33 protein-coding genes (2 of these 33 running past the window's edge) are annotated in these 57,671 nt (G+C 32.2%); 14 read left to right on the top strand and 19 right to left on the bottom strand.

Going from position 1 to position 57,671, the window contains the following annotated elements:
- The 3 genes from V9L04_RS12305 to V9L04_RS12315 form a co-directional block, all read left to right on the top strand.
- Positions 1-3,146, top strand: the 3' portion of a protein-coding gene (locus V9L04_RS12305) for a T9SS type A sorting domain-containing protein (RefSeq protein WP_338790111.1). The gene continues 2,776 nt to the left of window position 1, outside the view; only the last 3,146 of its 5,922 coding nucleotides appear in the window; the start codon falls outside the window, past its left edge; the stop codon is at positions 3,144-3,146.
- A 544-nt stretch (positions 3,147-3,690) separates the two neighbouring features.
- Positions 3,691-3,915 (top strand): hypothetical protein, encoded by a 225-nt coding sequence (locus tag V9L04_RS12310; protein ID WP_338790112.1) that lies wholly within the window; start codon positions 3,691-3,693, stop codon positions 3,913-3,915.
- Complete coding sequence (locus V9L04_RS12315; RefSeq protein ID WP_338790113.1) at positions 3,909-4,295, top strand: type II toxin-antitoxin system VapC family toxin; 387 nt, start codon at positions 3,909-3,911, stop codon at positions 4,293-4,295. The genes V9L04_RS12310 and V9L04_RS12315 overlap by 7 nt, the downstream gene beginning before the upstream one ends.
- A 131-nt stretch (positions 4,296-4,426) precedes the next feature.
- Here the strand turns inward: V9L04_RS12315 and V9L04_RS12320 are convergent, their stop codons facing one another.
- From V9L04_RS12320 to V9L04_RS12340, 5 genes are all read right to left on the bottom strand, one after another.
- A complete protein-coding gene (locus V9L04_RS12320; RefSeq protein ID WP_338790114.1) occupies positions 4,427-4,852 on the bottom strand; it encodes a hypothetical protein in 426 nt (141 codons plus the stop codon).
- 253 nt (positions 4,853-5,105) lie between these two features.
- Positions 5,106-5,867 carry a hypothetical protein gene (locus V9L04_RS12325; RefSeq protein WP_338790115.1) on the bottom strand — a complete coding sequence of 254 codons (762 nt, stop codon included), beginning with the start codon at positions 5,865-5,867 and terminating at the stop codon, positions 5,106-5,108.
- A complete protein-coding gene (locus tag V9L04_RS12330; RefSeq protein WP_338790116.1) occupies positions 5,864-6,949 on the bottom strand; it encodes an ATP-binding protein in 1,086 nt (361 codons plus the stop codon). The genes V9L04_RS12325 and V9L04_RS12330 overlap by 4 nt, the downstream gene beginning before the upstream one ends.
- A gap of 115 nt (positions 6,950-7,064) precedes the next feature.
- Positions 7,065-10,148: an excinuclease ABC subunit UvrA gene (uvrA, locus tag V9L04_RS12335; protein WP_338790117.1), complete on the bottom strand. Its 3,084-nt coding sequence runs from the start codon at positions 10,146-10,148 to the stop codon at positions 7,065-7,067.
- Between the two features lie 285 nt (positions 10,149-10,433).
- Positions 10,434-12,083 (bottom strand): S-layer homology domain-containing protein, encoded by a 1,650-nt coding sequence (locus V9L04_RS12340; protein WP_338790118.1) that lies wholly within the window; start codon positions 12,081-12,083, stop codon positions 10,434-10,436.
- Between the two features lie 338 nt (positions 12,084-12,421).
- On the opposite strand from V9L04_RS12340, the gene V9L04_RS12345 reads away from it, so the two are divergent.
- The 3 genes from V9L04_RS12345 (at position 12,422) to V9L04_RS12355 (ending at position 14,906) form a co-directional block, all read left to right on the top strand.
- Positions 12,422-13,363: a DM13 domain-containing protein gene (locus V9L04_RS12345; RefSeq protein WP_338790119.1), complete on the top strand. Its 942-nt coding sequence runs from the start codon at positions 12,422-12,424 to the stop codon at positions 13,361-13,363.
- Between the two features lie 153 nt (positions 13,364-13,516).
- On the top strand, positions 13,517-14,251 hold the full coding sequence (locus tag V9L04_RS12350; protein ID WP_338790120.1) for a methyltransferase domain-containing protein: 735 nt from the start codon (positions 13,517-13,519) through the stop codon (positions 14,249-14,251).
- A 91-nt stretch (positions 14,252-14,342) separates the two neighbouring features.
- Positions 14,343-14,906: an NADAR family protein gene (locus V9L04_RS12355; protein ID WP_338790121.1), complete on the top strand. Its 564-nt coding sequence runs from the start codon at positions 14,343-14,345 to the stop codon at positions 14,904-14,906.
- A gap of 77 nt (positions 14,907-14,983) precedes the next feature.
- On the opposite strand, the gene V9L04_RS12360 is transcribed toward V9L04_RS12355, so the two are convergent.
- Positions 14,984-15,358 carry a T9SS type A sorting domain-containing protein gene (locus tag V9L04_RS12360; RefSeq protein ID WP_338790122.1) on the bottom strand — a complete coding sequence of 125 codons (375 nt, stop codon included), beginning with the start codon at positions 15,356-15,358 and terminating at the stop codon, positions 14,984-14,986.
- 59 nt (positions 15,359-15,417) lie between these two features.
- On the opposite strand from V9L04_RS12360, the gene V9L04_RS12365 reads away from it, so the two are divergent.
- Positions 15,418-16,791: a hypothetical protein gene (locus tag V9L04_RS12365; protein ID WP_338790123.1), complete on the top strand. Its 1,374-nt coding sequence runs from the start codon at positions 15,418-15,420 to the stop codon at positions 16,789-16,791.
- 46 nt (positions 16,792-16,837) lie between these two features.
- Here the strand turns inward: V9L04_RS12365 and V9L04_RS12370 are convergent, their stop codons facing one another.
- The 4 genes from V9L04_RS12370 to V9L04_RS12385 form a co-directional block, all read right to left on the bottom strand.
- A complete protein-coding gene (locus V9L04_RS12370; protein ID WP_338790124.1) occupies positions 16,838-18,214 on the bottom strand; it encodes a hypothetical protein in 1,377 nt (458 codons plus the stop codon).
- Positions 18,215-18,347: 133 nt separating this feature from the next.
- Positions 18,348-19,574 carry a hypothetical protein gene (locus tag V9L04_RS12375; RefSeq protein ID WP_338790125.1) on the bottom strand — a complete coding sequence of 409 codons (1,227 nt, stop codon included), beginning with the start codon at positions 19,572-19,574 and terminating at the stop codon, positions 18,348-18,350.
- 132 nt (positions 19,575-19,706) lie between these two features.
- Positions 19,707-20,039: a hypothetical protein gene (locus tag V9L04_RS12380; protein ID WP_338790126.1), complete on the bottom strand. Its 333-nt coding sequence runs from the start codon at positions 20,037-20,039 to the stop codon at positions 19,707-19,709.
- Between the two features lie 152 nt (positions 20,040-20,191).
- Positions 20,192-21,511: a hypothetical protein gene (locus V9L04_RS12385; protein WP_338790127.1), complete on the bottom strand. Its 1,320-nt coding sequence runs from the start codon at positions 21,509-21,511 to the stop codon at positions 20,192-20,194.
- A gap of 209 nt (positions 21,512-21,720) precedes the next feature.
- Here V9L04_RS12385 and V9L04_RS12390 point away from each other — a divergent pair, with 209 nt between their 5' ends.
- From V9L04_RS12390 to V9L04_RS12410, 5 genes are all read left to right on the top strand, one after another.
- The gene (locus tag V9L04_RS12390) at positions 21,721-23,739 is read left to right on the top strand and encodes a histidine kinase (protein WP_338790128.1); all 2,019 of its coding nucleotides are present in this window, start codon (positions 21,721-21,723) and stop codon (positions 23,737-23,739) included.
- A gap of 697 nt (positions 23,740-24,436) precedes the next feature.
- Positions 24,437-25,180, top strand: a complete 744-nt coding sequence (locus tag V9L04_RS12395) for a LytTR family DNA-binding domain-containing protein (protein WP_338790129.1) — start codon at positions 24,437-24,439, stop codon at positions 25,178-25,180.
- A gap of 169 nt (positions 25,181-25,349) precedes the next feature.
- The gene (locus tag V9L04_RS12400; RefSeq protein WP_338790130.1) at positions 25,350-29,273 is read left to right on the top strand and encodes a SpoIIE family protein phosphatase; all 3,924 of its coding nucleotides are present in this window, start codon (positions 25,350-25,352) and stop codon (positions 29,271-29,273) included.
- A 71-nt stretch (positions 29,274-29,344) separates the two neighbouring features.
- Positions 29,345-30,031: a tRNA (guanosine(37)-N1)-methyltransferase TrmD gene (gene trmD / locus V9L04_RS12405; protein WP_338794199.1), complete on the top strand. Its 687-nt coding sequence runs from the start codon at positions 29,345-29,347 to the stop codon at positions 30,029-30,031.
- Between the two features lie 59 nt (positions 30,032-30,090).
- Complete coding sequence (locus tag V9L04_RS12410; protein WP_338790131.1) at positions 30,091-31,050, top strand: hypothetical protein; 960 nt, start codon at positions 30,091-30,093, stop codon at positions 31,048-31,050.
- Between the two features lie 101 nt (positions 31,051-31,151).
- Here the strand turns inward: V9L04_RS12410 and V9L04_RS12415 are convergent, their stop codons facing one another.
- On the bottom strand, positions 31,152-32,195 hold the full coding sequence (locus V9L04_RS12415; protein WP_338790132.1) for an IS630 family transposase: 1,044 nt from the start codon (positions 32,193-32,195) through the stop codon (positions 31,152-31,154).
- 247 nt (positions 32,196-32,442) lie between these two features.
- On the opposite strand from V9L04_RS12415, the gene V9L04_RS12420 reads away from it, so the two are divergent.
- Entirely contained in the window at positions 32,443-32,895 is a 453-nt protein-coding gene (locus V9L04_RS12420; RefSeq protein ID WP_338790133.1) for a hypothetical protein, read from the top strand.
- A gap of 211 nt (positions 32,896-33,106) precedes the next feature.
- Positions 33,107-35,614: a M28 family peptidase gene (locus tag V9L04_RS12425; protein ID WP_338790134.1), complete on the top strand. Its 2,508-nt coding sequence runs from the start codon at positions 33,107-33,109 to the stop codon at positions 35,612-35,614.
- A 653-nt stretch (positions 35,615-36,267) separates the two neighbouring features.
- On the opposite strand, the gene V9L04_RS12430 is transcribed toward V9L04_RS12425, so the two are convergent.
- From V9L04_RS12430 to V9L04_RS12465, 8 genes are all read right to left on the bottom strand, one after another.
- Positions 36,268-37,029, bottom strand: coding sequence for a hypothetical protein (locus V9L04_RS12430; RefSeq protein WP_338790135.1), 762 nt, complete (start codon positions 37,027-37,029; stop codon positions 36,268-36,270).
- A gap of 334 nt (positions 37,030-37,363) precedes the next feature.
- Positions 37,364-37,942 carry a transposase gene (locus tag V9L04_RS12435; RefSeq protein WP_338790136.1) on the bottom strand — a complete coding sequence of 193 codons (579 nt, stop codon included), beginning with the start codon at positions 37,940-37,942 and terminating at the stop codon, positions 37,364-37,366.
- Between the two features lie 188 nt (positions 37,943-38,130).
- Positions 38,131-45,675 (bottom strand): lamin tail domain-containing protein, encoded by a 7,545-nt coding sequence (locus V9L04_RS12440; RefSeq protein ID WP_338790137.1) that lies wholly within the window; start codon positions 45,673-45,675, stop codon positions 38,131-38,133.
- A 184-nt stretch (positions 45,676-45,859) separates the two neighbouring features.
- On the bottom strand, positions 45,860-47,407 hold the full coding sequence (locus V9L04_RS12445; RefSeq protein ID WP_338790138.1) for a hypothetical protein: 1,548 nt from the start codon (positions 47,405-47,407) through the stop codon (positions 45,860-45,862).
- Between the two features lie 149 nt (positions 47,408-47,556).
- Positions 47,557-53,784, bottom strand: a complete 6,228-nt coding sequence (locus V9L04_RS12450) for a BspA family leucine-rich repeat surface protein (protein WP_338790139.1) — start codon at positions 53,782-53,784, stop codon at positions 47,557-47,559.
- Between the two features lie 376 nt (positions 53,785-54,160).
- Positions 54,161-54,895 carry a YebC/PmpR family DNA-binding transcriptional regulator gene (locus V9L04_RS12455; RefSeq protein WP_338790140.1) on the bottom strand — a complete coding sequence of 245 codons (735 nt, stop codon included), beginning with the start codon at positions 54,893-54,895 and terminating at the stop codon, positions 54,161-54,163.
- 120 nt (positions 54,896-55,015) lie between these two features.
- Positions 55,016-57,301 (bottom strand): UvrD-helicase domain-containing protein, encoded by a 2,286-nt coding sequence (locus V9L04_RS12460; RefSeq protein WP_338790141.1) that lies wholly within the window; start codon positions 57,299-57,301, stop codon positions 55,016-55,018.
- A gap of 123 nt (positions 57,302-57,424) precedes the next feature.
- Positions 57,425-57,671 carry the 3' portion of a hypothetical protein gene (locus V9L04_RS12465; protein ID WP_338790142.1) on the bottom strand. Its footprint extends 104 nt past the window's final position, so the window shows 247 of its 351 coding nt (coding positions 105-351); its start codon lies off the right edge, out of view; the stop codon is at positions 57,425-57,427.

Raw genomic sequence — 57,671 nt, forward strand, 5'->3', positions numbered from 1 at the left:
CAGAAAATGTCAGTGGCTCTACACCATGGGAACGTGGTAACTCTGCTATTGCAGGTAAAAATGGAGTTGTAAGTGGTGCAAATGCTTGGGTGACTGGGTTGGCTGTTACTACATATGGAAGTAATTCTAATGCAAATCTTTATGCTCCTAACTTTGATTTTTCAGCAGCAGGTAATTATACGCTATCTTTTCAGGCTAAACACTCATTTGAAAGTGGTTGGGATGGAATGATAGTAGAATACTCTACAGATAAAGGAGCATCTTGGTCTAAATTAGGACCAAGTGTTACAGGTACAAACTGGTACAACTCAGTTACGGCAGGTAATGGAACAGGTTTTGGAGTAGGTGGTACTCCATTCATGTCGGGAACACTTACTAATTATACTACAAAATCACTTGATGTATCTAGCTTAAGTGGAAACACAAATGTAGCATTTAGAGTAGTATTTAAATCAGACACAAATACAGAACAAGCAGGTGCAGCAATAGATGATTTTGAAATTTCATTTGTTCCTAATACACCTCCTGTGGCTGTGAATCTTTCAGTAAGTGCAAATACAGGCTCAGAAGCTGCTGCAACAGCTATTACAGTAACAGCAACTGCTGCCTCTGCTGTAAATGGAAATCAAACAGTAAATTTAGGTGTTAGTGGAACAGGAATTACAACAGGAGATTATACTCTTAGTAGTCCTATTATCACTATTTTAAATGGTCAGACTACAGGTACAGCAACATTTACTATAGTAGATGATGCACTTTTTGAAGGAACAGAGACAGCAACTCTTACTATTTCATCTCCTTCATCTGGACTTACATTAGGTGGTACAACTACTCAGAATATTACTATTACAGATAATGAGGCTGCTCCTACAATTTCATTGGGTGCAATTGCTCCAACAACATATTGTGCAGGTTCTACTATTAGTGTTCCATTCACAACAACAGGAGTATATGCTGCTGGAAATACGTTTACAGCTCAGCTTTCTGATGCGACAGGAGATTTTACTACACCAACAGCTACTCAAGCAGGTACAACTCCAATATCTTTGGTAATTCCGAATACAGCAACAGGAACAGGTTATAAAGTAAGAGTCGTTGCTTCTGACCCTAACACAACAAGTAATTCATCTGTTGATATTACAATCAATGTACTGCCTACTAACATAACAACAGTAGCAAACCCTGCTACTATTGCTAGTGGAGGAAATAGTGATATTGAGGTACCATTATCTCAGGCAACTGTAAGTTATCAATTACAAGATGCAGGAAATAATAATATAGGAACTCCAGTTGTAGGAACAGGTGGAACGATTACATTAAATACAGGAAACCTTACTACAACTACTGTCTTTAAAGTAGTAGCAACAAATACTACAACAAGTTGTTCTCGTACATTAAATAATGTAACAGTTACAATACCAGGCACTGGAGGAGGATCAGCTCCTGTAACTGTAGGTGTTCCTACTCGTTTTGTAGCTACTGGAGTTTCTACTTCACAAATTGATTTGAGTTGGACTGCTGTTGGTGGTGCAACAGGTTATCTTCTTTATGAAGGAAACACACTTCTTGCTACTATTAATTCAGGTGCTACTGATAGCTACGAACATACAGGTTTAGAAGCAGATACCTATCACGCTTATAGATTGTTTGCTCTCAATGGTTCTGTTCGTTCTTCACGAGCAGCTCAAACAAATGATGCTACTTTTCCTAATGCTCCTACTGTTGTTTCTACCACACCAAGTTGTGGAACAGGTTCAGCAGGTGTTGTTCTTAGTGGAAGTGGAGCAATATTTAATGTTTATACAACAGAAACAGGTGGAACAGCAGTTGATCAGACTGATAATAACAACTATTCAACGCTTACTATTTCTGAAAACACAACTTATTATATTAGTATGATTGGTGTTTATGGAAAAGAAAGTCAGACTCGTACCCAAGTAGATGTTGTAGTAAATACACCATTTGAAGCAACTATTTCAGAAGGTACTTCTGTTCGTAGTTGTGGTGCAAGTGCTACCTTGACTGCTAATGAAGTAGCAGGAGCAACTTATGTATGGCTAAAGAATGGAGTTGAACTTACTGATAGTAATTCAAGTTCTTATACAGTTACTGGTAGTGGAAGTTACCAAGTACGTATTATGAGAGAAACGTGTACAACTACTTCAAGTAGAAGTCGTGTTATTCTTAATTATGCTCCTATTGCTGAAATTACTAATGGTACTTTAGCTCGTTTCTGTGATAATGGAACGCTTAGAGCAACTGAATCTGCTAATGTTGCTTATTCTTGGACTCTTGATAATGTAGTTGTTGGCACAGAAAGAGAAGTTTCAGTTTCTCAATCAGGACAATATATACTTACAGTTACTGAAGATGGTTGTACTGCTAGTGATAGCATTGAAGTTGAAGTTACTTCTTTAGCTCCTATATCATTTACTGCTTCTGATTCTGTATTCTGTTTAGGTGAACAAGTAACTCTTACAGCTGATTCAGTTAGTGGTGTTACTTACAACTGGAGCAGAAATGGAGTTGTATTCCGTAGTAATGTAGGTAATTCTATTACAGCTAGTTCAAGTGGATCATATAGTGTTACTATTTCTCAAAACGGTTGTACAAGTGCTTCTTCTGCCTCAGTAAGCATTGAGCGTTTAAACATCAGCACAACTTATCTTCGTAATACAGAAACTACTCTTTTCTTAGAGCCAGCAGACGAATCTACTGAAATTAGTAGTGTAGTTTGGTTCTTCAATGGAGAAGAAAGTGCTAGTTTGAGTGGTGAGACAATTACACCAACAGAAAGTGGAACTTATTCTGCTCTTGTTACATATTCAACAGGTTGTACTTTCCAGACTCGTACTGCATCTTTCAATATTCCAGAGGTGGTTACAGGTGAAGAAGAAGAGTTTATCAAAGCTCTACGTATTTATCCAAACCCTAGTAATGGAACTTTCTTAATTGAATTAGGAGAAGTTAAAGATGCAGTTACAATTACAGTGGTTGATGCTCTCGGACGTGTAGTAAAAACTGATATTATTCCAGCTAATACAAGTTCTTATAACTTGAATTTGGCAAGATTTACTTCAGGAGCTTATACTGTTCAACTCAAAACAGATAAAGGTATAATTGTTAAAAAATTGATGAAAGAATAATTGTCAATTTTATATAATTTCTTTATATAGAATAAATAAAAAAAGGAAAGTCTTAATTGACTTTCCTTTTTTTTATTTGTAGATTTTTTTATTCCATAATCAAAACAATAAGTACAAATTTTGTCAATCTCAAGTTTAGATAATTTTACCTCCAATTTTTAATTTAGTTGTGATTTTTAGATTATGGTAAATTTCGTTGGTCTGTTCATTTTTTGTATTGTACCCAAGGTTTTATGTATGAGTAGATAACATAATATCAATTACCCAAAAAGGTCAAAAAAATCCTCACTCCCTTTTATTGATTGGAATGAGGAAAATTTGATTTTATAAATACTGGAAAACACAAGTCTAAGACTTGATAAATACTAGGTGGTTCGTTCCTCATTATTTTTTCTATAACTTGAAGGAAAAAATAGAATTGTTAGAAGACAAAATAAAGAGTTTAGAAAAAATAATGGAAATGATGAATGGAAAGAAACCGTAAAGGTAGTTTTTTGCGTTAGATAAGATAAAAATGATTATTCACTTATAAATTTTAATAATTATGAATACTACACTAAAAAAACAGATTATTTTAGATTTGGATATTTTAGAAAGATATGGAATGTTGCATTTAGTTTCTCAATTTGTAGAACTTATGAAACATCAAAAACCTGCTTTTATTAACAATCCAATTAGACATTTTGCAGGAAGTATGCCTAAAGAAAATGCAGAAGAAATTGAAACTATTATCAATTCAGAATTTAATAATATAGAAGGCGAATGGTAAAGGATAGAATTGTTTTAGATACAAATGTAGTTTCTGCTATCCTAAAAGGAAATACTGAAATTGTAGATAAACTAGAAAATTATACGCCTTGCATACCTGTAATAGTATGTGGAGAGCTTTTATTTGGTGCAAATAATTCTGCTCGTGTTGCTCAAAATACAGAAATTATTACCAGTTTTATAAATGCTACTGAAGTTTTGGCTGTTACGTATGAAGTTGCAGAAAAATATGGTAAAGTGAGAAATCAACTCAAAAAGATAGGAAGACCCATTCCAGAAAATGATATTTGGATTGCAGCTATTTGTTTGACTTATGATTTGCCTTTAGCTACACTTGATAAACATTTTGGCTATGTAGAGGGAATAGACTTATTTTTGTAGAAATGAAATATTCAAGTTTTGATATAAAAAACTTGCCCGCTACTTTTTTTAATGGGAATAAGGAAAGTTTGAACTTATAAATACTGGAAGACACAAGTCTAAGCTCAACAGAAAAATATTTTTTCTTTTAGCTATTTTTTTTTATCCATTTTATCATTTAGTAATTTGATTAAATCACTTTTTCTTCTACTGATTAATACTATTTTATTTGACCTTCCATTTTTTTTAAATTCTATATTAATCTTTTTTCCATCACTTTCAACTAACTTTAAAGATTTAATTGGTATTAAATGAAGTAAACCAAATTGTTGAGCAATACCTGCCATAAAAGTATTTGTTTTCAACCATAACTGATTTTTTGTAACTCTAATTTGTAAAACATTTACTGCTCCTCCCATTTCAGTTTTACCAGATGCCCAATTTTCTATATACTCAAATTCAGATTCATCTAATTTTGGGAATTTTTTTAATGATTCTCGCCCATTAATTAGAAATATTGTACTTATACTTATTACACCAACAAACCATACTGCGAGAAAAATGTATTCGGGTTGCATATTTATTTTCTATTTATAAGTAAGTTTCGTTTATCCAACTCTAATAATTTTATTAAAATCTTGGTAATATAGCTTTCTATACGTTTTTTGAAAGGAAATAGTTTTTTTTGACTAAAATACAAAATGTATGTCCAACTTGATTATTGATTATACAAAAACTCCTCACTCTCTTTTGACAAGAATAAGAAGTTTTGAGATGAAAGCTAAAATAATGACTAGCTACATAAGTCTAAGCCCAAAAGAGGAAATTAGTTTACTCGGTTTGTGATATGGGAGCAGTATTTACTTCGATTGAATCACAAAAGTGATTAAAATGTTCACATTTATCACTTTCATACAAAATATTGAAATTTTCTTTGGATATTATCCCCATAAACTTATTTACTTCTCCTTTCTTTTTATCATAACTATTACCTATTAATTTCATTATTTCATCTAAAAGAGATGCAGGATGGAAAACTTGTTTTTCAGGATCTATATTTTGTAAATTTATATTCAATTTTGTTTCAATCATTTCATTAGTCAATGTATCACTAATTTTTAAGAAAACGTTCTCAATTGCTAAAACCCAAGTTTCTAACTCCATAATAGCAAAATGAAACTCTATATTCTTTGGGCTATTTGCTCTATTCTTTATGGTGTCTAAGTGCATATCAATAAACTTTTGATTTATTTCTTCTGCTATAGTGTTAGCCTTATTAGCTTCTCTGTAATCTTTTGAATACATATCTCTCAAACCAACAATCTTATCGAAAGATTGGTTAGCACTAAAAAGATACTTCTCCCTTTTTAAAATACTTGGTAATACTTTTACATCATTTCCAATATTAAGTATTTGATAATAAAATTTTGCACTTGGATCCTTATAAGAATAATCAGTAGGATTTAAGTCTCTGTCATTAAAGAGAGAGTAACATTCAATCCAAATGTCTTGCCATTCGTAACATTTCAAAAGCAATTCACGAGTAAAAATAAGCTCTGTTTGCCCTTCAACAAATATTGCTATTTTTCTCACTCTTGTATTGATTTAATATAATTAGAAGAAAAGAAATCAAAATTAGATAACCCTGTAAATCTAAACTCTTCGAATAGCTTAGGATTTGATTGAATATTTATACCATGAACCTTCTTACCTTCTCTGAAAAGAACATTCAAATACTTTAAATCTATAACTTCCATTAAGAAGTTATCATTTGAGGTTGCAATTAGCTGAATGTCACCATCTAATGCTGTTTTAAATAGTAACTTACCTAGTTTTGTGGCACGCTCATAGTCAAGTCCTTCGCATAAATCATCAATAATTATTGTCGCAGGCTTCTTACGACTTGTAAGATACTGTACATAAACAATTAACGCCAGTGTTCTAAACATTCCTTGAGAAAGTTGAAAGTGTGGAATGCTTTTCTTTAGATTTTTTTCTTTTACAAGCATAATTGTTGTAGCTCCATTACCTTGGATAGATATATTGCTAATATTATATCCTAAGCCATTAAAATCAAGAATAATTTTATCTTTATCAGATGTTTTTAAGGACTTAAAAAGTGTAGGTATATCTTCAACTGTAGTTAATAGGTCATACTCTTGCTGATTGAGTAATGAATATGGACTAATGTTACCAAACTTAAATCCGTAAGATTGTTCAGCCCAGTTTGCTACATCTTCTAAAAACGGATACGCTTTAACATCTCTATTAGTATGAAGAGCTAGTTTATTATCAGGAGGATAAACATAATCGTAGATACCAGTATTATAATTTTTTATTTTTGTTCTACCATCATTATGATGTCTGCTCCTAGATAAAACTAATCTACCATCAACTATCATTTTCTCAAAAGTTACACCTTCATTTTTATGTTTATAACTTGTACTGAATTTATACTCTATTTCTTCTCCTTTATAGTTCTCAAATAAAATATCCCAAAGTCCTCCCCAGTTAAGACTTCTCTTTTGAGTAATCATTTTTACTAATAAATCAATAGTCTGCAGAGTTCTGGTTTTACCTGTAGAATTTTTTCCTACTATTAAATTTATTCTATTCAATTGTAGCTCATCCAACTCCCAGTTTGGATCAGTATATGTTATTTTTTTTATTCTCATTTTTTTTATTTTACAGACAATTAAGTCTCTGTTTTAAAAAACTCTTTCCCTTTATGTCTATGAGTTTCCTGTTTTTTTCAGAAACATGTTTGTAATCTAAGAAAATAATATAAGATTACAAAAACTCCCCCGTATAATTCCCTTCCAAACCAGAAAGCTGTTTCGGTGTTCCTTCAAAACAAAGATGTCCACCATTTTTTCCTCCTTCTTTTCCTAAATCAATGACCCAATCGGCTGCACGAATAACCTCTACATTGTGTTCGATGACAAGTGCCGTATGTCCGTGTTCGATGAGTGCGTTGATAGATTTTAGGAGCTTCGAAATGTCGTGGAAATGCAAACCTGTTGTAGGTTCATCAAAAATAAATAAAATATGTTCTCGGTTGGCTCTATCACTAGCACTTTTGGTAAGAAAAGCAGCTAATTTTACACGCTGCGCCTCTCCACCTGAAAGCGTATTGGAAGACTGCCCCAACTGAATATAACCCAAACCGACATCTTGCAAAGGTTGCAAACGTGCCATAATCGGTTTGGAATCTTTGAAGGTAATCAAAGCCTCATCAACTGTCATATCCAACACATCAGCAATATTTTTTCCACCAAATTCTACTTCCAACACTTCCGTCTGAAAACGTTTTCCTTTGCATGACTCACACGTCAAATAAATATCAGCCATAAACTGCATTTCTATTTTTATTTTTCCTTCGCCTTGACAGGTTTCGCAGCGTCCACCTTCCACATTAAACGAAAAATAAGCAGGCGTAAAACCTCGCTGTTTTGAAATAGGTTGGTCTGCAAAAAGCGCACGAATGTAGTCATACGCCTTCACATACGTAACTGGATTAGAACGAGAAGATTTACCAATCGGATTTTGGTCGACCATTTCTACGCTCGTTACTTTCTTCAAATTTCCGTCTAATTTATCCATTTTTCCACTCTCATCATTGTGGTTTCCCAAATGTTTGGCAAGAGCAGGATATAAAAGCTGACGCACCAAAGTAGATTTTCCAGAACCCGAAACACCTGTAACTGTCGTCAAAACCCCCAAAGGAAATTTGACCGAAATATTCTTTAAATTATGCTCTCTTGCGCCTACTACTTCAATATATTCATTCCATTTTCTTGGCGTTTGAGGAACAATTACTTGCATTTCATCACGCAAATATTTTGCTGTATAGCTTTCCGAATCCTTTTCCAATTCTTCTAAAGTTCCTTGGAAAATAAGATTTCCTCCATGCGCTCCTGCATCAGGTCCAATATCGATAATTTGGTCAGCAGCTCGCATAATTTCCTCTTCGTGTTCGACTACAATAACTGTATTTCCCAAATCACGCAGTTTTTTTAATACTTTTATCAAGTTTTGTGTATCTCTTGGGTGAAGTCCAATACTTGGCTCATCCAAAATATACATCGAACCCACCAAAGCAGAACCCAACGAAGTAGCTAGTTTGATGCGTTGAAATTCTCCACCTGAAAGCGTTGCTGTTTTTCTATTTAAGGTCAGATATTGTAAACCAACTTCGTTGAGATATTGCAAACGGTTTCTTATTTCTATCAAAATTCGTTTCGAAACGCTTTCTTGATGTTCTGTAAGCTCTACTTCTTGGAAAAACTGAGTGAGTTCGTCTAAAGGAAGTAAAACTAATTCTTGAATTGATTTTTCGCCTATTTTTACATAACCAGCCTCTTTTCTGATACGTGTTCCCAAACAGTCAGGACAAACTCTTCTACCTCTATATTTTGACAACAAAACTCTATATTGAATTTTGAAACTCTCTTTTTCTAAATCTTCAAAAAACTCATCTAATCCTTTAAAATATTTATTTCCAGTCCAAAGAAGTTGTTGCTGTTTTTCTGTCAAATCTTGATAAGCACGATGAATCGGAAAATCAAAATCAATTCCTTTTTGGATAAGTGGAGTAAGCCATTTACTCATTTTTGGCGTTCTCCAAGGCGCAATTACACCTTCATAAACCGACATTGTTTTGTCAGGAATTACTAAGTCATCATCAATTCCCAAAACCGTTCCGAATCCTTCACACGTACGACACGCCCCATAAGGACTATTAAAACTAAAAAAATTGATATTTGGCTCTTCAAATAACATTCCGTCGGCTTCGAAACGGTCTGAAAAACTCGTTGTTTCTACTTCTTTTCCTTTTTGATAAATTTCCACAACACAATCTCCTTTACTTTCATAAAATGAAGTTTGAACAGAATCAGCAATACGGAAACGGTTTTGTTCGTCGCCTTTTTTGATTACTCCTCTATCAATCAGTATGTAAAGCGTATGTTTTTGAAGACGTTTGAGTTCAGCTTGTTGTTCTTTTGTTAGTCTTGAAATAGGTTCTTTTGCTTTAGTCGCTTTCTTTGTTGGCTTTTTTCCTGCCTTTTTTAATTTTTTCTTTTCTTCTAAATAATCTTTCTGGCTTTCGCCTTTGTGTTCTTCTAAAAAGCTCTCCAAATTCTGCTCGGTTTGGTCTTTCCCACTTTGTGCTTCTGGGTCAATTTCTTTTGGTAATAATTGCTCTATAAAAATGACCTCTTCTCCTGCTTTTATTCTTGTAAAACCTTGTTGCAAAAGAATATTTAATTGTTCTTCAAAAGTTCGTTCTTCAGGAATTACTAAAGGCGCAAGAATCATATATTTTGCGTTGCTTTCCGTCTGCTCATCTCCATAATTTTCAATAAAATCTACTACATCAGAAATAGTATCTTTCTTTACCATCTCTCCAGAAATAGGCGAATAGGTTATTCCAATTCTTGAAAAGAGAAGTTTTAGATAATCATAAATTTCTGTCGTCGTTCCCACTGTCGAACGTGGATTACGAGTATTTACCTTCTGTTCGACGGCAATAGCAGGAGAAACGCCACGAATCCAATCCACATCGGGTTTTTCCATTCTACCCAAAAACTGACGTGCATAACTACTCAAACTTTCCACATACATACGTTGCCCTTCTGCAAAAAGTGTATCAAAGGCAAGCGACGATTTTCCAGAACCCGAAACGCCAGTAATGACAATCAGTTTATTTCTTGGAACGGCAAGACTAATATTTTTGAGGTTATTTACTCGTGCGCCTTTTATGACAATATTTTGTTTGGTATCATAACCTTCTAACTCTTTTACTCGCTTTTCTTCTGCTTCTTTTGCTGCTATTTCTTCTTTTGTGAGGGCTTTTTCTGTGGTAGTGGGCATTTTGGGAATAATCTATATTTTGAATTATGTAAAACAGACATCCCTGTCTGTTTGAATTTATATTTATCGTTTTTAGACAGACTGGGAAGTCTGTCATACAGTTGTACAATTAGCAAAAATAACCATTTTTAGCCAAAAAAGTTAGCAAGAATTAATATTTTATAGAAATGTCGTAACAAATATCTAAGCAAAAAAACTCTATAACTACGTTTTGTAATTATAGAGTTTATATCAAAAAAGAAAACTTTAATTTAATTGTCTGTTTTTTCAAAGTTATCTACTATCCTAATAAAAATATTCTAATTGAGCAATTCCACCCCACTCATTAAAATTGCGTTCTCCTTCTGTTAGGATAGTTTGGTAGGTCGGAATTTGTCCATTAGTTATACGAGTATTTGGAAACACTAAATAAACTACATCACCAGATTGCCCTCCATTTTTAGGATTATTATTGATTCCTAATAGTTCGGCTGCTTTAATAGATGCTTCTCCCAAATGATTTGTTGGTCCTACATCGGCATAAATAGCATAACAAAACTTACCATTTCTTTGATTATAAACCACTCCAAAATCGCCTAACTTTGCTCCCATAGCTTTACTCGCTGGCAAAACTAAAAATGGAATCGTTTCAGAATTTGCATATCTACGAGGTTCACGGTCAGTATATCTAGCATCTACCATTGCTGTTGTAGAAACATAATACCCTGGAGTAGGCTCAAAAGAACGTTGAATGTAAGGAGTTCCACTTGAATTAGTAGCAATTCCCCACCAATTCCCTGGATAACCAGCATTGGCTAAATAATCTAAACCAGTATTGCTAGGATTGTAGGCATTAGGAGAACCATCAGCATTGATTGTCATTTCATTTTCAAAGAAAAATCCATTTCTACCCGAAAGTTTCCATACTGTTGTTCCTACTGCGACATCATACTGCTGGCGAGAAGTAATTAAAACTACATCATCTTTGATAGTAATTGTCTTGTTTTGAGTCGTAACAAGCGTACTTCCATTATAACCTTCAATTTTTAAAGCTCTATTTGTACCTACTCCATTAAATGTATAGTCAAATGAATAAGCATAATTAGAAGGTATGAGTGTATTTAATAAAAAATTATCTACATAAAACTTAACAGAAGTAAGATTTGCAGCTTTTCCAGCAAAAGTAACTGCTTGTCCTTTTGTTGCAGGATTTTGATACGTAGAAGTTAGACCAAAGGTAACTAAATAAGCATTTTGATAATTAGGAGCTATGTTTTTGAACATCATTGCTCTATATAAAAGTGAAGTTGCATCAGCACGAGTAGCATTTTTGGTTGGTTCTAATTTACGTTTATCGGGATAATTAATAATAAATTTATTCTGAACTGCATTTGCTATGGCTGTACTTGCCCAAGTCGCTATTTGAGAATAATCATCAAAATAAGCAGGTAAAGAATTAACATTTCCACCGCTCACATTAAGACCATTGGCAATAGCAACAGTAGTTTGAGTTTTGGTAATGTTCTCTTGTGGTTTAAAAGTTCCATCTGGATAACCTGACAAATAACCTGCTTTTGCAGCTTTGAGAATATTTTGTTCTGCCCAATGCCCACTAATGTCTGAAAAACTAAGATTTGCATTTTCAGGTTTTGGTGCTGGATTCAAACAACTGACAATCATTGTCGCAAACTCAGCTCGTGTAACATTATTAGCAGGTCTGAATGTCCCGTCTGTATAACCTGACATATAACCATTATTTGTCATGTAATTAATCTCAGTTTCTGCCCAATTTCCTGCCACATCAGTACTGCTCATTTGGCTTATTTGAATAGAAGAAGAGGTTTTTTTGTTTTTTTGGGTATCACGATTTAATAAAACTTCAGTTTCATCTTCTTTGAGTTCACAACTGAACACTAAAAATGAAAGAATAAACAATAGCACACTTAACTTTTTCATAATAAATTTTTATAACAATAATAAGGGAATAAAAAATAATAGGTAGTAAAATTTATTAATATTGAGTTTTAAAGTTAAGTTAATTAACTTATAATTCCTAACTATTTATTGAAATAATGCAAAACAAGCACTTTTACTCAAAATGAATTAGTATTTCTTTAGCGTTTTATCACATATGCTAAAATTTGTTAATTATTTGTTGTTTTTAACTCAACTATAAAAAAATATGAATAATTTTATTTGGAATTAACTCAAAAAATAATTCTAACAACTAAAAATAAGGGGAGAGCGTAAATTTTTAATCAATAATTTTTGTTTTATTAAATCTTACAATCTCAATGCAATTACTTCATTTTTTCAAAATTTTATTTAAGAATAAACTTCATTTTATTGCCTTTTTAGGCATTTTTTTACTTCTTTTCGTTTCCTGTAATAAAAAAACAGAAGAAGTTTCTCCAATACAGATTCCTGAACGTTTGGAAATCTCCCCAACTTCTCAAAGCATAGTTATTGGTGAAACAGCCAATTTTACGGCTACTTTTTTTGATAATATGGGAAATATAGTTTCTACTCCTTCTGATATTGTTTGGTCAAGTAGTAATTCTACTATCGCAAATGTAACACCTCAAGGAACTGCAACAGGACTCTCAGCAGGACAGACAACTATAAAAGCAACCTACCAAACCATAGAAGCAACAGCACTTTTGACTGTCGTAACTGATAATAATCAAGTAGCTACCATAACAATTACTCCATCAAATACAGAAATTACATTGACAGAAATGGCAAGTTTAGATTTTTCTGTAAAGAATAATTTGGGACAAGAAATTACAGGAAAAACAGCTACTTGGACAAGCAGTAACATAGAACTTGTAACTGTAGAAAACGGACAAGTTACAGCAGAGAACTATGGAACAGCAAATATTACAGCAACAGTCGACGGAATCCAAAGCAGTCCTGCAACAATACAAGTAATACGCAAAGGAACATTTACAAATAGAGGTTCGGGAAGTGTAAAACTTCGTATTGAGAACGAGGTTTTGCAAGTTGTGTTGGGAGATGATTTTTCTACGTCTTCTTCTCCTCCAGATTTGAGAGTATATTTAGGAGATACTAATAATAGTGTCAATGGTGCAGTAGAATTGGCTTCTTTACGCTCTTCTAGTGGCTCTCAAACTATCAATGTTTCTTCTGAGATTTCAATCACACAGTACCGTTATGTAATTATTTGGTGTAAACAATTTGGTGGCGTTTATGGTGTAGCTGATTTGGGAGAGTAATTTTAGTCTAAATTTTACCTAACTTTGATAGAAAAGTCGCTCAAACTTTGTCAGTAGTCTGTAATCAGACTCTGACAATAGTTTAGATTAAACTGACACACTGCCTTTGTTGGTGTTTTAGCGAAGCGACACCAACAAAAATAAATTACAAAAATGAACTTCAAAACTCGTTCCTACAAAAAGGAATTAATGGATGACTTAAATCTCGCTTCCGAAGACCTCAAAAAAAACCTTGATGAATTAGAATTCATAAACACAACTTTAGGAGGATATAAAGTTCTGACTTCGGCTTTAGATACACTTTACAAAGAAAATAAAATAAGTAAGAATCAAGAAAAGCAAAATCAAAAAACGGTAACTCTTGCCGACATTGGAAGTGGAGGAGGTGATACGCTTCGTCAGATTGCCAAATGGTTTGAGAAAAAAAATATCAAAGCAAAATTGACAGGAATTGATGCCAATGATTTTATGATAAATTATGCTCAAAATAAATCACAAAATTTTCCTCAAATTAGTTATGAAAAGCTAAACGTCTTTGATATTGATTCAAAGAATGAAAATAGATATGATTGGGCTACGATGTCACTTTTTTGTCATCATTTTACAGATGAAGAGCTTGTTTTGATTTTTAAAAATATTCAAAAACTCACTTCAAAAGGTTTTATCATCAATGATTTGCATAGAAATCCAATTGCTTATTACAGCATTTATTTTCTAACTCGTCTTTTTAATGGCTCGTATTTAGTCAAAAATGACGCTCCTCTTTCTGTTTTGCGTGCCTTCAAAAAACAAGATTTAATCAAAATTTTAGAAAAAGCAGAAATAACAAACTACAGAATAAAGTGGCAATGGGCGTTTCGTTTTCAAGTAATCGTTGAAAAAACCTAATGGTAATTTATAAGTGATAAATGAATTTCTTTTGAAAAAGGTGTGTTCTATTTTATTCTATCAAAAACATATTCATTCAAAAAACAAAATTATGGCTTACTCTCTCTCTTGGCTCATTTCAGAATACGAAAACTTGCAAAAACAAGATAAAAACTTTGATTATTTATTCTTTTGGGGACACAAACCAACTCCTGATGGAAGTCTTAGCAAAACTATTTTTAGTCAGTGGTGGCAAAAGGAGTTTTCTGTGAATGAAATAATTTATCCCACAGCAGAACACTTTATGATGGCAGAAAAAGCTCGTTTATTTGATGACACAGCTACTTTAGAAGAAATTTTGAAAGCAAAAAGTCCAAACGAAGCCAAAAAACTAGGTAGAAAAGTGCAAAACTTCAATGATGAAATTTGGAAAGAAAATCGTTCTAAAATTGTTGTAGAAGGAAATTATCATAAATTTTCTGACCCAGAATATAAATCGTTTTTAATTGGGACAGGAACTAAAATTATTGTTGAGGCAAGTCCGATGGATACAATTTGGGGAATTGGTCTTTCTCAAAATTCTAACAAAATCTATAATCCAAATACGTGGCGAGGACTAAATTTATTAGGTTTTGCGCTGATGGAAGTGAGAGATAGAGTGAGAAATGACAATTAATTTTGAATTATAAAAAAAGCCATCATAAAAATTATAATGGCTTTTAAAATTCTTTTGAGAATACCAAAATTACATTCTTATTCCTTTATAATACGAACCTGTTCAGTTCCTTCTGTGGTATTAATCTTTAATAAATAGAGTCCAATAGGAATATCTCCAATATATAATTCATTTTTAGCATTCCATCTTTTTACTTCTTGTCCTTGAACATTTAGAAGAGATATAGATACAATTTCTGATTCTGATTTTATATTTAGAATGTTAGTAGCAGGGTTTGGATAGATGTTTATTTCTTTAAAAGACTGATTTTGGTCTTGCTTTATTTTTAAACCTCCTACTGGCAAGTGTCCCCCACCATTATTACTACCACTGCAAGTACCAGCCCAAGGACAAAACTCATAAGCACCCATATCCACTATTGATTCTACTATTCTATAAGTTAGGCTGTACAAACTATAAAAAAAATTCCTCGTATTTTTGAGTTACTACACAACAAAAAATACCGAGGAATATGTCTAAACGACAGTATGAATATAGGATAAAAAACTGGAAATCCAAAGCTATGGCACGCAGAAAAGAAAACGACTATTTAAAAAGTCGTATTAAAGAACTCTTAGATAGCCGAGATTCTTGGAAAAAAAAATATCAAGCAGAAAAATTACAAGGCAAATTAAACTTGTCTACTAAAAAAGCAAAAAGACACCAGTATAGCTTACAGGTAGTCAATTTTGTACTAGAACTATATAAATATGGTGGTATGAGTTTACGCAGTTGTCGTCATACGTTAGTTTGCTTACATCTTTGTTTTGGTTTACAAGGCAAATTACCAAGTCATAGCAGTATCCGTAATTGGTTATGCAAATGTGGAGCTTATCGTCTTGAACACACAGAAAACCAAAGTAGCGAGTATGTGGTCTATGTGGATGAAAGTATTAGTTTTGGTAGTGAAAAAATACTTTTGCTACTAGGTGTTTCAGTAGATGCTATTCCTAAAAACCGAAGTTTATCTCATAGTGATATGGAAGTTTTGGCAGTAGAAATTGGTAACGAATGGAGAGGCGAACAAATAGCGAAAGAATTAAGTAAAATAGCCTCTGAAACAAAAATAAAATATATTGTTAGTGATGAAGGTACTAACTTAAAAAAGGCTTATAAATCATTGAATTATACCCATATAGAGGATTGTACTCATATTTTAGCTAATCATTTAAAGCGACTTTATCATCAAGATGCTGATTTCAAATTATTTAGTAACCTTGTCGGTCAATTACGACAAAAATGGAATTTAAGTAAAGATAATAGTCAGTATATGCCTCCTTCTATGAGGGTAAAAATGCGTTTTGCAAATATCTTTCCTTGTGTTAATTGGGCAAAAAAAATAGTACAAAATTGGGACAATTTACCCTCATGTGTTCAAGAACAAGTTCTTTTTTTGAAAGAAAAAGAGGAGTTTATAAAAGGACTAATACAGGTAGAAAAAGTATTTAAAATGGTTTGTCAAGAGCTTAAAACTACAGGATTTGGAGTTTTACAAAAGAAAAATATTCTTAATAAATTGCTACTTATTGAGTCTCAAGCAGGAGACAAATTAAACCCAAAAGCAAAAGTTTTTATGGAGAACGCTAAATTATATTTGAATAATTTAGAAAACAAAAGTAAGAGTTTGAAGGAGGAATTTATTCTTTGTAGTTCTGATATTATTGAGAGTTATTTTGGAAAATTTAAAACTAAAATAAATCTCAACAGCAGAAGTGGTTTAACTGAATTTATTTTTACAATAGCTACTTTTGGAAGAGCTTTTTCAATAGAAGAAACTCAAAATGCGTTAGAAAACATAAAATGCAAAGAGTTAAAGTTGAAAAAAATAATGAAAAATGTTGCTTAAATCAAGGTCAAAAAATTAGGGAACTTTTTGACCTTGATTGAACAGCCTATCTATAAGTATTTCCATAATCATGAGTTACTCCTGTTGGAATAAATGTATTATTTCCTGCATTACGAGCTGGTGATGTATTTTGTAACTTTAGGTTAGGAATTCCTGTTGTAGATGGATTTACAAACATAGGATTTTGGTTATATATACAATTTCCTAAATCTCTAACACGGTTGATAGTTGGATGTCCGTTCGGAATTACAAAAACTGGGTCTGAGCTAGTTCCGTTAGAAAATGAAGAATTTGCTTCTAATAAGGTATTTTCTATTTCAACATACATACCATTATCTATAGACATTAAATCTCCATTTGTATTCAAATTATTCCAAGAAATACAGTTTTCTAAGCGTAAGGCTTTGGTAGAATTTGTATCATTCATGGTTGATGAAAATGATGGATTTTTCCAAAAGTAAATTGGGTATCTGAATGAAGTTCCGTTATCAAATAAAGTACAATTCGAAAGTTTAATAGCAATATCATCACAAGTAGATCCTTGATCTGTAAATAATATAGTTTCATTATTATAGAAAATAGAGTTTAAAAATAAAGGTTCAAATTCTGTAGAACAAGTATTACCTCTTAATGCAAGCCATAACACATTATCTATATCATAAAAATCACATTTATCAAAAAGAGGGTGAATATTTCCTACATTATTTCCTATTACAACGCCAGTTTCTAGATTAAAGAATTTACATTTGATAAATTGAGGAGCATTTGTAGAATTTATTGAACTATTTAATTTTACACCAAGACCAAAGTTAGAGAAAGTGCAATTTATGAAAGATGGTTTTACTAGATTAATTAGATCATTAATATTTATTCCTATTGGTACTGAGGTAGGATCGCCACCTGAATAATCTCCTTCAAAATCACAAGAATTAAATAGAGGGGTAATAGTAGCATTGGATACACTACTACTCCCTATATTGAGTGCGTATTTGCCTCTAATTTTAACTCCATCTACTATTGTTTGACTGTCTAAACTAGTTCCTGAATTCAGTATTACAGGGTTTTGATACTGTACAGTCATAGTTGTAATATAATTTTTGGAATTTCTTAAAGAATTCCTATGATGAGGATATTGGGCTAAAAATGGAATACTCGTAGAGTTAGGATAGCCTCCATAAATTTTGACTCCATCTTTTAGTGTGTAAGAACTTGATTTTGTATATATTCCTTCAGAAACACGTATAACATCTCCATAAGTGGATTGAGTTATAGCTGTTTGCAAGTCTGTATAGGCATCTGTCCAAGTAGTTCCATTATTAGTACCTGTAGCGAAAACATCTACATAGATAGTCGCAGCTTGGATTTGAATGTTTAAAAAAAATAATACAGTTACAAATACATATTTTAGATTAGTAGTTTTCATAATGTTTTTATATTTTACATTTTTTTTTAATTTTTAAAAAAAAGCCATCATAAAAATTATAATGGCTTTATAGATTCGCTACTACTACGTGTGCGAGTTATTTTTTATGTTTTTATAAAGCTTATGGTTTGAATTATTCATCATACCATTCTCTGAACTGCTTAAACCACTTTTCCATTTTGGCTGCTTTATAAACAAAATTGATTGTTCCTTCTGCAATTTCAGCTTCGTTGTTTCCATCATTATTAGAATACATTTTTACAGTCATTTTGTAAGTTTGTCCTTCTTTAAACTCAGCTTTGTTTTGGTATAATGTGTACATAAAAGCATAATCAATGATGTTTTCACGAGAAGAAATCATTTGATGACCACTATTGTAACAAAAAATATCAGTTTTCTTTTTAGCAGAAATCATTTTATTCCATTTTGCAGTAGAATTACGAAGTGCTACACGGTCGCCTTTTTTACCATTCATTTCATAAACAATATTTAGCTGGCAGTCAGAGCCACAACTTGTCCCAATTTTTTCTTTGAAGTAAGCACCTAAGAAAATATCATCTCCCATATCTCTTGTTTTGATGAAGTTACTAGGGTTTTCTGTTGGCTTATCTCCATATTTATAATTGAAACGAGTGTAACTATCTACAAAAACTACTTTACCCACATTTTCTTTATAGGCTTTGTATTCCATCAGTTGCGCTCGTTTTTTCTCATCTTCTTTTGATTTGCCTTTGTTCATCATTTGCTCAAATTTTGCTTGACCAGTTTCCATGTCATACACTTCTAGCTTGGCAGCATCTTTAGCAAAAACGTCAGTTACTGTTTCACTACCATCTAGCTCATATCTATGTGTACTTTTGTTGTTCAAGCCTATTAGAACACCCTCTTCTACTTCTATAAGCCAAATAGATTGAAAGCTACCATAACGATATACATTTGCTCCTAATTTTTTGGTTTCTTTATCGTTGAGTGTAAACTCGTACTTAGCTCCCTCTTTGTTATAGAAAACTTCTAGTTTGTTTACAAATTTATCGCCATCACGTCCAGTAAATTTCATTTTTAATATTCTCTGACGACGTTTTGCACCCATTGCATTCTCAAATTCTACTCCGTCTAAGGCTGTGTATGTTCCTGAAGTTCCTGTATCATCTGAAAAATCTTCGCCATAAGGGTCACCTGCTTCTTTTGCTTTTTTTGCTTGCCCAGCAACTTGCCCACCACCTTCGGCTGCTGCTGCTGCTTTAGCTAATTTTTCTTTGAGTTTTTTTCCAAATTGTGCATTTGCATCATTTGAAATTCCGATTGCACAAAACATTGCTGTAGCAAGTGTAGCTGTTTTGAATAAATTGACTAATTTCATATTTTTTTTTTTAAGTAGTACGATATAATTTAAAATGGTTTTTCTAATTAGATACAGAACTAAAATTGTTGTTATTGAAAAATAGGATTAAGTTGAAATTTGATGATTCTTTTATTTTTCAAGTTGATTTGATTATAAATACTTTGAAAGTTTGACAGTTTTCCCACACATACTATCATCTACTTCAAAGATAAAATCGTCTTTACTACCATTTGGAGCAGTATATATTTTTCTCCCATTATTGCAGCTAATACTTGTAGAGCTTCCATTATTCAAACTCACCACACCCGAACCTGTATGAATACGGATTTTGCTGCCTGTGTCATTTATGAGTTTGAAAGAACTTGCATTTGGAGCAACAGTAGCTTCAATCTTGATAGAATGATTTGTAGTTTTTACACTTTGATTACTATAAAAGCTCATCATGCATGCCATCATTAAAAGAGATAAAAAAAGAGTTTTCATTTGATTTTTGAATTAAATTGAGATAAATAAATTTAGTATGTCGTTGGTGAGGACACCAACAACAGCAAAAGTGTATCAGTATTGGTGAAACTACCAATAAGAGTGAAGTGAGATTGATATTTCTTGGCTTTCTTTTTAAAGGCTATTTTGGTTTACCAGCCAAAACTGACTGAAGAGCTACGAAGGTTTACAGAGCCTTTTGAACCTTTTCTTCCATCATAAGGACTATGATTTTCGTGTTTTCCACCATTACCTCCTTGATTATTAATGGTATAATTGAATGTTGTCACACTTGGGTCTTTGATGATTGTTACATCTCCACCGTCTCCACCATTTCCTCCTCGTGTGCTATCTCTGCCATAACTTCCACTTCCACCTTGCAGATTGAGCGTAAGAGGAGCGTTCGGACTCATTTTTAATTTTCTCAAAACTTGTCCTGAACTGGCATCTTTGATTTCTATTTGATTGACTTTTTCTCCATTTCCTGTTGTGGTTGCTTTTACAGAAACAATTACATCTTTTCCATTTCCTCCTCTATATCCTGCCGAAACAGTCAGATGAACAACCCCTCCACGTTCTCCAAAATAATTGACATGTAAACCTGTATTGTAATGTACTGGAAGTTTTGCTGTAGTTTTTATAGTTGATTGATATTTGGATTGAACATTTACTACAAGATTATCATTCGGAATTACATCTGCATTTTCTGCTATGGTAATTGTTTCTTCTCCAAATAATCCACCTTTTACAGTGATTTTGAAGTCGTCCCAAGGCATTTTCCCTCCTAGATTTTTTGTTTTGAGAATTTTTCCATCTGCTAGAGTTGTCTCAATTCCGTAATTTACTTTTACCAAATGCCCTGTTTCATTTTTATCGCTAATCCATTTTAGAGCGATACTTTTTACTTGTTTTCCTTTTAGAGAGTTAGCTAATGCTTCGGCTGCATCTATTTTGGCTTGATTGGCTGCAATTTCTGCACGGTCTTCAGATTGTGCTGCGACTGTTTTTTGGATATAATTTTCTATTTTACTGATATGTTCGTCGTGGTCTTTTCCAACACTTTCATTTTCTGACAAAATATATTTGATAGTTGCTTTTCCTCCCGACCATTTGATGTAATAAAAGTTGCCATCAATAAATACAACTCTGTGTTTGATGTCTTTAAAATAAGCAGGATGTTCTGCCAAATCAGGTTCATACGGCTCTTCTATAATACCTGCTCGGTTGATGACAACTTTTGAAATAGCATCGCCATTTTTTTCAATGGTAATAGGCCAAGGTTTGGAGGCTTTTTCAAAAACGTATTTGTGATATTTTGGCTCTGTGAGTTTGAAAACATTGAGCGAAGTTGCTGTAAAGTTTTTTAAGAGTTCGTTTTGGCTTTGTTGTGCAAAAACTGTATTAGAAAGCAAAACAGGATAAATACACAAGAAGAGAAAAGCAATTTGAAAATTTTTTGTTAAAAGTCGCATTGTACTAATTGTTTTAAGTTAATAGTTGTAGTAGTTTTTTGGCTTTTTTTGTTTGATTATGTTTCAAAACTACGCTATCACTAAGGAAGTACAATGTTTAGTTTCATAAATGGTAGGTTTCATTACACAAATGGTACAATATTGCTATTAAGCTATTTTAAGAAATTGTATATTTGTGAAATCTCATTTTCCACCTACTACTCTATTTTATGAAAAAGTTAATTTGCTTGCTTGTTTTTAGTTTTATTACTTCGTTGGCTTTGGCTCAGAAGGCTTCTCAGATAGACTCTCTTCTATTGGCTGCAAAAAAGTTACAAGGAGATGCAAAAGCAGAAGTATTAGGTAAAATATTTTTCTTTCAGTTTTATGCTTCTCCTAAAAAAGCACAACAAACTGCCTATCAAATATGGGAACTTGCTAAAGTTTCTGAAAACTTAAAACTCAAAGGACAGTCAGCTTCTACGATGTTGATTATGCACGCATTGCTTTTACAAAAACACGATAGTGTTATGTATTGGGCAGATAAGTCTACTCGTTTGCATAAACAAACGGGTGATTCTATATTCATTTCTAGAGATTTACATAATGTAGGTGTAAGCCATTGGATGAATAGTAGATATGATAGTGGACTTTATTATTATCTAGAGTCTGTAAAAATTGTTGAACATTTAGATGTACCAGAAGAATTAGTAGGTTCTTATACCAATATAGGTTTAGCTTATTATAAGGTAAGAAAATATAAACAAGCATTTTTTTATCTAAAAAAGGCATTACAAATTGCCTCTAAAAAATCATCACCCGAATTTTTGATGCAAATACAAATCAATATATCAAGTTCCTATACAGGAATAAATGAATTAGATTCTGCTGTTTTATATGCAAAAAGAGCATTAAAATTAGCACAAGAAACAGGTTCAACTATTGGTTTGCATCATATTTATGTTACGTTAGCAGATTATAATTACTCTATCAAAGATTATACAGAAGGATTAAATTATATCAATAAAGCTAGAGCTATTCCGAAGGAATTACAAGACCCAAATTATATTATACAGACAGAATATACATATACTACTTTGCTTGTAGCTCTAAAAAAATACTCAGAAGCTGAAAAAATAGCCTTACAAGGAATTAATTTAGCCATAAACAAAGAAACAGGAGATGCTGATTTGTTGATGCGATTATATCAACTTATGCCTATTGTTTATGCTAATTTGGGGCAAGTTGATAAAGTACAAACATATATGGAAAATATTAATGTTCTAAGTGATTCATTGAGTAAAATAGAAATTTTATCTAAAACATCAGAACTCCAAACCAAATATGAAACTGAAAAAAAAGAACAACAAATAAAGGATTTAGAACAACAAAAAACGATTGATGAACTAAAGAGTAAAACTGAAATATCCTCTCTTCAAGCACAGCGTTCAATTTTAGGATTAGTTCTTTTAGCTCCTATTTCTTTGCTTATTGGTGGTGGCTGGTACGTCAATCGTCGTCGTTTGTATTTAAAGTTGGAAGCCGAACAAAAAGAAAGAGCTAAACAACTCAGCGAACTTAAAGCCTTACGCTCTCAAATGAATCCTCATTTTATCTTTAATGCGCTCAATTCCATTCAAGATTTTATCATGCTTTCTGAAAAGGAAAATGCACAGCATTATTTAGGTAAATTTGCAACGCTGATGCGTGGATTTTTGGATTCTTCTTCTAAAGAAAAAATTAGTTTAGAGAAAGAATTACCTCTATTAAAATCATACATTGAACTGGAAGGTTTGCGATTAGGAGAAGAGTTTAGTTATGAAATTATTTTTAATAATAAAATTGATGAAGAGCAGTTAGAGGAAATTGAAATTCCTCCACTTTTGATTCAGCCTTATTTAGAAAATGCTTTTAAACACGGACTTTTACATAAAATGGGAGAGAAAAAACTACTTTTAGAATTTGATAAAGTAGAAAAACAAAACGAGAATTTTCTTCAACTAAAAATCACAGACAACGGAATAGGAAGACAAAAATCAGCAGAAATAAATGCACGAAAAGCAAAAACACATCAATCTTTTGCCACTCAAGCCATAAGCAAACGATTAGAACTTATGAAAAATCAATCTGTTTCGAATAAGAATATCGAAGTAGAAATAAACGATTTGAAAGACAATCAAGGAAATGCAAAAGGAACAGAAATTGTAATTCTGACTCCAACTAATATTCCAATCAACAGAAAAGTATAATTTTAATTATCTTTATTTCTTATAAGTAGTTTACAGCACTTTAAGGATTTTATTTATTATAGTTAAATAGAGAAGATAACTTTGTACCAAGTGAGAAAATACTTATCAAAAAAACCTTCTTATAACTAATAAATAGCTCAAGAAGGTAAGTTTTTTAATGATTACATAGTAGAGTGCTTAAAGTGATATAAAACTCAAAGGCTTTTCCACTAAATCATAAATCTTGATACTTATTTATACAATAGAGAAAATAAGTCTTTTTATAAACTCCCACATAAAAAATGATTTTATAAAGATAGTTTTTCTCACTTATTAATTTTAGGGGGAGAAAAACACCCTAAAAAATACTTTTGTAAAGCATTATGCTAAATATATAAAGTATTTTTTGTAGAACTAAAGATAATGATTTTTTTTAACTAAATGCACGAAAAGCAAAAACACATCAATCTTTTGCCACTCAAGCCACAGAAGAACGACTAGAGCTTATGAAAAATCAGTCTGTTTCAAATAAGAACATCGAAGTAAAGATTAATGATTTGAAAGATGAACATGGAAATGCAAAAGGAACAGAAATTGTAATTTTGATTCCCATTAATGAATAAAATAATGTAGGTTAAAGGCTCGCCTTTGACTTATTTATCCAGTAATTTTTATAAATGCAGTCAAAGGCAAGCCTTTTGACCTACCAACTGAATATATGAAAGCTATAATTATAGACGACGAACTCCGAGCAAGAAGAATTTTGAAAACTCTCTTGACAGAACATTGCCCTCAAATAAATATTGTTGGAGAGGCTGAAAATGTTCCTGATGCTGTTCAACTTATTCACAAAACAAATCCAGATATTGTTTTTTCAGATATCGAAATGCCTGAATATTCGGGTTTTGAGCTTCTCAAATTTATAACAAATATTGACTTTGCACTTATTTTCGTAACTGCTTATCAAGAGTATGCTATCCGTGCTTTTGAGGTTTCGGCAGTAGATTATTTATTGAAGCCTTTAGAAATAGATTTACTCAAAAAAGCTGTCGAAAAAGTAGAAAAACACCTTCAACTAACAGGAAATTCAGAAAACAATCAAAAAATGGAAACCCTAAGACAAAACTTAAAAGGTGAATATATTACTCGTTTTGCACTTCCAATGGCAGACGGATTGATGTTTGTCGAAGCTGATGATATTATGTATTTGATTGCAGAAGGTTCTTATACAGAAATTGTTTTTTCAGATAAAAAGCGAGTATTAGTTACCAAAAAAATAAAATATTTTGAAGAAAATTTAATAAATCCTTGTTTTTTTCGCTCGCATCGGTCATATATTGTTAATCTAAACAAAATTAGTCAGTATATCCGAACAGGAAATTATATTATCATGGATGATGGTTTTAAAGCAAGCCTAGCAAGAGATCGAAAAGATGAATTTTTGCAAATTTATCAAGGTTAGAATAAATGTTATTACAGTCAATTTTTTATGTGTGGAGTTTCCAAAGCTGAATTTTGATGTTTGCTCACAAACATGATTGAAGCAAAATTTGAAGTGTTTGTATAAATCTTTCAAAAACTCAAAACTTATTCTCCTTTTTTCTGTTCTACATCCATACTTATTACCGTATATGAAACAGATATTTTTTTATTCTTTGTTCTTTACTTTTCTCGGTATCAGTATTTTCTCTTCTACACTTTCTTTTGCACAACAAAATAGTAAGCAAGACCAAAATACACAAAATGTTCCTAATGTGCCTTATCAAGAGGCAGGGTTACTTTTTGTGAAAAATTATTCTCCAAAAGAATACGATGCTTCCACTCAAAACTGGGCAATTGAACAAGACAAAAATGGTGTAATCTATGTAGGAAATACAACTCATTTACTCTCCTTTGATGGCAAAACGTGGGAACGCATCAAAATTGGAGGTTCTGGTGTAGTGCGTTCATTAGGTTACTCTTCTATTACTGATAAAATGTACATTGGTGGTGTCAATGATTTAGGATATTCTTACATTGATTCTTTAGGAAAAACAAAATACATTTCACTTCTCAATCAAGTTCCAGAAAAATATAGAAAATTTAATGATGTTTGGAAGACAGTTGTTTTGAATGAAGAAGTATTTTTTCTCACAAAAAACTTTATATTAAAATATGCTGCCAATAGATTTGAAGTTATTCAGCCACGAGCAAATACATTTTTATCAGCCTTTGTAGCTAATGAAAGATTATATGTTCAGGAGTCAAAACTAGGCATTTTTGAATATAAAAATGACTTTCTCAATAGTATAGAAAATACACATTTTTTATATCAAGAACTCATTACAGGAATAATAAATTATACTGAAAATGTGGTTTTGATAGCAACAAAAGAGGGTGATTTTTATACATATAATGTCATTAAAAATACTATTAGCAAATTTGAAGTAGAACGCAATAACTTTTTTAAGAAAGCTAAAATTCATCACCTTTCAGTTCTCAAAAATGATCAAATTGCAATTGCTACAGCTAGTGAAGGCATTGTATTGATAGATAAAAATGGAAGATGGAAAAATCAAATCTCAGAACTAAAAGGTTTACAAGATAAATCTGTTTGGAATCTTCACACAGACAAAAATGGTAATTTGTGGGCTGCACTCAGCCAAGGTATTTCTCATATTCAAACCTCATGGTCTTATACTTATTTTGGAGAACAAAGCAGGTTAAATAAAGTACATAAAGTAATCCGTTTTGATGATATTTTATATGCAGCTACCGAACAAGGAGTTTCTTATTATGATACTCAAAAACAAATTTGGCAAAATATAGACGGAATTTTAGGACAAGTATGGGATTTAGAAATTTATCAATATAATGAAAAAAACTCAGCCTTACTTATTGCAGGGCAAGCAGGTATTTTTGTATTGAATCCACTTAGAAAAAAGATAGAAAAAGTAAGTGAGATAGAAACAAAACATTTTTTGGTTGATAAAACAGATAAACGAAGAGTATATATTTCTACGTCAGAAGGACTTAAAGTAATGATGTATTCTTATTATCAAATACAAGATACTTTTTTGGAAGAACCCTTAAAGAGAATTGTACAAATAAAAGGTAATCAACTTTGGGCAGAAACACAGTATAAAGGAATAATCAAAATTGATGTAGATTCAAACAATGAAAAAGAGTACAAAATAACTTCGTATGATTCTCTAACTAACGTTCCGAATGTAGAAATAAAGCAGTTGGTGGCAAGTAACAATCAGCTTTTTGTAGCTACATCAAAAGGAATTTACTATTTAGATACACTCAAAAACGAGTTTGCGTCTGCTGTTGTTTTAGATAATACAAAAGAAAATACTAATTTTTCGGCAAATGATTTTGTCAATGCTGATATTTCTTTGATTGATAAATTTATTCATTATTCAAATCAGGATAATGTAATTTCCAAATCTTATTGGGTCGTAAAAGACAAACAACTTTTCTATTATAAGAATGATACATTAGTTGAAAGTGCACATCTTAATCTTCCCTCTGCTGAGTTTTACTCTATCTACGAAGATACAAAATACATTTTTGAAGAAAATAATATCAAAAAGCCTATTTTTACTTGGATAGCTACTTCAGAAGGGTTGTATAGATATGACAATACACAAACCCAAAAAATACAACAAGACTCTTTACAAATTTTTTTACGTCATATACGAATTGGAGATTCATTAGTTTCTAATTTTGAAAAACACAAATTACGTACTGGTTTTAGTAGTTTTTCTGTTCAGATGGCAAGTCCTGCTTTTGGAAAGAATGAAGCATTGTTATATCGCTACCGTTTACTTCCTTCTACTACCAACTGGTCACCTTGGATGCCAAAAGATAAAATTGAATTTGCAATTCTACCTTCTGGACAATATACACTAGAGATTCAAGCACAAAACGAAGAGGGAGAACTAAGTAATACTTTTCTACTGGATTTTGAAGTCGAAACGGCTTGGTATCAACGTTGGTGGGCATACGTTATTTATATTGGACTTGTATTTTTGATAGCTGTTGGTTTTACTTATTTGCACGAAAAAAATCTAAAAAATAAAAATAAAGAATTAAACGCACTAATAACAGAACGTACACAGGAAATTAGCCAAAAAACAGAAGAGTTAGAAGCTCAACAACAAGAGCTACTGAACCAAAGTCAAGAAGTATATAATCAAAAAGAAGAATTAGCTTCTCAAGCTGAATATCTCAAGAAGGCAAACCGAGAAGTAATGAAGCAAAAGCGTGCTTTAGAAAATTCTAATAAACGTCTTAAAAAGTTAAGTAATATTACGCAAGAAATCACATCTATTCTTGATACAGAAGAACTAGTAGCGAAAGTCTTTGAGCGTGTAATTGGTCTTATGCCAGCAGAAGGTTTTGGAGTGGGTCTTCTAAATGAAAATAAAAATACGATTGAATTTAATGATTTTATAGAAAAAGGAACTAAACTTGAGCCTCATGAAGACTCAATGAAAGAAACTCATCTTCCATCTGTGGAATGCTTAAAAACAGAAAACACAGTTGCTATAAATAATGTAGCAAAAGTTTGGAAACAAAAATTTGAAGAACAAAATATAAAAGTAGAAAAGGGTGATTTACCTTATGCGTTTATCTATGTTCCTCTAATTGCAGAAGGACATAAATTTGGTGTAATGACTGTTCAGACATTCTATGAAATGGATTATTCAGAGCAAGACATTCTACTTTTACAGTCTATTGGTTCTGCCACAGCCATTGCTCTTTCAAATATTAAGGCTTACAATTTAATCGAACAAAAAAATAAAGAAGTAACAGATTCTATCCGTTATGCACAAACTATTCAAGAATCAATTTTGCCAACTGAAAAAGAAATAAAACGCTCAATAGGAGACCATTATGTAGTTTATCAGCCTAAAGATATTGTAAGTGGAGATTTTTATTGGATTGGTTATAACGATGGCTATCAATACGCAGCTGTTGCAGATTGTACAGGACATGGAGTTCCAGGAGCATTTATGTCAATGGTAGGAAGTTCACTTTTGAGAGAAATTCTGTATGAAAAAGAAATTACTTCGCCAGCCGACATGTTGGAACATTTAGATGATAGCATTCGTCTTTCACTTCGACAAACAGGAAAGGAAGGAAGCAATACAGACGGAATGGATGTCGTTTTGATTCGCTACCTATATAGAGAAGATGGAAAAATAGAACTTGATTTTGCTGGTGCAAAACGACCACTTATTTATAAAGAGGTAGAAGGAGAAATTATACAGTTACGTGGAACTTCTCGTTCTATTGGAGGATTGCAGCGCAAGAAAAAACCTTTTGAAGAAAAACATTTGACACTTTCACCTCGCACAATGCTTTTCCTGACTTCTGATGGTTTAATAGATCAGCCAAATCAAAAGCGTAAAAAGTATGGTACAAAACGTTTCTTAGATAAAATTTCTGAATGGGGACATTTACCAATCTCTATGCAAAAGACCTCTTTATTAGAAGATGTAGAAAATTTTAGACAAGAAGAAGAACAGCGAGATGATATTACAATAATGGCAATTAATTTGTAATTTTGTAGCAAAACAACTCATTCACCAAAATACTAAGACTTTTAAAAAAATAGGATTTAGATATGAAAATTATGCGTATAGATATTATTAGTTGCCTTCCTCAACTCATCGAAAGTTTTATTGGTCATTCTATTTTACAAAGAGCGCAAGAACGCAATATTGTAACTCTAAACCTTCACGACCTCAAAAAATATAGCCAAGACAAACACGGACGAATTGATGATTATGCCTTTGGAGGTGGCGCAGGAATGGTTATGACTCCAGAACCGTTAGCTGCCTGTATTGAAGAATTATTGAGCAATAGAAAATATGATGAGATAATTTATATGACCCCTGACGGAATTACATTTAATCAGACGATGGCAAACTCATATTCTTTAAAAGAAAACATAATGATAATCTGTGGACATTATAAAGGCATTGATGAAAGAATACGCCAAAAATATGTCACTAAAGAAATTTCTGTAGGTGATTTTGTGGTTTCTGGTGGAGAAATTCCTGCTGCTTTGGTAGCTGATGCTATTATTCGATTAGTTCCTCGTGTGATGAATGATGAAACTTCTGCCTTAACAGATTCTTTTCAAGATGATTTATTAGCTCCTCCTGTTTATACTCGTCCTGCCAATTGGGAAGGAATGGAAGTTCCTGAAGTGTTGCTCTCTGGACACGCTGCCAAAATTGAAGATTGGAGATTGCAACAAGCTATGGAAAGAACAAAAAAACGTCGTCCTGACTTGTGGAAAAAATATAGTGAATAATACTATTTTGTGATTGCTTCGTTTTTAATTAAATTGGGTATATAACAAATACGATTTTAATGAAAAAGCTATTCCATCCTCTTATTCCTTTATTTATCTTGTTTCTTTTGGCAGGAAAATACAGCTATGATACTTTCTTTTCTGAAAAGTATGATGAAAAAACACTTGACCTTTTAGCTGCAACAGCAGGAGGAGGCGAAAATGTTTCTAGTGGTTATTTATATTTAGAGGATAAAATTAAAGGGAGTATCAAAAATCAAATTGCAGAACAGGGAAATCCTAAAAAGCTATTAACTATTTTTCCAAAATTAGATAGTTTGGAAGCAATCTATAAAAAATACGAGCAGCAGTTTGATTCAAATAAAGACCTAAAAGCCCTTCAAATTGAACGAAATAAAAACCTTACAGATGATAAGTTTAATAAATTTTCTAATCAGAATTACTCTATTCAGAATCTCAATTTACAAAGTCTTTTTAGGGATTATTTGAAGGAAATAAAACAGTTTGATAGCTTCCTCTTTGATAAATACAAAGACTATGTTTTTGAAGAAAATCAAACGGATAAAGAACTACAAAACAAATATTTGAAAGGAAGAAGAATAGAAATTTTGATTCATTTGGCTCGTTTTAAAGCTGAATTAGCACAAATTTATGTACAAGCAGCTGATACGTTAATAGAAGAATATGTTTATTTTGCAGAGGCTGATAAATATGAAAACGCTATATTTCGTCCTGTCATAGAAAAAGTATTATATCCAAGTTGTAAAGATTGTTATTATGTTTTTCAACAAGAAGTTACACCTTTCACTACTTATAGAGATACAATAGAGTTAAGAAAGCAAATTGAAACAAACATAAATTATTATTTTGACGAAAAAGGATTTTTAGTAATTAATGAAAAGGATTTTGACATTAAAAACTTAAAACTAAAGTGGAAGCCTTTTAAGGGAGAGAAATCTGGACATAAATCAAAACCATTTATGCAATACAGAGAGGAGGGATTACGCTATGAAAAATAAAACATTTTTTTATTTTATATCTGCTTTGTTATGGATTGGGGTAGCATTTTTATCATTATTTATTTATCAAAACTCAGAAAAAGAGTTAGCAGAAGTTATACTCAATAGAAATTGGTTTTCGAAAATTGGACGTGAAAATTAGGTGCTAAAAGTGTTTCTAGCTCATCTTTATAATCAACGATATATTCAAAAAATGCAAGGACGTTAGTCCTAAATTTTTCAAATGTATTGTAGTATTCATAATCAATTATTTTCTTTCTCATCAACTTCCAAAGTCTTTCAATTAAGTTTAAATTAGGCGAGTAGGCAGGCAAGTAAATGAGTTCTATTTTAGAGCCATATACCCAGTCTTGCACCAAATAAGATTTGAAATAGGAGGCTTGGTCTAAGACCATATACACCTTGCTTTTATCTAAATAGGCTGCTTCTACTTTATCTAAAAATTCTCTTACACTCTCTGAATCAACTGTTTCTGATTCACTAATGAGTATATCGCTTGGATTTTGAATGTTTACTGTACCTGTCAAATTTATGCGCTTTCTACCACTACTACTTTTAATTTCTCTTTCCTCTCCTGTTGGAATCCAAGCATAATTACTTCGGGTATTCCATTGAGGATGAACAGCATCTGCGTAGAGTAGAACAGCATTTTCTGAATCTAAACGCTCTATCAAAGCCTCTATATCTTCTATAAAGTGAGTTTGAAGTTCTTTATCAGCTTTAGCAGGAACTGTTTTTGTCTTTTTATAAGAAAAACCTAGACGTTTCATCAAACTAGGAAGACTTTTAGTAGCGTAATCAATACCTAAATTTTCTTTTATCCAATAAGCAATAGACTGGCAGTTTTTATGCAAGTGAGAACGAAGTTCTTTATCTAAATCTGCCAAATCAAAACTATCCAACTTACCCCAAAAACCTAAATAATTAGAAGAAATAAAACTAGAAAGACCACAGGAATTATAACTTTTTACATAATTATAAACACTACTTAAATCAACACCTAAAAGCTCTGACAACTCCTTTGCTGACTTACCTTGGTCAAGACCTAAAAGAACAGTACAACGAATATAGTCCTTCTTTCCTGAAGAACTTTTACGATAATCTTTTAAAATATCTCGTTCAGAAATACTAAGTTGAAAATTCATAAGCTAAAAATAATCAAAATTTAGATATTTTTGAAATCTAATTACGGATGAGTATATACATTCGTCTCAAAAAATAGATAAATTGAATCAAGATTTTTATGATTTATCTAATAAATGGTGAGAACGAACAGAGTTAGCAGATTTACTTTCTTTAGATGAAAGAGATTTAGAGCTACTAGCTTACGTAGAAAGTTTACAGAAAGATTTAGATAAATTTAATAATTCTGAAAATCTAAAATTTTTAGATATGAGTAAATCTTTTACAAAAGTAGATTCTATTTTTGAAAAAATGCATCCTCTTCGAAATACAAAATTAGTTGCGAATAAAGAGTTATATGTTAAGTCAGAACTAAGTAGAAAATTATATAATAAAATTTTTCTTCAGACTTTTAGAAATGGAATACAAAGAGAAGCGTATAAGTTTGGGACACAATGTGGTAGTTATCCTAAAACAGAATTAAAAATAGTTGAAGTAAATAAAATAGGAATATTTATAAACGATTTTGATAGGCATACATTTGGATACTTTTCTTTTCCTAAAAGCGCAAAAAATGGTTTTATCGATAAAAATAAAAATTTTGAGTTTAAAATGATTGTTAAAACCTTAGGCAGAAACCCAAAAGTGATAACCAAAAAATATAGAACATTACCAAAAGAAGGACAAGAATTAAAGCCTTTTGATTACGAAGAAATAGAATAAAAAACGATACAACAAAGAATAATTTTTAATTCGTACAAAAAATGAATACATTTAGTGTATTAAAGTTATTTCAACTATCTTTTTTACCTAAGATAATAATTTTATCACAGCAAATAGTTTTAAATTGTAAGTTGCTAGTATTTAGTGAATTACATTCGTAATTAACTGCGTTGTCTTTCAGTTCGTAATTTCTAATTCGTAATTATCCTCTATGAAATCGGTTTCTACCTTCATTACTTTTTGTGTTCTTACTGCCGTTCTTATTATTTCGGCTGTTCAAATCATTCCTGTTGCACCACAAAATACAGATGTAAATTTTTCGGCTGATAGAGCTTTTACGTATGTACAAAGGATAGCCAAAACACCTCATCCAACAGGTTCGGCAGCCCATGATAGTGTTCGCAATTACATTGTTTCTCAGGCTAGAGCAATGGGTTATCAGACTGAGGTACAATCGACTAGTTTTATTAATGATGGAAAAACACCTCAAATAGCTTTTTTAGAGAATATTTTAGTGCGAGTAAAAGGCAAAAATTCTATTGACCAAATAGAAAATACTGTTTTATCAGATTCTATATTGTTAGATTCCACTACAGCAGATTCTACAATTAATTTGGTAGATGTAGCAACACCAAAAAATACGATTTTGATAGCTTGTCATTATGATTCACGTAGCAATGCAGCAGGAGCAGCAGATGATGGAGCAGCCGTAGGAGCAATTTTGGAAATAATGGATATGCTCAAAACACAAGTAACTAACCAACCTTTCGAAAATGATATAATTTTTCTCTTTTCTGATGGCGAAGAAATAGACCTTCTAGGAGCGCAGGCATTTATGGAGCAACACCCTTGGGCAAAAGAAATTGGAGTCGCTTTTAATTTTGAAGCACGAGGAGCAGGAGGAATGTCAATTCTTTTTGAAACATCTGACAAAAATCAAAATCTTCTTCATCATACACAAACAGCTTTCAAAAAAGCTAAAAAAACAGGAAAACTAAGAGCCTTCGGAACTTCCTTTGCAAATATTGTTTATCAAAATATGCCCAACGGAACAGATGCAAGTGTTTTTGGAGAAAATGATATTCCCTTCCTAAACTTTGCCTTTATAGGAACACATACACATTATCACACTCCATTAGACCGACCTGAAAACTTAGATAAACGCTCATTACAACAACATGGCGATTATATGCTTTCACTTATTCGTTATTTTGGTGACTTAGAAAACCTCAAAACTCAAATTACGTCTGATGAAAATGTTACGTTTTTAGGAATTCCATTTGGTAATATTTTAGTTATGGATATTAACCAAGAATACTTAGAATGGACAATTTATGGAATGATTATCTTTTTTGTTCTGCTATTTCTTTCTGGGTTGCGTTATTGGTCTTGGAAATTGGTTGCAGGTAGCTTGTTTGGTTATTTAATTATCGTTTTAGCTATTGGAGGACTTGCGACACTTCTTTGGAAAGGAATTTTGATGACACATTCTGCTTACACTTGGATGCCTTATGGCACTACTTATTTTGCTTTTTGGTATCAAATTGCTTTTGCTCTTATCTTTGTAGGTGTTTCTTTACTTGCTTACTCAATATTTTTTAGAAGCAAAAAACCTGCATCTGTTCTTTTGGGTGTTCTTCCTTTTTGGATTGGATTGAGTGCCCTGACTGTTTTTGGTCAAGATTGGATAGGAATGGATTTGCGCCCTGCTGCTTATCTTTTTGTTCTTCCTACTTTATCTATGCTTGTCGCTTGGTTTTATTTACTGTTGCGTAATAATGCTAAGTATCTTAATCCATTTGATACAATTCTTTTGTTACTTCTTTCTATCCCTACAATTTATATATTCTATCCTGTTTTGGCTATCGTTCCAGAAGCCCTAGAAGCTGTAAATGTGGGAGGTTTTGTTTTATATGGTTTCGCCCTAATGGCTTTAATTATTGCTCTTTTAGGAGGACTTTTAGTTCCTGTAATGCAACTTCTGACTCAAAGTTGGCGTTGGTCGCTTTCTTTATTTTGTATGATGGTGGGAATAGGAATTTTATTTTGGGGAGCTTTAGAAGCTAATTTCACACAAGAAAAACCAAAACCGAATAGTATTTTTTATCTCTACAATCTAGATGAAAATAAACAAACTTGGATTTCTTATGATGAAGAAAGTGATGAATTTACAAAGCAATTTTTTAGTGATTCGGCTGCTTTTGATTCTATTCCAAAAGGTCTTTTTCCAAAAAGAACAAAAAATCTAAGTGGAAACTGGAATTTTCTACAAGAAAGCAAAATTATAGAATTAGATTCTTCATTTAATTTTGAAGCTCCTTTACTTTCTTTAGTTTCTGATTCAATGATAAATGACACTACTTATCGTTATCAATTTTCTATAAAATCTGCTCGTAGTGGAGAATGGATTCAAATCCATAGTTCTGTCTTAGAAGCAATTTGGAGTGATACAACTAGAATTCCTTTGATTGGGATTGATAAGTATTATAGAAATGTAAGCATTTGGGCATTACCTGATTCGGGTGCAGTTATAGATATAGAAACGTCAAAGCCTAATCCAGAAATTTGGATAAGTGAGTTAAAATACGGTATATATGAAGTAAATAAACTTATAAAAACACCAAGAAAGGAATATAAAAATATGATGGCAGCTCCCTATCCATATAGTGAAAGTGTTATCATTCAGAAAAAATATAACTTCTTAAAGGAAGATAATTAAGGATACTGTTTCTAAAGTCTGTAATTTTTTAAAAGTGCTTTTAATTTTCATCACTTTTGAAAATACTTGTTCCATCAACTCCTCTGTTATAGATGTGATATACCTTTCTTTTAACATAGTTGAATTTTTATTTGCAAAAAAACTGTATTAGTGATTTTTGGTAATCTAAATCATCGTAACGTTATTTAGGAGAAATATAACTGAATCTAAAAATAAAAATGTTATTTTGAAATTGATACATCAAATCTAATAAGTATGCAGAAAAATTTAGAAAATAGAGTTTTAGAACAATGAAATTAGTAGTTTGGGCTGGAATATCTTGCGCTTTACAACCTACCAAATAGAATCCGAATTGGAACAATCCATTTTGCTTTTAAAAGATACTATCAATCGCTCTGGAGGAATTATACATTCTACTAATTCTAAAAAATCTATCTTTTTTCCTAAAAATAATGGTGGGCTTTTTGGGTAGGAGAAGTAATGTTTATTAAACTCTGACAATAGTTGCTCGTATTTCCATATCGTGTGTATTTCTAACTATTGACAGCCTTTTGAAAGGACTGTCAAAGTTAAATAAAAAAACTTTGTCAGTAGTTTTTTGGTAATCCGAAACAACTCTGACAATAGTTTGGGTTAAAAACGCCAGAATGAATCTATTTTTCTTTGTTTTTATCAAATTCTTCTCCTTTACGTTTTATATAAGCACTTTTATTAGACTCATTCCAGTATTTATCATAAATATCTTTACTTAGAAAAGCTGTTACTAAAAGAGCTACTATAAAAGTTACTACACTTCCAAGCCAAGTTTCGAAAAATGGAGGAGGTTTTATATCATCTACTTTTATTGATTTGAAAACCTCCTTCAAAATGTCATAATTGTTATAAGAAATGAAGAATAAAAAAACAAACAACAAAGCAACAACTCTTCCCCACGCTATAAGTCGCCACCAAAAAACTTTTTTGAAAATATAAAAATCTCTATTTTTTGTCTTTAAAGTAAGTGCTTTATCTTTTTCTTCAATAGTTGTTTTAGCTTCTTCTAATTCAAGATTCAATCCTGTAAGGTTTTTTTCTAAAGTCTTTTTTTCTGCTAAAACAGTATTTATGATGTTTGTTTTCTTTGTGAGTTCTATTTGTAAATTGTCGTATTTTTGCTTGTATGAATCCTCAGTTTCATTAGCTTTGGTTTGAGCAATTTGACTATACTCTTTTATTTGTTTTGTAAAAGAATTAAGATAATTTTTAGCAGCATTTTTCAACTCTGCAACAGCTTTACTATCCATATCATCATAATATCTCACTTGAGTTAGAAATAAACGATATTGGCTACTATCATCTCCAAAAATTGAACTTATGCTACTTTCTGCGTGAGCTTTCCACACCTTAAAATCAATATCAAATTTATGGAGTTCCATAAACCTTTCTTGTATTAGATTTAATGCTTGCCTTTGATCTATTAAAATTTTCATAAAGTAATGTGAATAAGTTATTTTTTTGACCTTTAATTTTTTAAAACCTCGCCCCAACAACAACCTTCAATTTAAAATACTGCACATCGCCATTGAGATTGTATTTTTCTAAAAGCAAATGTATGTCAGACTTCCCAGTCTGACGAATAGGAGTTATTCAATTCAACAGACTAGGAAGTCTGTTATACAATTTTGCACAGACTAAAAAATATTTGATATAGAACAAAATTACATAAAATCATTATATTCTTCTTTGATATAACTCCATTTCCAGTCTTTTCTATCTTCTATCAACCCTGCTATTATCTAAGATATAATCTACTATTCTACCCCATGATTTTGGATGTCTAACCCAATGGTCATAACTTTCTGCCAACCACAAAGTACCTTTAAGTTTTAGTTTATAATTAATTTCACTAGAACTAAAACTTTTTATAGAGTGCATTACTTTTGATAAGGTAATAGGTTTGCCTAGTTTGTCTTTTTCGAAAACTCTTAACATCACATGTACATGATTTGACATAATGCAATAGCTAATCAATTCTAATCTAGTACCATCAAAATAATGCAATGACTCTTTTACAATTTGTGCTATTGCAGGTTTTTTCAAATGCTGTTCTCCATATCCTTTATTCAAACACTTATCAAACCTTGCAAATTGCTTTTTGTGTAAGTCATTAAGCATAGAAGAAGTAAAATTTGGTTCTTTTTTTAATTTTTCTACTTCCATTACAAAATCTTCTGCCATTTTTTCTAATACAGTTTGTGGTATTGCATCAGCCAAACAGTAAGTAACAAAAAAAATTGATCCTAGTGGTGTCCAATGAGGTAAATTACGTTTATAAAATTCTTTTATCATAAGTTTATTTTTTTACACAGGCTAGGAAGCCTGGGATACATTGTATGTCAGACTTCCTAGTCTGACGAATAGGAGCTTTTTTAATACAACAGACTGGGAAGTCTGTTATACAATTTAGTATGTCGGACTTCCCAGTCTGACGTATAGAAATTTTGTTAATTCAACAGGCTAGGAAGCCTGTTATACATTTAAAACCTAGTCCCAACCACCACTCTCAATTTCAAATACTGCACATCACCATTGAGATTATATTTTTCTACTAACAAAATATAATGTCCTATTCTCACTTTTCTACCATCATCGGCTGTTCCGTCCCAACGAATAAAAGTGTTTTGTAAAGCTACCGATTGATTTTGAACCAAATCACGTACTTTTCTACCTTGCACATCATAAATTTTGATAGTAATAAGGTCGCCTATTTCGGCACAATCTATAAAAATCTGCGTAAAATCTTCAAAACCATCATTGTCAGGAGAAAAAACTTGTGGCTCTGCTCTCAAACAATCCTCAGAACTTGGCGTAGAATTTCCTTTGCTTTGTGAGTTTTGATAAGCAGGAGTTCCGAAACCTACACTTTGAGCAGCCGAATGCCAATTATTTCTGTCTTGTGTCGGCGAATTTGCATCTATGCGTTCTAAAGAAACACCTTCATCATCTTTCAGAAGACCTAAATGAAAATCTTCATCGTAAGCAAAACGGTCTAGCTCGGTATCTTGATTATCAAACAAAATTACTGTTCCTTCTGTATCTGAATAAGTTGGTAATTTTGCTTCAAAAAATCCTTCTTCGTTTCCATTTGGATATTGATTCAAAAGCTGTTCGTTTGAAGTAGAAATAGCAATGTATTCGAAGGGTTTCAAAATCAAAACTTCTTCCGAAATGGTTTCTTGCGTTCGGATTGTTCCGTCGGTATTTAGATTGGCTAAACTGAAATTTTGAAGATTAATATACTTATCCGAATTATTGAAAAGTTCGACAAAATCCGTTCCGTCAGTAGGAGGATTAAACAAAATTTCATTCAAAATAATATCTCCAATTTCGGCAGCTTCTGGCAAAATAACTTGTGTCGTGGTATTTTGAGCAATTAAATTTCCTGCACAATCTGTAATCGCTTCTACTTCTAAGGTATAAACCGTTTTGAGTTGCAACGGACTTGAAAGCATCAAAGTCAAGATTTTACGAGTTGCATCTAGGGTTTTATTTGTAATCGTAATGTTACTATTTTGAATCAAAATTCTTGACTGAACGGCTTGTAAACTATCCAGTTTTTCATCAAAAACAATGCGTACCGTTGTTTCATTTACAGCTTCTGCTCTCACTATTTTTGGTGCAACATTATCGCCACTTGTTCCATTTACAGAATTTACTTGCGCTGGCGTTCCTCCCAAATTAGAAATCGAAGAAGTCCAATTTTCTCGCTCTTGGCAAAAACTAGACATATCAATCATTTCTAAAGAATAACCTCCGTCTTTTTTGTCGTTGTCGGAATGCCATGCATCATCATACGTTATTTCAAAAAGTAGTTTTCCTTCATTATTTCTCAAAATCAAAGGCTCGCCACCATTATCAAGCGTTCTAAAACTAGACATTCCGATAGTCTTTCCAAACCTTGAAAAAGCTGTTACCGAACTTGTTGGACACAAAATAATACGTTCATTAGGCAAAAGTTGAAAAATAGGAAGTGCAGAAGTTCCTGTCGCATCTGTCAGTGTAACTCCATTTATACTCAAAATTTGGTCTGTATTATTGGTCAGTTCTAAAAACTCACTTTCCGGAAGCCCAACAACTGGCGCAGGGTCAGCCATAATTTCAGTAATTAAAAGTTCTCCAAATTTTGGATTTGTTCCCTGTCCGAAAGGCAAACGCAGATTTGAAATCGTATTATTCGAACAATCTTTAATTCCATTTACCAAAATTTCATACAAAGTAGCTGTTTGAATGGCATTTTGTAGGTTGATTTGAATGGATTTTGAAGTAATAAATTCTATACTTTCAATTATAATAGAAGGCGAAATAACATAATTTGAAGCCGTAACAGCTGAAAGAGAATCTACTTTTTCATCAAAAATCAAAACTAAAGTCTGATTATTTACCACTTGTAAATTCGTAACCTGTGGACTTTGCGTATCAGGATTTACTCCAAAAACAGAATTTTGTGCGCTTGGCGTTCCTCCTCGTGGGTCGTTTGAAGAAGTCCAATTGTTTTGCTCTGCACACGGATTATTTGTATCAATCATTTCTAAAGAATATCCTCCGTTTTTCTTTTCTGTGTTTTGATGCCAGTTACTTTCATAATTTATTTCAAAAACAAGCTGTCCGTTTGTGTTTTTCAAGATTAATGGCTCGCCTTCATTTCCCAAACTTGGAAAAGAAGTTACTCCCAAAACATTAACATTCGCATTTTGAAATTCTTGTGCTGCCGTTGTACTCGTCAAAGTCAAATATTCGTTGGGTTGCAAAATTTTTGAAGGCAAAGAAATTGTATTTGTCGCATCTGTCAAAGTTAGTTTTGATACATCTAATCGCTTATCCGAATTATTAAAAATCTCAATGTATTCACGATTTGGCAAACCAATAACTGGGTCTGGGTCAGACATTATTTCGGTTATCAAAACTTCAAATTTTAGTGGCATTGCACCAATTCCTAATTCAAAAGTTTGAGTTTCTGAAAGCATATTTCCTGCACAATCTTCTACATTACTTATCGTCAGAATTACAATTTGATTGGGTTGTAAAATAGGAGCAAACTCAATTTCTACTTGTTGATTGGTTTGCCAAATTATGTTTTCAATACTTGCATTTTGTAGCGTATAATTTGAAAGATTCACGATAGAACTACTATCCATTTTTTCAGAATAAATAACTGAAATTCTATTATTTCCAACTAAAGAAACAGTCGTAATTGTAGGTTTTTCATTATCTGGATTTGGTGCAGCTACTGAATTTTCTTGACTTGGCGTTCCTCCTCTTGCGTCATCGCTACCTTTCCAATTTTGAGATTCTCCACACAAATTATCTATATCAATCATTTCAAGCGAATAACCTCCATTTGATTTATTCGAATCTCTGTACCAAGAAGTTGAATAATTTACTTCGTGTAAAAGCTGTCCATTTGTGTTTCGAAGTTGTAAAAGTTCGCCTCCATTATTCAAGCTAACCATCGAAGGAACACCCAAAACATTTATATTTCTAACTAAAAAAGAATCTACTTTTGAAGTTGTTGTAAGAGTAAGATAGGTTTGTGGACTAATAGCCACTTGTGGCAAAATTATGTTACTTGTCGCATCAAAAAGACGAACCGTTCCTAAGTTTAAAAGGTCATTTGTTTTATTATAAATTTCTAAATATTCAGTTTTTGGTAATCCTACTGTTGGGTCTTCATCTGCCATAATTTCGGTAATTAAAAGTTCGCCATAAATAGGCATTCTTCCAATTCCGATTGTTTTTGTAGTTGGTAAAATTACGTTTCCTGCACAATCTTTTACATTTTGAACAGTCAAAGTATAGCTGTTGGCAGGATTTAAAATAGTTGAAGTAATTATTTTTATCTCGTTATTTGTAGGTTGAGAAATCGTAGCAATTCCAATTCCTGTAATAGAATAATTTGCAGCATTTACGGCAGAAAGTGAATCTAATTTTTCAGAAAAAGTAAGTAAAAGCTCTGTCGAAGTTGCCGTATTTGCAATTACTCTAACCGTTAATAAAACAGGTTTTTCAGTATCAGGATTTGATGCAAAAACAGAATTTTGAGTGGCTGGCGTTCCTCCTCGTGGGTCATTGGAAGCTATCCAATTCGAAATTTCTCCACAAGAATTAGTTGGGTCAATCATTTCTAAAGAATATCCACCGTTTGCTTTTGCAGCATCTCCATACCAAGAAGTTTTGAAATCTACACTATGAATTTCTCTATTTGCAGAATCTCTCAAAACTAATTTTTCGCCTGTGTTATTCAGAGATGGAAAACTCGTTGTACCCAATACATTCTGAACACCACCCGAAACACTAGCTAAACTATCTACTTTTGAAGTCGAAGTCAAGACTAAATATTTATTTGGCGCAAGAAGATAAGAAGGTAAATTAATTGTAGCTGTTGCATCAGAAAGTTTTACAGTTCCTAAATTTAAAGGCGAATTTGTCGTATTAAAAATCTCTATGTATTCTGCTTTTGGTAAACCTACTTGTGGGTCTTCGTCAGCCATAATTTCAGTAATTAAAAGCTCAAAACGATTTGGCATTCTTCCTTGTCCAAAAGTAATTTGGTTATCAATTCTATTTCCTGCACAATCTTCTAAATTCTGAACTGTCAAAGTATAAATTGCTGTTGATTGTATGGCAGTAGAAAAATACAAAACTACTCTTTGAGTATTTTTATAAACAATTCTTGAAATAGAAAGTCCGTTATCAACCGAATAAAAAGTTGTGTTTACTAAGTCTAAACTATCCAACGATTCAGAAAAATTAACTTCCAAACTATCAGTTGTTCCACTTCTTCTTAAAAAAATACTTGTAATACTTGGGGAAATGGTATCGTTTACTGTTCCAAAAACAGAATTTTGAGCTGCTGGGCTTCCTCCTCGTGGGTCATTTGAAGCCTTCCAATTTGCAGGACTTTCACAGTCTGAATTTATATCAATTCTTTCTAATGTATAACCTCCGTCGTCTTTTTGTGCATCTTGATACCACGCAGACGAATAGGTGATTTTTGTAATTTCTACGTTATTTGCACCTACCAAACGCAGCGTTTCGCCTGTATTGGAAAGCGAAGGAAAAGACGTAACAGCAAGCGTATTTCCAAACTGTGAAAGACTATTAAAAGCTGAATTTCCACACAAAATCAAATATTGACCTGCTGGCAAATCATAACTTCCCAAGGTAGCAAAAGAAGAAAAACCTGTTCCATCATATAATTTTGTTCCTTGTAATTGTTGTGTTGTATTGGAAGCATTATAAATTTCAATAAACTCGTATGCAGGAAGTCCAACTTGTGGGTCTTCATCAATCATTAATTCTGTAATTACTAATGAATTTGGAGTTGGAGGAGTTGGTAAAGCAAAACTAACGGTTTGAGAAACAAGTGTATTTCCGAGCAAATCTTGGACAGAGTTTACAGTCAAAGAATAGGTTGTAGAAGGCTGAAAATCAGAATTAAATTCTAACTCAACTTTTGTAGGAGAAGTTAGGTTTGCATCAATCGGCTGTCCAAAACTTGTCAGGTTATAATGATTTAAGGCTTCGGCTGTTTGTTCTTCAATCGATTCTGAAAAAGTTAATTCAATTTCATTACTACTCAAAACTGTAACAGTCAAAACACTTGGTGGTTGTGTATCTCTACGGAAAATATGATCAGAAACTGGCGCAATTTCTTCGTTTTGAAGATTGAAAAAACCTGCTGTAAGCGTATAATCGGTATTTGGAACAAAAACAGAGCTAAAAGTAAGGCGTACTTTTCTAGGTTCTCCACTAATAATCTGTGCTGATGAAGGATCAAATATGGAATTATCAACGCCATATTTTCCAACATTTTGTGCATCGGCTATAGTAGGAGGATAATCAAAATCAACCTCCAAAACTGTCGGTGAAACAACCAAAACATTTGTAATTCTAGGGCGATAAACGAATGTTCTTGAACTTGAAATAATAGCATTAGAACTCGCATCCTGCACGTTCTGAACTGTTAGGGTATAATTTTCTGATATAGTAAAGTTATTTGGAAAAGTTAAAATGATAATATTGGGAGAAAGAGGAGCAAGTACTATCGGATTACCAATACCATTATTTACGTTATAATTTGCTGTATTTTGAGATGTCGAAGTCTCTATATTTTCTGAGAAAGTGACTTGAATCTGCGTTCTTGAAAGAACATCTATTTTAGAAATACTTGGAGGAAGTGTATTAAAAACAAAGGTTTGAAGAGCCGACGGATTGCCTTGTAAATCATCTACATTTTGAACAGATAAAGTAAGATTTGCAAAATCATTTAAAGAACTTCCAAAAGTAAGACGTACTCGCTTTGTATCAAAAGACAATAAAACGGCACTTGTAGGATTTCCAATTCCATTATCAAGAGAATAATTTGCTGTATTTTGGCTTGATGAACTCTCTACTATTTCTGAAAAAGTAAGTTCAATTTGATTGTTAGGTAAAAGAACAGCAGAAACAACTGAAGGAGAAAGAGGGTCATACGAAAAATCTCTTGTCCTTGTTGTCATTGCATTGTTTTGCAAATCTTTTACGTTTCTGATTCGTAATTGATAGATTTGTTGAGGCGTAAAAGCAGAAGAAAAATTGAGTAAAACTGTACTTGAAGTTTCCAAAACAGAAGAAGTAGGATTTCCAGTAGCTCCTAAAACTTCATAATTTCCTAAAATTTGTGCAGAAATTGGGTCTATATCTTCGTCAAAAATTACTCTAATTTGATTTGCAGAAATAGCTTGTACACAACCCAAAAAACATACATCTGGACGATTTGTGTCATACGTAAAAGTTAGATTTTGAGGCGTTGGCATTGTATTTCCTGCTGGGTCTGCAATATTTGAAATTTGAAGAATAAGAAGATTATTATCATCAAATTCACTAGAAAATGTCAAATAAACACGCTTAAAATCACTATTGTCCCGAACGGCAGATAATACGGTATTTCCTACAAGAATATAATTTGCATTATTTTGTGCTGTAGCTATGGTTACTTCTTCTGTAAAATCTAATTGTAAAGTTGTCGGACTCAAAACTGTAAGAGTTTGCCCAAGTGGTGCAGCATTATCAGCAAAGGTAAAAGGCGTAGAAGAAGGCAAAATTATATTTCCAAAACGGTCTTCTATTGTCTGAACATTTAATGAATAAGAAGTTCCCACTATGAAGTTGTTGGCAAAGGTAAGTCTAAAATTTTGTGCTTGATTGGGTTCGGCAGTGATTGACGTAGGATTTCCAAAACCTGCAACTGTAAAATCTGTATTTTGAAGAGAAGATAAATTTAATGCTTCATCAAAAGTAACTCGTAATTGATTTGGCGCAGCACCAAAAACACCTGTTATCGTTGGAGGTGTATTATCAATGTAGGGCGCAATAGTTACATTATCAAAAATGAAATTATTACTTCTTGAATTGGCAGAGTAATTATACAAAATGCCAAAATGATTGGCTGCAAAAGTAGCTGTTTCGGTTGCTTCTCCTTGCAAAATATTGTTTGCATAAACGAGCCAAGAGCCACCTGAACCCGAATCAGCAATATAAACAACACGAATATTTACACTAACAGGACTAGAAATAGGTGTAACTGTTCCGTTTGAAAGAGGTAAAATGCTTTCTGTTGTACCAACGTGTTTTTGTAGAGTTACTTGGTCAGCAATTTCTATGAAATAACCATTTAGAGAATTGGAGAGATTATTTTGGTCAGAAAAAAGATAGATTTTGGCTTTATTTGTGGTATTTGGTGGATTTGGACTTGAAAAAGTGAGTTGTACTTCAAAATTCCATTCGTAATTTGTAGTTGCTAAATCTAATGTAATTGGAGTGGATAAATAGGCGAAACGAGTTCCACTTCCTCCACTTGGAATATCTGTTTGAAGGCGATTACTTCCATTTACTACAAAACCAGTTGTTGCATTGACAGAGTTTGCACCTGTCCAAGTAGGATTTGCTGTAAAGTTTCCATCTGAAAAATCATCAGTCAGTTGAGAAAAGGCAGGAATTAAAAAAGCAAAATAGATAAAAAGGGAAAGTAGAAATGATTTCATTTTCTTATATAGTTTTAGGAGAGATTTAGCAATTTTTTAGTTTTCCCTAAATTACAAGATTTTTTTGAAAGTGTGTTTCTTTGAAATTAAATTGTTTGAAGGAGAAGGGTTTGGGGATAAAAAAACTCTATTTCTTTCAAGTACGAAATAGAGTTTTAAAAAATAGTCAATGAAAAATCGAAAACTAATCTAATTTAATACGAAAAAGGCAAGTGTCTTTTTTCCAAGCTTTTTTGAATATAGAAATAACTTGTGTTTTATTGGCATCTGTCATAAATGGATATACAACAAAATCTTTAAGTGCTTTCTTATCTTCTAATATTTCTTCGCTTTTGAATTTTCCGTTTTCATCAACTATGGTTTGAATAATAATATTGTTTTTGCTGTTCGTATAGTATTGTGCATTTTCTTTCTCTAAATATTTTTTATCTGCATTATAGATAAGGTTTAATTCATTTCCCTTCATAAAAGCTAAAACAGATAAATCTAAAAAATATACATTACCTCTCTGATTTTTTGGAATATGTACAGACCATTTAAAACTACCTTCTTTTGTAATATGAGTAGCGACAATATCTTTGAAGTCGTAATAAGTATTTGAATTGGTCTTTCCATCGGCTGTAGTAGTGGTTTTAGTTACAGTATACTGATTCTCACCAACTACAACAATAGAGCCGTCTTTACTAATAAGTAGCTGAGCGACTTCAAAAAGACTGTTGTCTTTTCCAGTTCCTTTTTTACCTACTGTACCTGCTTTACTAACCTTATCTAAACTAGCAATAACTTCTTTTGAAAAATTTGATTGTATATTTTTGATAAGTCCTTTTTTTTCCTTTCCTATTTCTTTATAGAAAATACCTACTGTTTTCTTTACTTTTTTATATTTCTTTAAATAATACCCTATACAAGCTACATTACCCTCTGATTTGAGAGTTAGCTTCGAACTTCCTACATACGCTCCACTTATAGAAATAGGATATTTTTCTTGCTCATTTCCTTTATTTCTAAATATGAATAACTTAGAAGAATAATCTTGCTCTGTTCCAAAAGGAAGATAATCTGTAAGTTGTGGTTTTGTATATATTTTTGTCAAAAAATAGAAATCTCCATTATTGTCTAGTTTAGTATCATGTACAGCTAAAAGGTTTGCTCTATGAGGTACTATCACTTTTTTCTCCCAGCTTTTCTTCATTCCCTTTTCAAAAACTCTCAGTACAAACTCTTGATTATTTTTTCTTTCTCCTTCATTCACTGAGATAATAGCTACTTTAGTTTTGTTTGGAGAAATGGCAAGTTTATAGCTCATGTCTGTTCGTAAATCCCCTTCAGCTATTTCTTTTTCTGAAATTATTTGCTCTTCTTCAAATTCTAGACTTTCTTGGTTCAATTTGAAGGTACTTAATCCTTTTTGTGGATAACCTAAAATGTAAATTTCTTCTTTAAAAGTAAAAACGCTTATCATGCGAAAAGGAGTTCCTTGACTTTCCATTTTTACTTCATTTTCTTTAATTAAATTTAATTCTCTATCAAATTTTTTGATATATATTTTTTTTGATAGAAAAACATATGCTCTTCCGACCATAAATAGTTCTCCATTTTGCCCTTCTAAAAGCTGATTTTCACTCAATAAAACTTTTTCCGAATCAAATACTTTTCCTATTTCTATATCTTGAGCAAAAAGAGATACAGAAGAAATTAAGAAGACAAATAGTACAAAAATTACATTTTTCATTTTAAGTTTTTTATTTGAATAAATAATAATACAGAACAAAGATAAACATTCTTTTTTTTTAATATTTTGATTGATGTCAAAAAAACCTACCAAAAATATTTTTTTTGATAGGGTTTTTTTAAAAATTCGACATTTAGTTGAGTTGGAAATTACTCAATAATAATCTGCTTCGAATAAACTTTATCATTTTGGTTGAAATTAATCAAATACATTCCTTTCGATTGATTTTTTACGTCAATTACAAATTCTTGATTTCCTTTTTCAAAAGTTTGTGTATGTATTTTTCTGCCAATTCCATCAAAAATAGTTACTTCTGTATTTTCTGATAAAGCAGTTTCAAACTGAACTTTGAATATTCCATTACTAGGATTTGGATAGATTTTAAAAGTACCTACTTTTAGGTCTTGTTCTCCTGTAATGATTTTGGGAGAAAAGTAAGCTACTCTTGTTTGGAAAATACATCCGTTTTGATTGGTTACTTTTGCAGAATAATACCCTTTCTCTGTTGGTGTAATTTCTATGTTATTGCCTAATTGAGGGTTTAATTCTCCTTCAAAATACCATTCTACATTTGTAATTTGACTTTGAGAGTTTGCTGTTTCTACAAAAATAGATTCTCTGTTTTGATTTTTTCTTAGATAGACAACAAAATCGGCAAAATGACTGATTTGAATGGAATTAGAAACCGAATTGCAAGAACCATTTTGAATAGAAATTGCTCGTACTTGATATTCTCCTTTTTGATTTGTAGTGATAGAAGAAGCATTTTGATATAAGTTTCTGCCATTTCTAAACCATTGATAAGTAATTCCATTTTCTATATTTTCAACAGAAATTGTAGTTTCATTATTTTTACAAATACTGTCTTTTGTAACTGCTAGAATTGGAATTTGTGGTTTTTCTGTAATGATTACTTCAATTGAAGTGCTATCTATACAAGTTGCTGTACTAACAATAAGTAAATAGATTCCTTCTTCTGAAATCTCTAAATTAGGATTGTTTCCTACAACTGAATTATTAAATTTCCATTGATAAGTAGCATTTAACATATCATTTTGAGAAGTTTGGATAGCATTTAGAATTCCATTAGCACAAAAAATAGTTGTTTGATTTTGCTCAATTTGTGCTTTAGGACTTTGATTCAAAAGAACTTTTATTTCTTCCGACATATAGCTACAATTCCCTTTTGTGGTGCGTAATTGATAATTTCCTGAAAAAGAAGCTATTAATTCTCTTCCTGTATTTACTCGCACTCCATTTCTAAACCATGTGTAAGAATCAGCATTTTCCACTAATTTAGCTTCTAAAAGCAGAGAGTTAGTACAACTACTTTGAGTATTCTCTCCCAAGATAACAGACTCAAAAGGAGTTTGTATCTCTACATTTACAGGAAGTCTTTCACTTTCTTTTCTACTATTTCCTACAACAGAAACATAAAAAATAGTATCTTGATTTGTAAAAGGTAACTCAAAATTATCATCAAAGCTTTCTAAAAGCAAAGTGCCATTTGTTAGTTGATTATAAACTCTATAAATACTTCCTGTGGCTGTTAGTTTTATATTGGGTTTACCACCATTTCCACAAACAGAACCAAGAGAAACTAAGATAGGTTGCTCTGGTAATGTCCATTCATTATCAGCAGAAGGTAAAGAATTTATAGAATTAATTACTGCCATGAGTTTGTATTGATAGAATGTATCTGGCGTTAGATTTTCATCAAAATAGGTATCGGTAGTTGATGAAATTTGTTCTACAAAACGTTCATTTCTATATAACAAATAAGAAGTAGCTTGTGTATTAAGAGTCCAATCCAAATTTATTTGTGTGCTAGAAACGGCAACAGCATTTAATTTTAGATTTGCTTCTATTGGTGCTGGAGGTGGTGGTGGAGTTACATTTATTTTTGTTGCTTGAACGGCAAAGTCATAAACAGACTCATCACAATCAGTATTATTTATAGTAATAATTGCAGAAGACAGTCCCAAATTAGCAGCAGAAAAAGTAACATCAAATGTAGAAGTAGAACCTGCTAAAACCGTAGTAGGAATTGTAGATACTACAAAATCTGTATTATTACTGGTAATAGAAGTAATAGTTATATTTTCTGTCCCTGTGTTTTCTAGTGTATAAGTGATTGTCCTAGAAGTACCAACATTGCCAAAATCTGTATTGTCAGTTGTTGATGTTGTAGTCGTTCCGTCTGCAATAGAAATTCCATTTCCTACAAGATTGATTTCTTTTGCATCTGAAATAGTTACAGTTTGATTTGCTGTTACTGTATTTCCATTTCCGTCATCTGCTGTCCAAATTACGGTTGTCGTTCCGATAGGAAAAACAGAAGGAGCATCATTTGTAAATGTAGGTGTTGTACAATTATCTGTTCCTGTTGGAGTACCTAAAGTTACGTTTGAAGCTGTACAAATTCCTAAATCTGTATTTGCTGTAACATTTGATGGTGCTGTAATAGTTGGAAGTTGTGTATCTGTGATAATTACATTTTGATTTGCTGTACTTATATTTCCATTTCCATCATCAAAAGTCCAAGTTACAACTGTTGTTCCTTGTGTTGTGATTGGGAATGTTTGCGCTGTTGTTCCTGTAATTGTTCCTGCACAGTTATCTGTTGTAGTTGGAACAGTAATAGAAGTAACTTCACATTGTGCAGTAATATCTGATAAAGTTGGAGTAATTGGGTCTTGTGTATCGGCTGTTCCTATTGCTTGTATTGCAAAGGTATAAGGATTTTCATCAGTATCACTATTTGTAATTTCGATGTTTGCTGTGCGAGTTCCTGTTACAGAATTAAATGTAATTGTAAAAGTTTGACTATTATTTGCTGCAATATCAAAAGGAAAAGAAGGCAATCCACTTAAAGCAAAATCAGAAGCATTTGTTCCAGTAATAATTAAGTTGCTAACTGTTAAAGGAGCAGTTCCTGTATTTTGGATAGTAAATGTTTTGACTATTGTATTTGAATTACAAGCTAGAATATTTCCAAAATCTGTATTGTCATTGATATTTGGTGTAATATCATTATTTGCAATATCAATTCCGTTTCCTTGTAGATTTATTTCTGATAAATTTATGGCTTTTTCATACGCTCCCATATCTACAGTAGTACCTTGAATACGAGCATTTCCAGCCAAATCTATAGTAACACCAGTAGAGTTTATAGCTGCATTACTTCCCATATCAAGAGCAGGAGAACCATCTTGAAGACGCAAATCTCCAGTAGTTGTATTTACAAATAGTGGGTTTTGGTTTATATTTCCTATACCTGTGTAAGTATTATTTTCTATAATGCTGTATGTTACTGCTAATGTAGCTGTTCCTCCTCCTCCAATTTTCATAGCTGTATTATTCCAAAAAATACAGTTACTAAAATTAATAGGTATATTGCTTGAACTCCATCGATCAATTTCTATAGCAGCTTCTGTTGCTCCTGTAAAAGTACAGTTAATAAATTTAATATCTTGATTTGCATCTACACCATCATATGCTATGTGTACATCGTTTTTATCAAAAATAGTATTTATTATTTGAGCAAACGTATTTCCTTCTGTTGCAGCAAAGAAAATTGCTCCTTTACGGTATTCCCCATGATTTTGAGAGAATGAACAGTTTGTTAGATTTACACCACTAGTACCATCAGAATATCCATCATTATATATTGCACTTCCAGAATGTGATGCGTAATTTTGAGAGAATGAACAGTTTGTTAGAGTTGGGATACTGACACTACCAATAAATGACCCATTATTATGCATTGCTCCTCCAACAGAAGACTTATTTTGAAAGAAAAAGCAGTTGGTTAGATGTGGACTACTAACACCTTGATATCCATGGTTATACATTGCTCCTCCTACTGCTATACTATTATTTTGAGAAAAAATAATATTCTTTAATGTTGGGTTAGAGCTATTTCCTAAACCACTTCCATCATTGTACCAGCCTGTACCACTTATCCCATTCCCACCTTTAACAGTAAATCCATCTACTTTTGTGGCAGAAGAAACATTTTTTGTATAAACTATGTGGTAAGCATTATCTGTATAGTTTTCATATACCAAATTAGGAAAAGTACCTGTAACAGCATCATTTCTACTTAAATCTCCACTCAAAATAGTAGTATTGGTAATGAAGTTACGAGCATCTAAAACAGTTTGTGTAATTTCTATTTCATTACCTGCAAAACCTCCATAGACTTCTACTCCATCTGGAATTTGAAAGGTAACTTTATGAATATCTGCCCCAGCGACCATGTTAACATCAACCTGCCTAGTAGGGTTATAAATACCTTTTGCGACATAGATTTTATCTCCAAAATTAGCTATTGATAATGCTTTTTCTAGGGTAGCAAACGCATCGGTAAAACTCGTTCCTCCATTTGTATCATCTCCTCCTGTAGTTTTTACAAAAAAATCATTTGGTACACTAGTAGGACTTGTTCCTTTAATAGCAAAGTTATAAGTACCTTCATCAGAATCAGTATTATTAACAGTAATAGTTGCAGTTTTTGTTCCTGAACCAGTAGGGGTAAAAATAATATCAAAATTAGCTGTATTTCCTGCTACAATGGTAAGAGGAAAAGTAAGAGGATTTAGTACAAATTCACTAGCATTTGCACCACTTATAACAATAGAAGAAATGGTTAAGTCTCCTGTTCCTGTATTCTGAATGGTATAAGTAATAAGTCTAGAAGTAGCTACATTTCCAAAATCTGTATTGTCATTGATATTTGGTGTAATATCATTACTTGCAATATCAATTCCGTTTCCTTGTAGATTTATTTCTGGCGTAGGACACATAAGGACATCTCCTGTAATAGTCCAGTTATTTGGTGCAGAAGTAAGTGTATTTCTTGCTGCTTGTCCTGCACAATAGGTAAGTCCTGCTGCTCCTAAGTTTATGTTTGGTTTTACATTTTGAGCTGCCCATCCTATAAGTGTTGCATCGTAATTGGCTGTGTTTAGACCTGAATTATCTAGCATATTGCTCATATTTGTAACATTACTAATATTCCAGTTTCCAAGATTTTGATTGAAATTAGTTGCGTCAGAAAACATATAATTCATATCTGTTACTGCATCCGTATTCCAGTTTCCAATATCTTGGTTGAAATTAGTAGCTAGAGCAAACATTATACTCATACCTGTAACATTCTGTGTATTCCAGTTTCCAATATCTTGGTTGAAATTAGTGGCTAGAGCAAACATTTCAATCATATCAATAACGTTCTGTGTGTTCCAGTTTCCAATATCTTGATTGAAAGAAGTAGCACGAACAAACATAGAACTCATATCGGTAACATTCTGCGTATTCCAGTTACCAATATCTTGATTGAAAGAAGTAGCAACAGAAAACATAGAACTCATATTTGTAACATTCTGTGTATTCCAGTTACCAATATCTTGATTGAAAGAAGTAGCACGATTAAACATTATACTCATATCTGTAACATTCTCTGTATTCCAGTTCCCAATATCTTGGTTAAAAGAAGTAGCCAGACTAAACATTTCAGTCATATTTGTAACATTCTGCGTATTCCAGTTTCCAATATCTTGGTTGAAAGAAGTAGCAAAAGAAAACATAAAACTCATATCAGTAACATTCTCTGTATTCCAGTTCCCAATAGGTTGATTGAAATTATCTGTATTATAAAACATAGAACTCATATCAATAACATTCTCTGTATTCCAGTTGCCAATGGGTTGATTGAAGGATATTGCATAAGAAAATAACCCACTCATATCAGTAACATTCTGCGTATTCCAGTTTCCAATATCTCCATTAAAACTACTACAACCAGCAAACATAGCACTCATATCAGTAACATTCTGTGTATTCCAGTTTCTAATATCTCCATTAAAACTACTACAACCAGCAAACATAGCATTCATATCTGTCACTCTACTTAAATCAGGTATGTCAGTAGCGTTGTGAGTAAGATTTCTACAACGCAAAAAAGAACTTTCCATGGAAGCCCAAATAATATCTCCCCATTCTTCAATAGTTTTTAGCTTGAAAGTCTCACTGCCATCGTTCATATAAATACGAGGAAAATCTCCACTAATAGCTATCTCATACGTGCTATTATTTTCTAATCCTGTAATGGTATAATTTCCTGTTCTCCCTGTTGCAGAGCCTTCATTTACTCCTGTATTGGTTAGATTTGTCCAAGTAATATCATAATTATATCCTGTTCCAGTTGTAGGAATTGTAATTGTTCCATCATCAGTTACCCAAGTGGTACGGAATGCTTGGCTATATGCTGAGTTTGTAGCAAAGCCAACAAAGAATAAAGTAAGAAAAAGTAGAGAAGTAAAAACTAGGGCTGCTTTTTTCTTACCCAAAAATGAGAGCAGTAAATTATTCATGAATATAGATGAGAATGGTGAGAGAAAATAAATATCTTCTGTAAATAATAATTTTGATAAGAGTGTAAAAACAAACTTTTATGAATGAACAAATATAAGATTATACTTTTTGCTAAACAAAATATTTATATTTATTCGCTTAAATAGTACGTCTTTAAATAAAGAGATTCGTTATTAAATTTTGATGTAAAAATGCTTTTTTGAGCTTTTATAGCCTTTTTTTGACAAGAGAGGATAAATTATATTACATCAATACAGAATAATAAAAAAAAGTTATATTGTAGTCTATAAAAAAAACCTCTCTAAAATATACTATTTTTAGAGAGGTTTAAATTTTTATTCTTTATTTTATACGAATAAAATTCTTGTTCTTACTTTATTCCAAATTATGATATACTTCTTGAACATCATCTTCCTCTTCTAATCTGTCTATAAGTTTCATTACTTCTTCTTCTTGCTCATCATTAAGTTTTTGAGTTGTTTTTGGAATACGCTGGATATTTGATTTTTTTGGTTCAATGCCTTTTTCATCTAAGAATTTTTGCATCTGTCCAAAGTCTTCAAATTTGGTATGAATAACAATAATTTCTTGTTCTACGCCTTCTTCTACTTCGATAGTTTCTGTTGAGATGTCTTCTGCACCTGCATCAATGAAGTCAAGTTCTAGCTCATCCATATCTACTTTGTCGGCTTCAATTTCGAAAACTCCAGTTCTATCGAACATAAATTCTAATGAGCCTGTTTTTCCTAAAGCTCCTCCACAACGATTGAAGTGCATTCTTACCATAGCAACTGTTCTGTTTGAGTTGTTGGTAGCACATTCTACCACTACAGGAATTCCGTGCATAGCATAACCTTCATATACAATTTCTTCAAAATCGCCATCTTCTTTTGAGGAAGCTCTTTTAATAGCAGCTTCTACTCTATCTTTTGGCATATTGAAGCCTTTTGCATTTTGCATTGCCGTTCTTAGGCGTGGATTTGTGTCTGGGTCTGCTCCTCCCTCTTTTACTGCAATGGCAATTTCTCTTCCTACTTTTGTAAAGTTACGAGCCATTGCGCCCCAACGTGCAAATTTGGCTTTTTTGCGATATTCAAATGCTCTTCCCATTTCTCTATTTTTTTATAAAAGTGTGTTCTAACTGATTAATCAAAATTATTTACAAAATTAAAAAAAATAGTTGAAGGCTGCTTATTTCTTAGAAATCTTTGTCGTAGAAAAAAACATAAATTACTCCTCAACCACTCTCAACTTAGCAAAACTCAAGATAAGTGTTTTATCGCCTTCGGTATCAAAACCAATAATGGCACGTTTTCCACTTGTCGAAGAATCAATTTTTTTGACTGTTCCAAAACCAAATTTTGGATGTTCTACTCTAATTCCTTCTACAATATCTTCTGATTTGCTAGAAACAAAAGGAGCATTATTGATAGAACTAAGAGGTTTTAAATTACTGCCTGTTTTTGTTGTCTCTGTGTCTTTTTCCTTCTCTTTTGCAGCACGATGACGCATAAAATTGGTCATGTGATTTGGGTTATTTCGTTGAATGGAACGAGAACGAGCATTGAATAATTCTTGGTCAATCTCAAACAAAAAACGTGAAGGTTCACACGAATTAAAACTACCAAAACGATAACGCTGTAAAGCATACGAAAGTGTCAAGCGTTCTTTTGCACGAGTAACAGCAACATAAAACAAACGACGTTCTTCCTCCAAATCTTGCTGCGAAGTTATCATTCTTGAAGAAGGAAAAAGTTCTTCCTCCATTCCAACCAAATAAACATACTCAAACTCTAATCCTTTGGCTGCGTGAATAGTCATCATCGTAACAGCATCTTCATCTTCACTGGCTTGATCGACAGAAGATAAAAGTGCAACTTCTTGTAAAAAAAGTGAAAGTGAAGTATCAGGTTCTTCTGTTGTAGCTTCACTGAGTTTGTTTTGTACAAATTCTTGTGTTGCATTCAAAAGCTCTTGAATATTTTCATATCTTGCTCTTCCTTCTAAGGTTTCATCATCAAAAAGTGCTTTTACAATTCCTGAATGTTGAGCTATATATTTTGCTGCTGTGAAAGCATCATTTTCAGAGGCAATAATTCGGAATGCTTCGGCAAGTTCTCCAAATTTTTCTACACTTGTTCCTGCTCGTCCTTTTCCTAAATAAGCTGATGCGTGGCGAGCTACTTTCGAAAGAGGAACATTATTTTCTCTTGATGCCAAAAAGACTTTCAGGACGGTTGTGTTTCCGATTCCTCTTTTCGGATTGTTAATTGACCTTCTTAACGCTTCTTCGTCTTCTGGATTGACAGCCAAACGAAAATATGCCAACATATCTTTAATTTCTTTTCGTTGATAAAATGAAAGTCCACCAATGATTCTGTATTTTATATTTAGTCTTCGTAGTGCTTCTTCCATTGTTCTGGACTGTGCATTGGTACGGTACAGAATAGCAAAATCGTTTAGTCTAGCATTTTTTTGCGCTCTCGTTTCAAAAATATTTCCTGCTATTATTCGTCCTTCTTCTTGGTCTGATGTAGCTCTAATTAATTCTATTTTTTCTCCTGCAATATTTTCTGTCCAAACATTTTTTGGAATCTGATTTTTATTGTTTTTTATAATCTTGTTGGCAGTCTCTACAATTGTTTTGGTAGAACGGTAATTTTGCTCTAATTTAATAATTTCTAAGTCTGGATAATCTCTTTCAAAATTCAAAATATTACGAATATCTGCGCCACGAAACGCATAAATACTCTGTGCATCATCTCCCACAACGCAAATATTGAGGTTTACGGCAGCTAATTTTTTGATAATTTTGTATTGAGCAATATTTGTATCTTGAAACTCATCAATCAAAATATATTTGAAACGATGCTGATATTTGTGTAGAATATCTTTATGGTCACGAAAAAGTACAAAGGTTTGATACAATAAATCATCAAAATCCATTGCATTGGCTTTAAAACAGCGAGTTGCATACGTTTGATAAATTTTTCCAAAATGTGGACGTTTTGCCATTGCATCTTCCGACAAAAACTCTGCATTCTGATTGTATTCTTGGGGAGAAATAAGGGCATTCTTGAGACTGCTTATTCGATTATACATGGCTGCTGCTGCATAAATTTTGTCATCTACTCCCATTTCTTTGACGATATTTTTTATCAAAGACTTCGAATCATCTGTATCATAAATACTAAAACCTTGACGGTAGCCTAATCTATCGCCATCATGACGCAAAATACGAGCAAACATAGAGTGAAAAGTTCCCATCCACAAATCTCTGCCTGTCGTTCCTACCAAATTTTCGATACGCTCACGCATTTCTTTGGCTGCTTTGTTGGTAAAAGTAAGAGCCAAGATTTGCCAAGGAGCAGTTCCGTTTTCTAATAAATTAGCTATTCTATACGTCAAGACACGAGTTTTGCCCGAACCTGCTCCTGCAATCAATAAACATGCGCCTTCGGTTTTGAGTACGCCTAATTGCTGCTTTTCGTTTAAGTCTTTTATGAAATCTATCATGCTGTATGTTTTTATAAACCGTCGTTGAGGTCTGAACCGTCAACGAGGCATCGTTTTTTCTATTCTACTAAGCAAAGTTACAGAAAAATTAGCAAGTCTTAGCAAGTCAAGATTTTATCCTTTCTATTTCTTGTACTTATCAATTAGATTTTCTTTGGTTATAAAATATTTTCCTTTAAACCAATCCCCTTGCATCTGATATGCTTTTCCATTTGTGTATAATGTATCAATTGTATTATCTGTTTTGTAAATCAAAAATTGATGTGTTTTCATAAATTTCACAACTTTTGCTTTTTTTGCTTTCTTTACTTCTACCATAAACTTCTCTTTGAAATCATCTTGCATTTCAATTTTAGTAGATGATTGATAA

Origin of the sequence: Bernardetia sp. MNP-M8, assembly GCF_037126285.1 — a bacterium.
Lineage (GTDB): Bacteria > Bacteroidota > Bacteroidia > Cytophagales > Bernardetiaceae > Bernardetia.

Bases quoted from the DNA above. Each gene is read 5' to 3' on its own strand.
- V9L04_RS12310 (WP_338790112.1), top strand. From the start codon at position 3,691: ATGAATACTACACTAAAAAAACAGATTATTTTAGATTTGGATATTTTA.
- V9L04_RS12315 (WP_338790113.1), top strand. From the start codon at position 3,909: ATGGTAAAGGATAGAATTGTTTTAGATACAAATGTAGTTTCTGCTATC.
- V9L04_RS12320 (WP_338790114.1), bottom strand. From the start codon at position 4,852: ATGCAACCCGAATACATTTTTCTCGCAGTATGGTTTGTTGGTGTAATA.
- V9L04_RS12330 (WP_338790116.1), bottom strand. From the start codon at position 6,949: ATGAGAATAAAAAAAATAACATATACTGATCCAAACTGGGAGTTGGAT.
- uvrA (WP_338790117.1), bottom strand. From the start codon at position 10,148: ATGCCCACTACCACAGAAAAAGCCCTCACAAAAGAAGAAATAGCAGCA.
- V9L04_RS12340 (WP_338790118.1), bottom strand. From the start codon at position 12,083: ATGAAAAAGTTAAGTGTGCTATTGTTTATTCTTTCATTTTTAGTGTTC.
- V9L04_RS12345 (WP_338790119.1), top strand. From the start codon at position 12,422: ATGCAATTACTTCATTTTTTCAAAATTTTATTTAAGAATAAACTTCAT.
- V9L04_RS12350 (WP_338790120.1), top strand. From the start codon at position 13,517: ATGAACTTCAAAACTCGTTCCTACAAAAAGGAATTAATGGATGACTTA.
- V9L04_RS12355 (WP_338790121.1), top strand. From the start codon at position 14,343: ATGGCTTACTCTCTCTCTTGGCTCATTTCAGAATACGAAAACTTGCAA.
- V9L04_RS12365 (WP_338790123.1), top strand. From the start codon at position 15,418: ATGTCTAAACGACAGTATGAATATAGGATAAAAAACTGGAAATCCAAA.
- V9L04_RS12370 (WP_338790124.1), bottom strand. From the start codon at position 18,214: ATGAAAACTACTAATCTAAAATATGTATTTGTAACTGTATTATTTTTT.
- V9L04_RS12375 (WP_338790125.1), bottom strand. From the start codon at position 19,574: ATGAAATTAGTCAATTTATTCAAAACAGCTACACTTGCTACAGCAATG.
- V9L04_RS12380 (WP_338790126.1), bottom strand. From the start codon at position 20,039: ATGAAAACTCTTTTTTTATCTCTTTTAATGATGGCATGCATGATGAGC.
- V9L04_RS12385 (WP_338790127.1), bottom strand. From the start codon at position 21,511: ATGCGACTTTTAACAAAAAATTTTCAAATTGCTTTTCTCTTCTTGTGT.
- V9L04_RS12390 (WP_338790128.1), top strand. From the start codon at position 21,721: ATGAAAAAGTTAATTTGCTTGCTTGTTTTTAGTTTTATTACTTCGTTG.
- V9L04_RS12395 (WP_338790129.1), top strand. From the start codon at position 24,437: ATGAAAGCTATAATTATAGACGACGAACTCCGAGCAAGAAGAATTTTG.
- V9L04_RS12400 (WP_338790130.1), top strand. From the start codon at position 25,350: ATGAAACAGATATTTTTTTATTCTTTGTTCTTTACTTTTCTCGGTATC.
- trmD (WP_338794199.1), top strand. From the start codon at position 29,345: ATGCGTATAGATATTATTAGTTGCCTTCCTCAACTCATCGAAAGTTTT.
- V9L04_RS12410 (WP_338790131.1), top strand. From the start codon at position 30,091: ATGAAAAAGCTATTCCATCCTCTTATTCCTTTATTTATCTTGTTTCTT.
- V9L04_RS12415 (WP_338790132.1), bottom strand. From the start codon at position 32,195: ATGAATTTTCAACTTAGTATTTCTGAACGAGATATTTTAAAAGATTAT.
- V9L04_RS12420 (WP_338790133.1), top strand. From the start codon at position 32,443: ATGAGTAAATCTTTTACAAAAGTAGATTCTATTTTTGAAAAAATGCAT.
- V9L04_RS12425 (WP_338790134.1), top strand. From the start codon at position 33,107: ATGAAATCGGTTTCTACCTTCATTACTTTTTGTGTTCTTACTGCCGTT.
- V9L04_RS12430 (WP_338790135.1), bottom strand. From the start codon at position 37,029: ATGGAACTCCATAAATTTGATATTGATTTTAAGGTGTGGAAAGCTCAC.
- V9L04_RS12435 (WP_338790136.1), bottom strand. From the start codon at position 37,942: ATGATAAAAGAATTTTATAAACGTAATTTACCTCATTGGACACCACTA.
- V9L04_RS12440 (WP_338790137.1), bottom strand. From the start codon at position 45,675: ATGAAATCATTTCTACTTTCCCTTTTTATCTATTTTGCTTTTTTAATT.
- V9L04_RS12445 (WP_338790138.1), bottom strand. From the start codon at position 47,407: ATGAAAAATGTAATTTTTGTACTATTTGTCTTCTTAATTTCTTCTGTA.
- V9L04_RS12450 (WP_338790139.1), bottom strand. From the start codon at position 53,784: ATGAATAATTTACTGCTCTCATTTTTGGGTAAGAAAAAAGCAGCCCTA.
- V9L04_RS12455 (WP_338790140.1), bottom strand. From the start codon at position 54,895: ATGGGAAGAGCATTTGAATATCGCAAAAAAGCCAAATTTGCACGTTGG.
- V9L04_RS12460 (WP_338790141.1), bottom strand. From the start codon at position 57,301: ATGATAGATTTCATAAAAGACTTAAACGAAAAGCAGCAATTAGGCGTA.